A 55,996-nucleotide genomic window follows, 5' to 3' on the forward strand; every position below is an offset into this window, starting at 1 on the left:
GACAAAGCTCGAGGGCCTAAGCCCGGTGCAGTACCGTGCTCAGGCCCTCGCGGCCTAGTCTCTTATTTAGCCAGTCCAACTTTCGGGGCCCAGTTCAATCCGGGGGCCGTTCGTTTTGCTTCAGCCGGCGTAGCCGTTCGGGTTGTTCTTCTGCCAGCGCCAGTGGTCTTCGCACATCTGCTCGAGGTTCTTGACCGCCGACCAGCCGAGCTCGGCCAGCGCGGCGGAAGGGTCGGCATAGCTGATGGCGGCGTCTCCGGGGCGCCGGTCGGTCAGCTCGTAGGGGATGTCGAATCCCGCGGCCTTGCCGAACGCGGCGAGCACCTCCAGCACGGAGGAGCCCTTGCCGGTGCCCAGGTTCCACCGGCGCACTCCGGGCCGGCCGGCGATGAAGTCCAGGGCCGCCAGGTGTCCGGCGGCCAGGTCCATGACATGGATGTAGTCGCGCACGCCGGTACCGTCCGGCGTCGGGTAGTCGCTGCCGAAGACCCGGACCTTGTCCCGGCGGCCCACGGCCACCTGCGCCACGAACGGCAGCAGGTTGTTGGGCACACCCGTCGGGTCTTCGCCGATCCGCCCGCTTTCGTGCGCGCCCACGGGGTTGAAGTAGCGCAACAGGGCCACGTGCCAGCGCGGGTCGGAGTCGCCCAGGTCGGACAGGATGTCCTCGATCTGTTCCTTGGTCCGGCCGTAGGGATTAATCGCGTCCAGCGGAAGCTTCTCGGTCAGCGGCACCTCCTCGGTGGCGCCGTACACGGTGGCCGAGGAACTGAACACGATCGTGCGGACGTTGTGGGCATCCATCGCGCGGAGCAGGTTCAGCGTGCCGCCCACGTTGTTGTGGTAGTAGTGCAGGGGTTTTTCAACGGACTCGCCGACGGCCTTCAGGCCGGCAAAGTGGATCACGGCGTCCACGGACTCTGTCTCCAGCACCCGGTTAAGCGCGGCCTCGTCCAGCAGGTCGGCCTGGTGGAACCGTGCCTGCCGGCCGGCCAGCTCCTGGACGCGGCGCAGCGACTCCTCGCTGGAATTGGCCAGGTTGTCGAGCACCACCACGTCGTGCCCCGCCTCCAGCAGGGCGAGCGTGGTGTGCGAGCCGATGAAGCCGGTTCCTCCGGTGACCAGAATTCTCATGCCCACCAGCTTAGTAGCTCACCCCGGATCACCCCGCCACGGCCCGCAGCGGGGCAGGTACAAGGGCTGGACAGCAAGGTCTAGAGTTGAGCTACAGGCGGCAGTGGGGATGCCCGCCGGCGGCACCCGCGTGCGGGGGCAACTGCAGATGAGCTGCGTCGTCGGTCCGAGCGAAAGGACGCGGACAGCATGCACCAGACGGGCGGGCCGGGGTGGCGGATCACCGCAGACACCTCGGGACATATGCTGCTGGCCCTCTACCTTCGCGACGCCGCCGGCCTGGCCGGAGCCGGCCGGCCCGCGGTGTCGCCGGTGTTGCCGACGGTCCGCACCGCCGATCCCACCCAGCTGACCGCGCATGTCGGCGGCCCGGCGGCGCTGCGGGACGAATGGGAGAAGTGGTGGGAGGACCTGGTCCGTGACCGCCCGGGCAACGCCGCCAAACTGGCCCCGCCGTCCTTTCCCGCCTTCGCCGGCAGCCCCGCGCTGCGGCTGCTGCTGCAGGCCCACTTCGGCGCCGGGATGAGCTGGGCGCGTGCCCGGATGGCCGAGTACGGGAAGTTGGCGCAGGAGCGCGAGGCCAAGGGCACGAACGGGTTGATCCGCGAGCTGGTCCAGGACCGGGAAATGGAGCTCGGCCGCGCCGCGCGCACCTTCGAGCTGAAGCTCATCGAGCTGCCGCTGTGCGAGCCGCGTGCCTGGTTCGTGGAGCCGGACCGGGTGCTGCTGTGCCAGACACTGTTGGACGACGAAAGCGCCTTCCGCAGTTACCTTCAGCCGATCGTCGAACTCATCGTCTAGCCGCGACGGGGGGTTCAGGCGACCGGGCCCCGCGCCACCGTGATCACGACGTAGCCGGTGTCGGTATCGGCGCCGACCCAGCCGCCGTCGTCACGCTGCCAGCTCAGGCCCGCGTGGGCCACCGACTCAAGGTCGAGCCCTTTGGCAGAAGCGACCGCCCACTGCGCCACCGCCCAGCCCCGCTCGTCGGCTGCCGCCACCCGGACCTCGCGGCCGGCGACGGCCATGTCCAGGCCGGGATGCACGGCCTCCAGCTGCGCCAGGACGACAGCGGGGTCGCCGGCTGCCTCGGCATCCTTGAGCACGCAGTTCAGGGCGGCGGGCGAGTGCCCGGTCAGCGCCGAGGCGAAGGCCTTGGCCTCGGCCTCATGGTCCGCGTACGCCAGCGGATAGGCGCTGCGCTGGACGGTCTGGGCCGCGTCTGTCACCGGCATGGACTCGTAGCCCGGGACCTGTTCGAGCACCTCGTAGAACTTGTTGGCCGCATACACCGGGTCCTGCACTTGTTCCTCGGTGCCCCAGCCCTGGGACGGCCGCTGCTGGAACAGCCCCCGGGAGTCGGGACCGGCCGTGTCGCCGTAATCGATGTTGCGCAGCTTCGACTCCTGGATGGCCGTCGCCAGGGCGATCGACGCGGCGCGTGCGGGCAGCCCGCGCCCGACGGCAATCCCCGAGATGAGCGCGGCGTTCGCGGCCTGGTCCGGTGCCAGTTCGTAGGTGTCCGAACCGACGACGGCGGTGCACCGCTCGCGGACCAGGGTTTGGGAACGGTCAATGAAGGTGGCGGCGAAGTAGGCGGCACCGCCGACCAGGGCCAGCAGGACGATCAGGCTGAGCAGGCTGCGTGTCCTGCGTGCACGGGCTTGCCGGGACATGGCGGTGCCGTCCGGGACTGCTAGTTGGCGTGCAGGACCGCGTTGAGCTCCACGCTCTGGCCCTTGCGCGGCAGGACTTCCACTGCGCCGCTGGTGGAGTTGCGGCGGAAGAGGAGGTTGGGCAGGCCGGAGAGTTCCACGGCCTTGACCTGGCGGTGGTCCCCGGTGGCAACGTCGATCAGGCTGACCCGGGTTCCGGCGGTCACATAGAGGCCGGCCTCGACCACGCAGTCGTCGCCGATGCTGATGCCGACGCCCGAGTTGGCGCCCAGCAGCACGCGCTCGCCGATGCTGATCCGTTCCTTCCCCCCGCCGGAGAGCGTGCCCATGATCGAGGCGCCGCCGCCGACGTCGGACCCGTCCGCCACAATGACGCCGGCGGAAATGCGGCCCTCCACCATGGAAGTGCCCAGCGTGCCGGCGTTGAAGTTGACGAAGCCTTCGTGCATCACCGTGGTGCCGGCGGCCAGGTGCGCGCCGAGGCGGACCCGGTCGGCCTCGGCAATCCGCACGCCGGTGGGAACCACGTAGTCCACCATGCGCGGAAACTTGTCCACGCCGAAGACGGTCACCTGGCCGCGGCGGCGCAGCCGGCGGCGGACCGCTTCGAAACCGTCCACGGCGCACGGGCCGAAGTTGGTCCAGACCACGTTGGGCAGCTGCCCGAAAATGCCGTCCATGTTCAGCGAATTGGGGGTGACGAGGCGGTGGGAGAGCAGATGCAGCCGGAGGTAGGCGTCGGCGGTGTCGGCCGGCGCGGCGTCCAGGTCGATGCTGCGGGTGAGGACCTCAAGACGGGTGCCGCGGTCCGCGTCGGCGCTGTCCGCGGCGTCGGCCTCGAGGCCGGTCTCCGCGTCCCGGGCGGCGCCGGCAGGGCCCAGCGCCGGCGCCGGATACCAGACGTCGAGGACGGTGCCGCTGTCGGTGACGGTGGCCAGCCCGGTGCCGTGGGCGGTGCGGGGAGTGGCGGTGGCGGTGGTGCTCGCGGTCATGGATGCAAGTCTACCGAGCGCGTCGGGGCCGGTGACGCCGGGATGCCGCAGGCGCGTCTGGCTAAGCTGGGGGAGTGACTTCCACCATTGCCCTGGACTTGACCGCCGACGTCGCCGAGCTGACCGCGGCGCTGATCGACGTTGACAGCGTGTCCGGCAACGAGACCGCCCTGGCCGACGCCGTGGAGGCCGCCCTGCGGGCCCTGCCGCACCTGAAGGTGCTGCGCGACGGCGACGCCATCGTCGCGCGCACGCAGCTGGGGCGGCCGGAGCGGGTCATCCTGGCCGGCCACCTCGACACCGTGCCGTTGCCCGCCGTGCCCGGCTCCCTCGGAACCGTGCCGTCGGTGTGGGACGGGGACGTGCTGTACGGGCGCGGCGCCACCGATATGAAGGGCGGGGTAGCGGTGCAGCTGGCGCTGGCCGCCGAGCTGGCGGCACCCAACCGCGATGTCACCTACGTCTTCTACGACCACGAGGAAGTGGATGCTTCGATGAGCGGGCTGGGCCGGCTGGTGCGCAACCACCCCCAGTTGCTGCAGGGCGACTTCGCCATCCTGCTCGAACCGACCGACGGAACCGTGGAAGGCGGCTGCAACGGCACGGCCCGGTTCGAAGCGAGCACGGTGGGCCAGGCGGCGCATTCCGCGCGCGCTTGGCGGGGCGTCAACGCTATCCACGCCGCGGCCGATATCCTGGTCCGGCTCCGGGACCATGAACCGGCCACTGTCACGGTCGACGGCCTGGAGTACCGCGAGAGCCTGAACGCGGTGAAGATCAAGGGCGGCACGGCGGGCAACATCATCCCCGACAGCACCACGGTGGAAATCAATTACCGGTTCGCTCCGGATAAGACGCCCGCAGACGCCGAACTGTACGTGCGGAACCTGCTGGAGGGCTTCACGGTGGTCTGCACGGATGCCGCGGCCGGCGCCCGGCCCGGCCTCGACCACCCGGCAGCCGCCGAATTCGTCGCCGCCGTGGGGGCGGAGCCAAAGCCGAAGTACGGCTGGACCGACGTGGCTCGGTTCAGCGAGCTGGGCATTCCGGCCGTCAACTTCGGCCCCGGCGACGCGTTGCTGGCCCACACCGACAACGAACACGTTCCGGCGGAGGCCGTCCGCGAGTGCCGGGCGGCGCTGCGCCGCTGGCTGCTGGCCTGACCGTCCGGGGGCGCCGGAGGATGCCGCCGGGCAACAGGGAAGGGGAGGACGCGCAGGCATCCTCCCCTTCCCTGTCGGCGGTCAGCGGCAGCCGGTCACACCTTGACGGCCATCGGCTGCGTGGTCAGCGGCGCGGTCTCGCCCGCGGTCCTGCTGCTCAGGAACTTGGAGAGCCAGTTGGCTACCCAGGACAAGGCGAAGTTGACGACGATGAAGAGGACGGCCGCAATCGTCAGCGACTGCAGGATCGGACCGGCGGAGCCGTAAATCTGCATCGACCGCAGCAACTCGGAGTACGTGATGATGTAGCCGAGGGCAGAGTCCTTCAGGATCACCACGAATTGGCTGACCAGGGCCGGCAGCATGGCCACCAGGGCCTGCGGCAGTTCGATGCTGCGCAACGACTGGGCACGGGTCATGCCGATCGCCATCCCGGCTTCACGCTGGCCCTTGGGCAGGCCGAACACGCCGGAGCGGACCAGTTCTGCGATCACCGATCCGTTGTACAGCGTCAGGGCCGTCACGACGGCGTAAAACGGGATGTCCGCCGGGGTGCCGATTCTCAGCTGCCCGAACAGGAGCCAGAAGAAAATCATCATCAGCAACACCGGGACAGCCCGCAAGAGTTCGACGATCACTCCGCAGAGCCACCGCAGGGGGCCGTTCGAGGCGAGCCTGCCCACGCCGAAGAGCAGCCCGAAGACCACGGACGTGAGGATCGAGACTGCGGCGGCCTTAAAGGTGTTGATCAGGCCCGGCAGGATGGTGAACTGCCAGACCTCGCCGGTCAGGAACGGCGTCCACAGCTCGGATGACAGCTGGCCCTTGTCGTTCAGTCCGACGATGACGAAGATCGCCGCGCCGAGGAAGAGCAGGATGCCGATGATGTTGGTGACCATGATCCGCGCACGGGCCTTCGGGCCGGGCGCATCAAAGAGGACGTTCTGCTTGATGTTCATCGTGACACCGCCAGTTTCTTGGAGAGCCAAGTGGTCACCAGACCGATCGGCAGCACGATGATCACGAAGCCGATGGCGAAGGTCGCGAAAATGGCCATGATGACATCCGGCCGGAACTCGATCATGGTTTTCATCAGCCCGGCGGATTCGGCGACCGACGCCGCCGTTGCCACCGTGGTGTTCTTGGTCAGGGCGATCAGGGTGTTGCCCAGCGGCGCCACGGCACCCCGGAAGGCCTGGGGCAGGATGACCATCCGCGCCGCCGGCAGGAAGCTCAGCCCGATGGCGCGGGCGGCCTCGGCCTGTCCCAGGGGCACGGTGTTGACTCCGCTGCGAATGGATTCGCAGACGAAGGCCGCGTGGTAGACGGACAGCCCGACGATGGCCCAGAGGAAGAAGTTGAAGTCGAAATCGCCGGAGAGGTTCATCTGGAGCTGGAAGACCGCCACCAGGATGCAGAACACCATGATGATGGTCAGCGGCGTGTTGCGGAAGACGTTGACGTACGCCGCGCCGGCCCAGCGGAAGCTGGGCACCGGTGAGATGCGCATCAGGGCCAGGACGGTACCCAGCACCAACGAACCCAGGGCGGCCCAGAAAGCGAGCTGGATATTGACCCACAAGGCTCCGACGACGTCGTAGGTCTCCAGCGCCGTCAGGTAGCTCTGGAAATACTCGGACAAACTGTCCATCCCCTTTCGGTGGGAAGAGGCAGATCATGTTGTGGGGCGGGAGTGCCCCGCCCCACAACGGATGGTGCTAGGCGCAGGCTTCGCCCGGCTTCGGCGGGTTCAGGTCCTTGTTGTAGGAGTAATCCACACCCTCGGTGTTCTTCTTGAGGGCTTCTTCCCAGGCACCTTCCTCGACCATCTTGTTGATGGCTGCGTTGATGTCCGCGCAGAGTTCCGAGCCCTTCGGCAGGCCGACGCCGTAGTTCTCCTCCGAGAACGGGTTGCCGACCACCTTGTACTTGCCGGCGTTGTTCGGCTGCGCCGCGAGTCCGGCCAGGATGATGTCGTCGGTGGTCACCGCGTCGATCTGGCCGCCCTGCATGGCGGTCACGCACTCTGCGTAGCTGGGCCGCTCGACCAGGTTCACTTCGGCGGCGTGCTCGTCCTTGATGCGCTGGGCGGAGGTGGAGCCGGTCACCGAGCAGAGGTTCTTGCCGTTAAGCGCATCCGGGCCGGTGATTTCGGTGTCGTCGGTCCGGACCAGCAGGTCCTGGCCGGCCACGAAGTACGGTCCGGCGAAGTCGACGGTCTGCTTGCGCTCGTCGGTGATGGAGTACGTCGCGAAGATCATGTCCACCTGGTTGTTGGCGAGCATGTTTTCGCGGTTCGCCGAGGGCGACTCGACGAATTCGATCTGGTCCTCCGAGTAGCCCAGCTCGTTGGCCACGTACTTGGCGACATCCACGTCGAAGCCGCTGAACTTGCCGCCGGAGGAAAAGCCCAGGCCCGGCTGGTCGTACTTGATGCCGATACGGATGCCTTCGCCGCCGCCGGCAGTCTCGCCGCCGCCTCCGCCGCCTGTGCCGCCGCCGCCGCCGCAGGCGGACAGCACGAGCGCGGCTCCGGCTGCCATGGCAGCCATTCCATAACGGGTCTTTCGCATGTTTTCTCCTTGCGTTGTCGGCCCTCCGTCAGTGAAGGGCCAGGTGTGGGGGTCAGTGTTCGAGGATCTTGCCCAGGAAGTCCTTGGCGCGGGTGCTCTTCGGGTTGGTGAAGAATTCTTCCGGGGTGGCCTGCTCCACGATCTGGCCGTCGGCCATGAAGAGCACGCGGTCCGCCGCCTTGCGGGCAAAGCCCATCTCGTGCGTGACCACGATCATGGTCATGCCTTCGCTGGCCAACTGCACCATGGTGTCGAGCACTTCGTTGATCATTTCCGGATCCAGTGCCGAGGTGGGCTCGTCGAAGAGCATCACCTTCGGTTTCATCGCCAGGGCCCGGGCAATCGCCACGCGCTGCTGCTGGCCGCCGGAGAGCTGGGCCGGCAGCTTTTGCGACTGGTTGGCCACGCCGACGCGCTCGAGCAGGCTCATGGCCAGCTCCTTGGCCTCGGACTGCTTCATCCCCTTGACCTTGATCGGTCCCAGGGTGACGTTCTCCAAGATCGATTTGTGGGCAAAAAGGTTGAAGGACTGGAACACCATGCCGACGTCGGCCCGCAGCTTGGCCAGGGCCTTGCCCTCGGCCGGCATCTTCTCGCCGTCGATCAGGATTTCGCCGTCGTCGATGGTCTCCAGGCGGTTGATCGCCCGGCAGAGGGTGGACTTGCCGGAACCCGACGGCCCGATCACGACCACCACTTCGCCCTTGGTGACCTCCAGGTTGATGTCCTGCAGAACATGGAGGGATCCGAAGTGCTTGTTAACGTTCTTCAGGGACACCAGCGGCTGACCCGCCGGCGCGGCGGACGTGGCTCGGGATGCCGCCGCGGGAGCAGCAGGCGGCGTTTTACTGTGCGATGCGTCACTGGTCATGGAACGAATCTAGCGAAAGATTCCCTTCAAGCAATGCATTCGCGACCGAACCGCCGGAATCGTGATTTAAGAGCAACCTGCGCCCCGGACCGCGTGAGGGCCGAATTGCCACCGAAACGGCGGAAACCGCCACGGATGGCCGGCGGATCTGTAGCCTTGGGAAATGACAAACCAGCAAGACATCCCGCTCCCGTCGCAACTTCCGGGCGCACCGAAAACCCGTTTCAAGGGGCCGGTGGAGCTGCGCCGCAGCCAGGCGGACATCCCGCAGGCCGACCAGTACCTGCTGGACACCAAGGACCGGGCGGAATTTACGCACACGGATCCTTGGCGCGTGCTGCGGATCCAGAGCGAATTCGTCGAAGGGTTCGGCACCCTGGCCGACCTCGGCCCGGCGATCAGCGTGTTCGGTTCGGCCCGCACCCGGCAGGGAAGCAAGCACTACGCCATCGCCGAGGAGATCGGGCAGCTGCTGGTCCGGCATAATTTCGCGGTCATCACCGGCGGCGGCCCCGGTTCCATGGAGGCGGCCAATAAGGGCGCCAGCGAGGCCGGCGGCGTCTCGGTCGGGCTGGGCATCGAACTGCCGTTCGAGCAGGGGCTCAACAACTGGGTGGACCTGGGCATCAACTTCCGGTATTTCTTCGCCCGCAAGACAATGTTCGTCAAGTACGCGCAGGGGTTCATCGTGCTCCCCGGCGGGCTTGGCACGCTCGACGAGCTGTTCGAAGCCATGGTGCTGGTCCAGACGAAGAAGGTGACGTCCTTCCCGATCGTCCTGGTGGGCACGGCATTCTGGTCGCCGCTGATCGACTGGATCCGCAACACTCTCCTGGCCGAAGCGATGATCGCGGAGGCCGATCTGGACCTGGTCAGCGTGGTGGACACGGCCGAGGAAGCAGTCGAGCAGGTCATCTCCGGGCTGTCCGCCCGCTCCGGATTTTGACCCGGCGCGACGTCGTCTCTGGCACGATGGTGCTGTGAGCGCATTCCTGGTTTTCCTTGCCATCGCCGTTGCAGGTGCGGCCGCTGTCGCCGCGTCGGGCTGGCGGGGCCGGAGGAAGGCTGCCGCCGCCGGCGCGGGCGGCGAGAGTGACGGCACCGGATGGGAGCGCGGGCACGTGGCCGCGCTCCAGGGCCTGAGCGAGCATGAGGCGCGGCTGCCGGCGGTTTTGCTGCCTGAACACCCCCGTGCCGAAGACCTGGACAGCGTCCGGTTTTCCACCGCCCTGCGGGGCTACCGGATGGACCAGGTGGACGAAGTGCTGGACGTCCTGCGGGCCGAGCTGGGAGCCAAGGAGCGCCTGATCCGGCAACTGAGCCACGAACAGCCGCAGCCCGACGGCGGTGCCCACCCGGCGCGGGAAGGATGACGGGGGTGCAGGACCGCCTTCCGCGCACGCGCGTGCTTCGGGAGGCCGTGCACGCGGAGCTTTCCTTCTGGCGCCGACGGATCTCCGGGTGGCCGTGGTGGGTCCAGGTCTGCGTGCTTTACGCCCTTTCCCGGGTGTATTCGCTGCTGGTCTTCCTCGCGGTGGCACGCCAGCAGGGGCCGAATCCGTGGACCGGACCGCACCCCGACTATCTGTCCTTCATCGGAATCTGGGACAGCGCCTGGTACGAGCAGGTCTACCGGGAGGGGTATCCCGCCGATATTCCCCGCGGCCAGGACGGGCGGGTCGACGAGAACCAGTGGGCGTTCTACGCGCTTTTCCCCGGCATCGTCCGCATCCTGGCGGCGGCCACCGGGCTGGGGTGGCAGTTGCTGGCACCGCTGGTTGCGACCCTCGCCGGTTTTGCCGCCGTGCTGCTCATCTACAAACTTTTCCGTCGCTACGCCCCCCACGGCACCGCGCTGTGGGCCGTGTTCTTCGTGGCGGTCTTTCCGGTCTCGCCGATCCTCCAGGTGCCCTACGCCGAATCGCTGAACTTGGCGCTGCTGGCGGCGGCGCTGCTGCTGCTGGTGCGGCGGAAGTACCTGCTGGCGATTCCCGTCGTCGTGCTGATGTGCCTCTCCCGGCCGGTCGGCGTGCCGTTCGCGGCGCTCGCCGGCCTTCACCTGCTGTGGCGGATCAGGCAGCGCCGCACCGATCCGCTGCAGACCCCGGAATTCCTCCGCGCGGCAGCGCTGGCGCTGGTCAGCTGTGCCGCGGCCCTCGCCTGGCCGGTGCTGGCGTGGTCGGTCACGGGCGAGATGACCGCGTACACCGATACCGAGACAGCCTGGCGGGGCGAGGCCCTGATCCTGTTCAAGCCGTGGTTCGACATGGGCGTGAACCTTTTCGGGCTGTTGGGCGGAATGGCCGCCCCGCTGCTGCTGGTGGCCGCGGCGGCCGGGGTCCTGTGCTCCCCGCCTGCCCGGAAGATGGGGGCGGACCTGAGGCTGTGGTGCGCCTGCTACCTGGGCTACCTGCTTGCCTTTCTGCATCCGCAGACCAGCACCTTCCGGCTGTTGCTTCCGCTCTTCCCGCTGGCCCTGGCGGCGGCCTTGGTATCACGCAGCCGGGCGTACCGCGCGTGCCTGGCAGTGATGTTCCTGGCCGGGCAGATTGTCTGGGTGACCTGGCTCTGGTCCTGGGCCGAACTGCCCGGCGGCGGGGACTATCCGCCCTAGCGGTGGCCGGCGCCGGTGCGCCCCGTGTCGCGCAAATTAGCACCCGGTTGTGATGTACGCGATAATGGGTAGTGGTTGGACATGGCGGCCGGGCAACTGAAGGGCCGCCGATGTGAGGTTGGCGGGCAGGGCGATCACCGATCGGGCTGCCCCATGGCGGAAGGGAATTCCCAGATGGCTGCGATGAAACCGCGTACCGGTGACGGTCCGATGGAAGTGACCAAGGAGGGGCGAAGCCTCATCCTGCGGGTGCCCATCGACGGCGGCGGGCGTCTGGTGCTCGAACTGAACGCCGAAGAAGCCGGCAACCTCAAGGACTGCCTGCTCGGCGTCACCAGCGACGTGGCAGGCTAGGAACCGTTTGCTGTGAGCCACGTTCCCTCCACCGCAGAGGAACAAACCGCCCGTCATCTGGAGCAGGCCCTGGTTGAACCGCAGATGGCGCGCGTCCAAGCCCTTCCGGCCCTCGGCCGCGGACGGTCTCCGGCCGAGGGCGCCGGGGATGTCACGGTGCTGGCGGTCCCCATTGCTGAAGGCGAGGCCAACGTTGAGCGGGCCACGCCGCAGCCGCGCCAGGGTGCCGCCGAGGCGGCAGCCGACTTTGGCGCCGACGTGGCGGCCTTGGCAGAGGTCCACGGGATTGCCGGTAAGGCCGGCGAAGTGCTGGCGGTGCCGGCGCCGCCAGGCTCCGCCCGGCTGCCGGAGCGTTTGATCTTGATTGGGCTGGGCAGTGGCAGCGCGGCGGAGCTGCGCAAGGCCGGAGCCGCCCTGGCCAGGGCGACGATGGGCACCGACCGGGTGCGCAGCAGCGCCGTCGACGGACTGCCCGAAGGGCTGCAACAGGCCTTCATCGAGGGGTTCCTGCTGGGCGGCTACCGGCCGCCGCGCGCCGGGACGTCCGCCGCGCCCAAGCCGATGGCCGCGGTGCTGGAACTGACCGGAACCGCGGCGGGGACGGCCGCAACGGCCGCCGCCGGCGCCCGGGCCACGTGGCTGGCACGGGACCTGGCAAACATGCCGTCCAACGTGAAGAGCCCGGAGTGGATGGCCGGCCAGGCCGCGCGCCTCGCCGCGGCCCGCGGCCTGGGCATCCGCACGTGGGACGAGCATCAGCTGGCTGCCGGAGGGTTCGGCGGTCTGCTGGCGGTGGGCTCGGCCTCCCCGACTCCGCCCAGGCTGGTCCAGCTGGACTACACGCCCGCACAGGCCGGCGAGAACACCAGGCACGTTGTCATCGTCGGCAAGGGCGTCACCTTCGACACCGGCGGGCTGTCGCTCAAGCCGCGGGAGCCGATGCTGCCGATGAAGACCGACATGGCGGGCGCCGGCGTCGTGCTGGCGGTGCTGGCCGCTGCGGCGGAGCTGCGCGTTCCGCACCGTGTCACGGGCCTGCTCGCCCTGGCCGAGAACGCCATCGGCGCCGACGCCTACCGGCCCGGCGACGTGGTGACCGTCCACGACGGCACAACCGTAGAGATCGGCAACACGGATGCGGAGGGGCGCATGGTGCTGGCCGACGGCCTCTCCTACGCCGCCGCCCGGCTGCAGCCTGACGTCCTGGTGGATATCGCTACCCTCACCGGCGCGGCGTCCCTGGGGCTGGGCAGGCAGCATGCGGCACTGTACGGCACCCGGCGGTCCCTGGTGCGCGCGTTCGAAGCCGCGGGGGAGGCAACCGGGGAGCGGGTCTGGCACATGCCGCTGGACGAGGTGGCGGCCGAATACGGCTTCGCGTTGGAATCCGGCATCGCCGACATCTCGCATATCGCGTCCCAGCGGTCGAAGGTCGGCGGGGGATCGATCACTGCAGCGCTGTTCCTGCGCGAATTCACCGGCGCCCTTCCGTGGATCCATCTGGACATCGCCGGCCCCGCCCGGGCAGACTCCGACCGGGCCGAGGTCACGAAGGGCGCCACCGGGTACGGTGCCCGGCTGCTGCTGTCCTTCCTGCGCTCCTACCGCGGCTAGCACCGGGCCGGCGGGTGGCCCGGCGGCCCGCGGGCAGGGCGCCGCGGGTCGGTCAGCGTTTGACGGCCAGCAGCAGTCCCTCGCCGGTCGGCAGGATGGTGGACAGCAGTTGGTCGTTTTCCCGGATGGCCTTGCCGACCTTGCGCAGCGTGGTGGTGGATTCTTCGCGGATGGCCGGATCCGAGACCCGGTCGTGGTCCAGAGCGTCGTTGACAATCAGCATGCCGCCGCGCTTGAGCAGCCGGACCGCTTGCTCCACGTACAGCGGATATGAGGGCTTGTCCGCATCGACGAAGACGAGGTCGTAGGCGTTGTCGGTCAGCCGGGGCAGCACGTCGGCCGCGCGGCCGGAGATGGTGCGGGTGCGGTTGCCCGGAATGCCGGCATCGACGAAGGACTGGCGTGCCGCACGCAGATGATCGACGTCCGCATCGATGGTGGTCAGCACCGCGGCCGGCGGCAGTCCGCGCAGGAGGCAGACCCCGGAGACACCGGCGCCGGAACCGATTTCCACCACCGTCTGCGCCTTGGTGCCCGCGGCGAGGACGGTCAGGGCCGCGCCGACCCCCCTGCCGACGGCGGCAACGCCCAGTTCCTGGGAACGCTCACGGGCCCGAAGCAAGACGTCATCCTCGGCAGGGAGCCCCTCCGTGTAGGACCAACTCGTCTGCTTGTCGGCACTCATGAAACATCGCTTTCTCTTCAGCTTTTGCGGGAAAACGGCACAGGGCCGCAGTGCCAAGCCTACTGCCACAGGTGGCGGGTTCAGGCGCGTGCCCCGGGGCCGGGACACGCTGCCGCCGGCCGGGTCAGACGGGGACCGGGCTTAGCGGTCTTTGTGCAGCCGGTTTACAGAATTCTCCCAGTCTTTTGGGCCAAGATGGATACCCGGGACGCCGAAAGCCAGACCGGCAGCACGCAGCCGCATTCCCGGACCCCCAGGAGGTGGGCGGCCGCGGGCGGTCCGACGAAGGGGCACGATAATGACGAAGCTACAGGACGCCGCGTCGAACGCCGCGGCCGGCAACGATCAGTGGGTCGCTCCGACGTGGGAAGAAGTGGTGAGCAACCACTCCGCCAAGGTCTACCGCTTGGCCTTCAGGCTCACGGGAAACCGGTACGACGCCGAAGACCTCACCCAGGAAGTCTTTGTCCGCGTCTTCCGGTCACTGGACAACTTCAAGCCCGGCACGCTGGACGGCTGGCTCCACCGGATCACCACCAACCTCTTCCTGGACCAGGCCCGGCGCAAGAGCCGGATTCGGTTCGATGGACTGAGCGACGAAGCCGAAGCCCGGCTGCCCGGCAAGGATCCCGGCCCCGAGCGCAGCTTCGAATTCAACAACCTGGACATCGATGTCCAGGCCGCGCTGGAAGAGCTGCCGCCGGACTTCCGCGCCGCGGTGGTGCTCTGCGACCTGGAGGGGCTGTCCTATGACGAGGTCTCCGCGGCCCTTGGCGTCAAGCTTGGCACCGTCCGCTCGCGGATCCACCGTGGCCGGACCATGCTTCGGGAAAAGCTGGCGCACCGGGATCCTGCCGAACGCCCGCGCCTGAAACTGCCGCGCATCGCCGGAGCCCACTGATCGCTGCAATGCTCCACCCGGAAAGAGAGCTGGCGGAGTACCTGGACGGCGAACTCTCCGATGATCGCCGCCCGGCCCTTGAACGCCATCTTCAACGCTGCCGGCGGTGCCGCAAGAGCGTCGACGAATTCCGCCAGATCCAGGACCGCCTGCGCTCGCTGGACGTGCCGCCCCCTGACGACAACCTGACCGCGCGGTTGCTGCGCTGCAGCCGGCCCGGGGCCGCCGGACCGGCCGGGCCCCCGCTCGGCCTCGAAACTTCCGGCACCGCGGAAGACCGGAACCCCGGCGTACCCGCGGGCGGGCGCACCCCCGCGCCCGCCGGTGCCGCCGGCGGCCTCCCGCCCGCCGCCCTCCCTCCCGCCGCCGCCCTTCCTGACGCCGCCGCCGGTGCCGCGGCGGAGGCGTTGCCCGCGCGCAGGCCGGCCAGGCGCGCGCTGGCGGTTGCCGGCGGGGTCCTGGCCGGCTGCGCCGTGCTGACGCTGTCCGCGGCCTTCGTCCTGGGCGGCGAGACCGGGCCGGCGGACGCCGGCCGCGGCCTTGCCACCGGGACGGCCTGGGTGCCGGTGGCCGCCGATGCAGGCACCGCCCGTCCGATCGCCCTGGACGGCGCGGCACTCGAGGAGCTGCGGCGCGGCGGCTGGACCTGCCCGCTGCTGCCCGGGCTCGGCTACCGCCTGCAGAGCGCGGAACAGACCGTCGTGGACGGGCAGCCTGCCGTCAGGCTCGAGCTCGGCGACGGCAGCCACCGGGTGACGGTCACCGAGCAACGGCGCGGAGACGGCAGCGCCGGCGGAACGGCCCGGGTGGCGGACCCCGCGCCGCCGGTGAATGCGGCCACGGGCCATCCCGTGACCAAGGACGGCTTCCGGGAAGTGGCCGGGCTGGACCGCGCGGTGTGGGTGCGCGGCGGCGAGGACTGGACCGTGGTGCTCCACTCCGACGAGGTGACGTACACGTTGTGGTCCGACCTCCCGCTGGCCGAGATGCCGGAGACGGTCAGCCACGTGGTGCTGTCGGAGAACTCCCGCCTGAAGCTGCCGATGCCGTCCCCTGCCGACGATCCGTTCAGCCGGATCGTCCGCGGACTGGGCATGATGGTCAGCCCGCCAAGTGGCTGACCGGCCCGGCGAACGGGTAACCTTCAATCGTGTTTGGAATCAACGGCTCAGAACTGATCATCCTGGCAATTCTTGCCGTGGTGATCCTCGGACCTGAGCGGTTGCCCGAATACGCCGCGCAGCTGGCCAGGTTCGTCAAACAGCTGAAGACCATGGCCGCCGGTGCCAAGGAACAGCTGCGCGAAGAAGTCGGCGACGACATCGTCGACATGGACTGGCGCAAGCTTGATCCGCGGCAATACGACCCTCGGCGCATCATCAAGGAAGCCCTGTTGGACGACGACGAGGCGCCGCGTCCTGCGCCGGCGGCGCCGGCTGTCGCGGCAGCAGCCGCGACCGCGGCAGGCACGGCCGTGTCAACCGGTTCGCGGGCGCCGGCGCGGGCGGCGGCCGCGTCGCGCGCGCAGCTGGCCCCGGGTGAGGCAGCGCCGTTCGATACCGAGGCGACCTGACCTCCGGGGCGCATTAGCCACCGGCGCGCCGTTGCGCACGGGCGTTTCCCGGCTGAGGCCCTAGCGGGGGGTGACGCCCAGCGTGCGTCCGGCCAGGCCACGCGGACGCGCCGCCAAGTCGGCCGCAATCCGCCGCAGTTCGGCCGCGGAGCTGCCGGCCACGGAGGCGTCCGCCTCGTCCAGGACGATCGGTCGGCCGGCGTCGCCGCCGGCGCGCAGCCGTGGCTCCAGCGGGATGCTTCCCAGCAGCGGTACCGGCTTCTCCAGCACGGCGGAGAGACGCCCGGCGACGGCAGTTCCGCCGCCGGAGCCGAAGACTTCCATCCTGGATCCGTCCGGCAGCGCCAGCCAGGACATGTTCTCGATGACTCCCGCCACCTGCTGCCCGGTCTGCGCGGCGATGGCGCCGGCGCGTTCCGCCACCTCCGCCGCGGCGCCCTGCGGGGTGGTCACCACCAGGATCTGCGAGGACGGGAGCAGCTGCGCCACCGAGATCGCCACGTCCCCGGTGCCCGGAGGCAGGTCCAGGAACAGTGCATCCAGGTCGCCGAAATAGACGTCGGTGAGGAACTGCTCCAGGGCCCGGTGCAGCATGGGACCGCGCCAGGCCACCGGCTGGTTGCCTGAGACGAACATGCCGATCGAGATGACCTTCACGCCGTAGGCCACCGGCGGCAGGATCATCTCGTCCACCCGGGTGGGAGCCTGCGTGATGCCCAGCAGCCCGGGAACCGAGAAACCGTAGACATCGGCGTCGATGATGCCCACGCGCAAACCCTGGGCGGCCATGGCGCACGCGAGGTTGACGGTGACGCTCGACTTGCCCACCCCGCCCTTGCCGCTCGCCACGGCATAGATGCGGGTGAGCGAGGACGGATCGGCGAACGGATTGCCGCGGCCGGCACCGCGCAGCTGCTCCTTGAGCGCGTCGCGCTGCTGCGGCGTCATCACGTCCAGCTCCACCGCCACCCCGGAAACGCCCGGGACGGCAGCCAGGGCGTGCTCGATGTCGGCGGTGATGGTGCCGCGCAGCGGGCAGCCCGAGATGGTGAGCAGCACGCCGACGGTGACCCGTCCGGCGTCGTCAATCCGGACGTCCTTGAGCATGCCCAGCTCCGCGAGGGGCCGGCGCAGCTCCGGATCGATCACGGTTCCCAGTGCGCGCCGTACGGAGGCCGGGTCCGGGTGTTGCGACGGGTGTGGATCAGTCATGCATCAGTTCTCCTGGCCGCCGTGTTGGACGGGCGGCAGCTTGGGCAGCGAGGTGGTGGCATCGGAGGAACGGCGCCGGCCGCGGCGGCGTTCGTCCGCGGACTCGTCGTCCAACAGTTCTTCCAGCACCGAGCGCAGCTCGCTCCGGACGAAGTCACGCGTGGCCACTTCGCGGATGGCGATCCGCAGCGCGGCCAGTTCGCGGGTCAGGTACTCGGTGTCCGCCAGATTGCGTTCGGCCCGCTGGCGGTCCTGCTGCAGCGAGACCTTGTCCCGGTCGTCCTGGCGGTTCTGCGCCAACAGCAGCAGCGGAGCGGCGTAGGAGGCCTGCAGCGAGAGCATCAGGGTCAACGCGGTGAAGCCCAGCGCGGCGCTGTCGAAGCGCAGGTGTGCGGGTCCGAACGTGTTCCAGGCCAGCCAGAGCGCACAGAAGACCGACATCCACATCAGGAACTGCGGGGTGCCCATGAAACGGGCGAAGGACTCCGTGGCCTTGCCGAAATAATCGGGGTTCGGCCGCAACCGGACCAGCAGGCGCGTACGGGTCTCCCGCGGGGTGTCCAGTCCCGCGACCTTGATTTTCCGGTCTGCCTTTTCAGCCAAAGCGTCCACCTCCGCTTACGGGGGAGTCGTCCTGCGCCCGCCAGTCGTCGGGCAGCAAATGGTCCAGCACGTCGTCAACGGTCACGGCTCCGACCAGCCGGCCGGAGCTGTTGACCACTGCCAGGGCATTCAGATTGTAGGTTGCCAGGGTGCGGGCCACGTCGCTGACATCGGCCTGGTCCAGCACCGGCTCCAGATCGGTATCCACGATGTTGCCCAGCGCCTCCGGCGGCGGGTAGCGCAGCAGCTGCTGGATGTGGACCACGCCCAGGTATTTCCCGGTGGGGGTCTCCAGCGGCGGCCGGCAGACGAAGATGGCCGACGCCAAGGCCGGCGTGAGCTCTTCGCGGCGCACATGCGCCAGGGCCTCGGCGACCGTGGCTTCCGGGGGCAGGATCACCGGCACCGGGGTCATCATGGAACCGGCGGTGTTTTCCTCATACTCCAGCAGGCGGCGGACGTCCTTTGCTTCTTCCGGCTCCATCAGCTGCAGCAGTTCTTCCTTCTGCTCCTCGGGCAGCTCGGCCAGCAGGTCGGCGGCGTCGTCGGGATCCATCTCCTCCAGCACGACGGCGGCGCGTTCGGCATCCAGCGACGTGAGGATCTGCACCTGGTCGTCGTCCGGCAGCTCCTGGAGCACATCCGCCAGACGGTCGTCCTGCAGCTCGCTCGCGACTTCCAGCCGGCGCTTCTGGGTCATCTCGTGCAGTGCCTCGGCGAAGTCGGCGGGCTTGAGGTCCTCGTGGCTGGCCACGAAAGTAGTGGCCGCCTGCGGTTCGTGCCTGGCGCCCTGGTAGGCCTCGTGCCAGTCCACGATCAGTGTTTCGTTGCGGCGCAGGCTGCGCAGCGGCGACGTCGAATGGCCGCGCCGGACGAAGAGCTGGGACACATACCAGTCGCCGTCGCGGGACTGTTCCATGCCGATGTCCAGGATGGTGGCGTCGCCGCTGCCGTCGGCGAGCGTGACGCGGCGGTCGAACATCTCGGCGACCACCAGGGTCTCGGCGCCGCGCTGCTCGAACCGGCGCAGGTTGACCAGCCCGGTGCAGATGACCTGCCCGGCGGTGATCGAGGTGATCCGGGTCATGGGGACGAACACGCGTTTCTTGCCGGGGACCTCGACCACCAGGCCGACCACCAGGGGCGGCTTGGCGGGGCCGTAGTCGAGGACGACGACGTCGCGCAGCCGGCCCAGGCGGTCTCCGAGCGGGTCGAAGACGTCCAGGCCGAGCAGCCGGGCTACGAAGACGCGGTTGGTTTTTGTGCTCACCCCTTTAGGCTACGTGCTGGGCCCGGAAATCCGGGATTTGGCGGGCCGGCTTTGCCTTGCTCCCGGCCGCCGCACTGGCGGAGGCTAAGGCAGCGCGGCGGTTCCCACGTTCACCTGAAGCGATACCCAAACCACCGGTTGCGTATATCAGCGACAATGGGGGTATGTCGATGCTTGGCCGTACAGATTCCCGGGACCCCAGCCGTACCCTTCCGCAGGGCGAGTTGATCGGAAACTACCGCTCGTATCTGGATGCCCAGAAAGTGGTGGACTACCTCGCGGACGAGGAATTCCCCGTCCAGCACGTGACCATCGTCGGCAACGACCTGAAGACCGTCGAGCGGGTGACCGGCAAGCTCAGCTATCCCCGGGTTGCCCTCTCCGGCGCGGCCACCGGCGCCTGGTTCGGCCTGTTCGTCGGCTTGCTGCTGATGCTCTTCGGTGGCGGCGAAACCTTTGTGCTGCTGATCTCGTCGATGGCCATGGGCGCGGCCTTCTGGATGCTCTTCGGCATCATTTCCTACGCACTGCAGCGCGGCAAGCGGGACTTCACCTCCACCAACCAGGTGATCGCCACCAGCTATGACGTGGTGGTCTCCACCGAGGTGGCACACGAGGCCCGGCGGTTGGCCGCGCAGCTGCCGATGGCCGGGACCGCGGTTCCCGGCCGCCCGGCAAACCACGGGCAGTCGCCCGTCGGGCCGCAGCCGCCTGCCGGCTATGGCCCGCAGCCTCCTGCGGGCCAGCAGCCGCAGGCCCCGGAGCGACCGGCCCAGTGGGGCGAGGACCCGTACCGCCAGGGCGGCGTCCAAGGACAGCAGCCCCAGCCCGGCCCGCCCGACGCGGTCCAGCCCGGGGTGCCGGGCCAGCCCGTGCGCGGGCGCTTTCCGGACCTGCCCGACGGCCGCCCGCAGTACGGAATCCGCGTTACTCCGGAGCCCGCCCAGCCCCAGCAGGCCGGCGAGCCCCAGAACGGCTCCAGCCAGCAGGCCGACGGGCCCCAGAACGGCGCCGGCCCGCAGGCCGGCGTCTCCGAGCCCGACGGCGGCACGCCGACCGGCGGGAGCCAGCCGGCCGGCCCTCGGGCCGGCGAGGGGAACCCGGACTCCTTCAACGACAACGACCGGCCCGGCACCTAGCCGCACGCCACCGGCGCCCCGCAGGATGAACCGCCCGCACGACGAACGGGCACCGTGCGAGGCCCCGCACCATGCACGCACCATAAACGGGAAGGGATCCGCCGTCGCAGACGGCGGATCCCTTCCCTGGCGTTGCTCCGGCCACGGCTGCCGGGGGCGCTATTCCCCTGACGTGCCGTAGATGCCGGCCATCCAGGACTCCACGTCCTCGGGCTTGCGCGGCAGGGCCGCCGACAGGTTCACGGGGCCGTCGGCGGTCATCAGGATGTCGTCCTCGATCCGCACCCCGATGCCGCGGTATTCGGCCGGAACGGACAGGTCTTCGTCCTTGAAATAGAGTCCGGGCTCGATCGTGAACACCATGCCCGGGGTGAGCACGCCGTCCAGGTACAGCTCGCGCTTCGCCTGCGCACAGTCATGGACGTCCAGGCCAAGGTGATGGCTGGTGCCGTGCGGCATCCAGCGCCGGTGGTGCTGGCCCTCGGGGGAGAGCGCCTCGGCCAGGGGAACCGGCAACAGGCCCCACTCGTCCAGCCGCTCGGCGAGCACGGTCACGGCGGCGGTGTGCACGTCACGGAACTTCACGCCCGGCTGCGCGGCGGCAAAACCGGCGTCGGCGGCATCGAGTACCGCCTGGTAGATCCTGCGCTGGACCTCGGTGAACGTGCCGTTGACCGGCAGCGTGCGGGTTACGTCCGCGGTGTACAGGGAGTCGGCTTCCACGCCTGCGTCCAGCAGCAGCAGGTCTCCGGCCTTCACCTGCCCGTTGTTGCGGATCCAGTGCAGGATGGTTGCGTTGTTGCCGCTGGCGGCGATGGTGTCGTAGCCCAGGTCGTTGCCTTCTTCGCGTGCCCGGGCAAAAAACGCGCCCTCCACCACGCGTTCGCCCCGCTCGTGCGTCAGCGCGCGAGGCAGCACCTTGACCACCTCGTGAAAGCCGTTCACCGTGGCCTCCACGGCCTTCTTCATCTCCTGGACTTCCCACTCGTCCTTGAGCAGGCGCAGTTCGGACAGCGCTTCGGAGAGCTTGCCGTCGAGCCGGTCTGATTCCTCCAGGTCCACGCCGGTGTTGATCCGGGAGGTGTCCACGAGGGCGTCCACGTTCAGGTCGACCTCACGCAGCAGCCGGATGCGCATGCCGCCCACATGGACGACGCCGGCATCCTTGGTGATGGCGACCTCGAGTTCGCCCAGGTCGGCGGTGGGCAGGCCCAATCGGCGGCTCAGCTCCTCCAGCGTGGGCCGGGGACCGATCCAGAACTCGCCGTACCGCGCGTTGGCGTAGAACTCGGCGGAATCCCGGCCGGACATGGGGCGGAAGTACAGCGTGGCCCGGTGGTGGCCGCCGTCGTCTCCAGATCCCGCCTCGGTGGGTTCCATGACCAGCACGGCGTCCGGCTCATGGTCCAGGCCCAGGCCCGTGAGGTGGGCGAAGCCCGAATGCGGGCGGAAGCGGTAGTCGGTGTCATTGGAGCGGACCTTCAGCGGGCCGGCCGGAATGACCAGGCGTTCGCCGTGGAAGTGCTCCGAGAGAGCCCTACGGCGGCGCGCGGCGTAGGGTGCGACGGCTTCCTGCTCCGGTGCGGACGAGCCGGCCGGAGCCCAATGGCTGCCCATGAACTCCTTGAAGGCATCCGATTCCGGGCGCTGGGAACGGTTGTTGACGCGGTCTTCCAGCGGCTGCTCCCCGGCAGGCTGCTGTGAGGCGTCCTCATTCTGGTAAGTACTCACCGGTCCATCGTCTCACCGGCCCAAGGCGCTGCCAACATCGGCGCCCGGCAGGGGCTCCTGGCGTAAATTAGTTCTGTGATGATCGACCTGCACGCGCATTCCACGGTTTCCGACGGCACCGAACCGCCCGCCGAGGTGGTGCGTGCCGCCGCAGCCGCCGGTCTTGACGTCGTGGCGCTGACCGACCATGACTCCACTGCCGGCTGGGAAGCGGCACGAACCGCCGCCGTCGAGGCAGGCCTCGGGTTTGTGCCCGGCATGGAGGTCACGTGCCGGACCGTGGAGGGCATCAGCGTTCATGTGCTCTCCTATCTCCACGATCCAGCCCACCCCGGCCTGCTGGCCGAAATCAACAAGGCCCGCGACGCGCGGAGGACCCGGGCCGAACGGATGGTGGAACTGCTCGCCGAGGACTTCCCCATCTCTTGGGCAGAGGTCACGGCCCGGGCCGGGCACGGGGCGACCATCGGCCGGCCGCACATCGCCGACGCATTGGTGGCGGCGGGGGTCGTGTCTGACCGCAGCGAGGCCTTCGCCCGGATCCTGACCGCCCACTCGCGCTACTACGTGTCGCACTACGCGCCCGACCCGGCCACCGCCGTCGCCCTGGTGCGCGAGGCGGGGGGAGTGCCGGTCTTTGCCCATCCTGTGGCCAGCAGCAGGGGCCGGGTGGTCGGCGATGCCGTCGTCCGCGAGATGCTCGACGCGGGGCTGGCCGGGGTGGAAATCGATCACCGGGACAACCCGGAAGAGGGCAGGGAACAGCTGCGCCGGCTGGCCGCCAAGCACGATCTGATAGTCACGGGTTCCAGCGATTACCACGGCGCGGGCAAGCCGAACCGGCTGGGCGAAAACACCACCGACCCGGCCATGCTGGACCGCATCCTCGCCGCCGGGACGGGCGCTGCGGCGCACCTTCCCGGCCGCATCGCCCGGTGACGCTTTACGTCCTCGTCTGGCCGGTCATTGTGGCCGCAACCCTGTACGTCATTGCCCGCGGCTTCTTCAAGAAGTGGGCTCAGGCGGGCCGGGAGGGCCGCGGCATCATCTAGCCGCCGCCCCGGGACACCACAACGACGGCGGGGCGCGGGCCGGTTCCTGGAACCGGTCCGCGCCCCGCCGTTCTTTTCCGCCGGTTAGCTTTCGCCGGCGCCGACCGTGGCCTCGGCGCCCACGGCGGCCTCTGCTCCGGCGGCCTCAACCACTGCCGCGTGGCGGCCCAGCCGTTTGCGCATGACGTCGATGGCCTGCGGGTTCTGGTCCACGCAGACGAACCGCCGGTCCATGCCGGCGGCCACGGCGCCGAGGGTCCCGGAGCCGGCAAAGAAGTCGAGCACCCAGTCGCCGGGCCGGCTGCTCGCGGCAACCATCCGGCGCAGCAGCCCTTCGGGCTTCTGGGTAGGGTAGCCGGTCTTCTCCCGGCCGGTGGGGGAGACGATGGTGTGCCACCAGACATCGGTCGGGAGCTTGCCGCGGGCGGCCTTCTCCGCGGTCACCAGGCCCGGAGCCATGTACGGCTCGCGGTCCACTTCCGCGTTGTCGAAGTGGTACGCCTTCGGGTTCTTCACGTAGACCAGGATGTTGTCGTGCTTGGCGGGCCAGCGGTTGCGCGCACGGGCGCCGTAATCGTAGGCCCAGATGATCTCGTTCAGGAAGCTCTCGCGGCCGAAGAGCATATCCAGCAGCACCTTGGCATAGTGCACCTCGCGGTAATCCAGGTGCAGGTACAGCGTGCCGTCGTCGGCCAGCAGCCGCCACGCCTCGGAGAGGCGGGGCTCCAGGAAGGACCAGTAGTCGTCGAACGCGTCGTCATAGCTGGCGAGCGTGCCCTTGACCGTCTGGTACGACTTGCCCTTGAACCCGATGCGGTCGCCTTCGCCATCGGCGCTGCGCACCATGGAGGTCTGCTGCCGGACCTGGGCCCGGCCGGTGTTGAACGGCGGGTCCAGGTAGATCATGGTGAAAGCGCCGTCGGGCAGCGTGGGCAGGAAGTCGGCGTTGTCCGCCCGGACTACCAGCGAGCTGCCGTCGGGCGTCCACCGGATACCGGCCACTATTCCCCGCTGGCGCCGTCGGTGACCTGCTGGGCGGTCCCGTTGACGACCTCGCCGTTGCGGCGGCGGGTGCGTGAACGCTTCCGGCGCGGCTTGTCGGCCGAGGCGACGGTCGTGTTCTCGGTGGCTGCCTCCTCGGTGCCGCGGCGCTGCCGCGGGTTGCCCGAGTCGGACCGGCCCTGCGGGCCGCCCTGGCGTGCGCCGCCGCGGCGCGCACCGCCGCGGCCGCCGTCCTGTCGCTGGCCGCCGGAGCGGGCAGGGTGCTTTCCGGTCTCGCCCAGGTCTTCGAGCTTCTCGGCGTCGATGCCGGCGAGCTTGCGCTGGCTGCGCGGAAGCCTGCCCTTGGTGCCTTCGGGAATGTTCAGGTCGGTGAACAGGTGCGGGGAGGAGGAGTAGGTCTCCTGGGGTTCCGGCACGTCCAGGCCGAGGGCCTTGTTGATCAGGCCCCAGCGCGGGACGTCGTCCCAGTCCACGAAGGTGACGGCGGTGCCCTTGTTACCGGCGCGGCCGGTCCGGCCCACCCGGTGCAGGTAGGCCTTCTCGTCTTCGGGGCACTGGAAGTTGATCACGTGGGTGACGTCTTCCACGTCGATGCCACGGGCTGCGACGTCGGTCGCGACCAGCACGTCCACCTTGTTGTTGCGGAACGCGCGCAGCGCCTGTTCGCGGGCGCCCTGGCCGAGGTCGCCGTGGATGGCGCCGGCGGCGAACCCGCGGTCGATCAGCTCCTCGGACAGCTTGGCGGCCGTGCGCTTGGTCTTGGTGAAGATGATGGTCCGGCCGCGGCCCTCGGCCTGCAGGATGCGGGCCACCACCTCGTCCTTGTCCAGGTTGTGTGCGCGGTAGACAACCTGGCGGATGTCCTTCTTGGTGATGCCTTCGTCGTCCGGGTCTGCGGCGCGGATGTGCGTCGGCTGCGTCATGTACCGCCGGGCCATGGCGATGACCGGTCCGGGCATGGTTGCGGAAAAGAGCATGGTCTGGCGTACGGCCGGGGTCGCGGCCAGCAGCGTCTCGACGTCCGGCAGGAAGCCCAGGTCCAGCATCTCGTCGGCTTCGTCCAGGACCACGATGCGGACGTTCTTCAGGCTCAGGTGCTTCTGGCGGTGCAGGTCGATCAGACGGCCGGGGGTGCCGACCACGACCTCGACGCCCTTCTGCAGCAGCTCGATCTGGGGCTCGTAGGCGCGGCCGCCGTAGATGACGGCGACGCGGGCGTTGCGCTGCTTGGAGGCGGTCATCAGGTCGTTGCCGACCTGCACGGCCAGTTCGCGCGTCGGCACAACGATCAGGGCCTGCGGCGCACCGGGCACCGGAAGCTTGTCGAAGCCGTCGTCGTCCGGTCCCACCACCCGCTGCAGCGCGGGGATGCCGAAGCCCAGGGTCTTGCCCGTACCGGTCTTGGCCTGGCCGATGATGTCGTGGCCGCCGAGGGCCACCGGCAGGGTCATGGACTGGATCGGGAAGGGGTGGGTAATGCCGGCGTCGAAAAGCGACCGCACGATGTCCGCGCGGACGTTGAAGTCGGCGAAGGTCTGCTTGGGCAGTTCGTGGGGGCGTTCGTCGGAGGCCAGCACGGCCTCGACGACCAGTTCTTCGGCGCTGTTGTCAGCGTGGATGAGCTGTTCGCCAGCCACCTGGATATTTTCAGTGTTCAATTACATACCGTTCATTCAGGCGCCGACGCCGGCGGTGCTCAACGGTCCCGCAGATGCTGCGGGAGCGGAACAAGGCGGAAGCGTGGCGCAACCAGTGGAAGCCGATCGCGGGCTAACAACTGCTTTCCCGGCCGGCCAACGAGGCAGCCAAGGAGGTTAAAGATCGCGTAGGGACGGATCTGTTGATGGATTCACTTCACTCAATCAACGACCGGGCATCCAGTACTACACGGTTAAGTCTACCGGTCGTTGGCAAACCGGCCCCCGCGCCGCACCGTGCGGGCACTTAACCGTCGGCCAGTTCAAAGTGCAGGCGCCGTTCCCCGATGTCCGCCATGGTCAAGCGAACGCGCACCGTGGCCCCTGCCGCCAGGATTCCCGAGCACCGTGCGGTGACCGGCGGGTCGCTGAGCTGAACCACGCCGTACGGCTCCTGGCCGCCGTTGCCTTTGCCCCTGCCGGCCACCAGGACCTTCCCGTTCCCGCTCCCGTTGCGGCCGCCGGCGCCGTTTCCGTTTCCGTTGCCCGGGTACCGGGTGCCGGTGATCACGACGGCGTCGAATTCTTCCCCGACGCGGTGGCTCAGCAGCGCCGTTTCAACGGCGTCCAGGGCGGCGCGGTCCACCCGCCCCGCCAACTGGTCGGAAGCCGCCATCAGCTTGGGCAATTCCTCCAGCGCGTCCTGGGCCCACTGCGGGACGGGTTCGCCGGCGCACAGGGCATGGCAGATCACCAGCACGAAACGGTCCACCAGCCGCCGCAGGGGAGCCGTGGCGTGCGCATAGGGTGCGGCAATGGCGGCCTGCTGCCGTTCGGGCGGGAGCTCGCCGACGAACGGCGTGTAGCCGGCACCGCGGAAGAGGGCGGTGGCCCCGTGCATCAGGGCCAGTTGCTTGGGATCGGTGGTGTCCAGGCTGCGCAGATAGTCGCCGTAGGCCATCTCGTGCGGCCACGGGAACCCCAACGCCTCGGTCTGCCGGCGGTACTGGGCCTCGGCGTCAGCGTCCGGTCCCGGCATGGTGCGCAGTATCCCGATCCGGCCTGCCAGCATGATCTCGGCCGCGGCCATCCCGGTCATCAGCGATATCTGGGCGTTCCAATCCTCCACCGGCAACGGCGGCCTGGTGACAATGAAGTAGTGCCGGCCGTCATGGGCAATCTCCTGGTCGGGGACATTCAGGCTCGCCCCGCCGCGCTCGCGTTCGAGCTCCACCCGCTTGCTGCCCACTTCCTTCAGCAGCAGCAGGGTGGGCGCCGCATCGCCCGAATCGATGTCCTGCTGCACCTGCTCGTAGTTCAGCTTGGCCCGGCTCCGCACCTTGGCGCGTTCCAGGGTGGCCGCGGTGACCCGCGCGGCGGCGTCGAGCTCGAATCGCCACACATAGGCTGACCGCAGCTGGTCCGCCAGCAGCGACCCGGCCTGTTCGCCGATGACGTCGGGATGCAGCGGGATCCGTCCGTCCGGGGCGTAGATGGTCTGGCCCCGCCGCCGGGTTTCGGCATCCAGTTCGCCGCCGGCCTCCACAAAGGAGGGGACGTCGGCGATCGCGTACCAGACCGTGTAACCGCCGTCGGTGGACTCGATGTACAGGGCCTGGTCCAAGTCGGTGGACGCGGGCGGATCGATGGTCACGAATTCCAGTGCGGTCAGATCGGTCTCCGGCAGCCGATGGGCGGCCACGGCGGCCCGGGCCTCCGCGAGTGCGCCCGCGTCGAACTCCTGCGGCAGGTCGAACTCTGTCCGCAGGTCTTTCAGCACCCGTGCCAGCAGATGCTGGGACTCGTTGACCTTCGGGTCCAAATGCGGGTACGGCACACGGTTAGCCTAACGGCAGCCGCGTCGAAATGGGACGCTACCCTTGGATTCATGAGCACCGTGAGCACCGTTCCCGCAGCGCCCGGCGAGGATTCCGGCCGCCGCCGGCAATTCCTGATCGATCTGTACGGCGTGATGGCCTACGGCGAGCTGTCCGCCTTCGAGCGGTTTTCCTCCGACGCACGCTTTTCGCCCACCCTGCATGACCGGGCCGCAGTCGGCCGGCTCGCGGTGACCGAGTTTGAACATTTCGAGGCCGTGGCCGCGCAGCTGGAGCAACTCGGCGTGGACGTGGAAACGGCCATGGCCCCTTTCCAGCCCTCCATCGATGCCTTCCACGACCGGACGCGCCCGGCCGACTGGTACGAGTCCCTGATGAAGGCCTACGTCACCGACGGCGTGCTGGGGGACTTCTACCTGCACATCGCCGGAGCCCTCGACAGCGAGACGCAGAAGCTGGTCGCCCGGATCAAGGAAAACACCGAGCAGATCTCCATGATCGCGGCCCGGCTGCAGCAGGTGCTGGCCGACGATCCACGGCTGGCCTCGCGGCTGGCGCTGTGGGGGCGCAGGCTGGTGGGGGAGGCCTTGACCCAGGCACAGCGGATCGGGATTGAGCGCGCCGTGCTCAGCGAGCTGATGCGGGGGCAGGATCCCGACCGGCAGGCACAGGCCACCGGAGAGTTGTTTGCCCGGCTGACCCAAAACCATTCGCGCCGAATGAATGACCTGGGCCTGACGGCGTGAGCGCAGGCCTTCAACGGGGTTGGCTTCACCGGTAGGCTGGCGGCACAGGCGGCCGCAAGCCGCGGCAGCCGGGCCGCGCGGCAGACCGCCGCGCAACCGGGAGGGCATCGTGGGACGTGCGAAAGACGTACTCGACAGTGAGGAAATAGACCGGCAGCTGCGCGGGTTGCCGCAGTGGCGCTACGCGGACGGAGCGCTGGTCAGCGCGTTCAAGCTGGACAATGGGCGCGAGGCCCTGAATTTCATTGCCGCCGTGGGCGACCTGGCCGAGGAGCAGCGGCACCACCCGGACCTGGACTGGCGGTACAACAAGGTCTTGTTGCGCTTCACGTCGCATGACGCCGATTCGGCAGTCACTACCCGTGACGTGTCCGCGGCGGCAGCGGTGAGCGTGCTGGCGCGGAAGCTTGGCGCGGACGCGGACCCGGACGGCTATCCCGGCTAGCTTTCCTGCCCGGCCGGCTTCGTTCAGCCCAGCAGGGCGGTCAGCCGTTCGGTATCCCGCTGCACGCGGCGGCGTCCGATCCACCAGGCACCGGCCCACGCGGCCGGAACGGAAACGGCCATCGGCAGCAGCCAGGACAGGAAGTGCACGCCCGGTTCGGAGCCGAGGCCGGCGGCCATGAGGACGAACCAGAGCAGCACCGCCGCCGCCACCGCGATCCCGGGCAGCAGCAGCACCCCGTAGGCGTGGCGCCGCCGGTCCACCGCCCAGGCGGTGAAGCCGACGGCGGCGGCGACGAGCACCAGCAGGACCAGTGCGACCATGGGTGGTTAGAGAGCGCCGAATCCGACGGGGCGCGGCCCCTCGGCGCCGATCTCGACGTAGGCCAGGACATTGGACGGGATGATGACCAGGCGTCCCTTGGCGTCGGTCAGGCGCAGCTCGGCGCCGCCGTTCATGGCACGGCTCGCGATCTCGGCCACCTCGTCCGGCGACTGCGACGAATCGAGCACGATTTCACGGCCGACGTTCTGCATGCCGATCTTCACTTCCACGCTGATGCCTCCTGGTAATGCTGTAAGCCGGGTGGGTTCCCTACTGGCGAATCTATCCTAGGGTTCCTTCGGGAAGCGTGAAATTCCGCGCCAAGCTAAACGGTAGATCAGTTCGCTCGCGGCGTCCTGGTCCAGTTCCCCGCCCGAGCGCAGCCAGTGCCGGGCACTGATCTGCGCCATGCCGGCCAGGGCCCGGCCCAGCAGTGTGGCCTCGACCGCCGACAGCTTGGTGTCCTCGGCGATGACACCGGCGATGGCGCTGGCCAGCCGCGCGTTGAAGTCCTCCAAGCGGCCGCTCACGTCGGGGTCGTTGTTCAGGTCGGATTCGAAGACCAGCCGGTGCGCCTGGCTGTCCTGGGCGATGAACTGGTAGTAGGCCCGGATGGTGGCGTGCACGCGAAGTTTGTTGTCCGTCGTCGAGTTCAGCGCAGCCATCAGCATCGCGTTCAGCGATTCCAGGTGGTGGTCCAGCAGGGCCAGATAGAGCTCCCGCTTGCCGGGGAAGTGCTGGTAGAGCACCGGCTTGCTCACGTTCGCTGCGTCGGCGATCTCGTCCATCGCCGCCGCATGGTAGCCATTGACCACGAAGACCTCGTGTGCCGCCTGCAGCAGCTGGCGCCGTCGTTCCTCCCGCGGCAGTCGGGTGGGCTTGGCGGCTGAGCGGGGTTCTGTCGTCACGGTAGTACACGGCCTCTTCCGGCGCTGCGGTCAGGAAAACTTACAGCGCCACGGTGCAGTAAGTGTCAGTCCCGACCAGTCTACGCACCAGCAACCGGCTGGGGCGTAGATTGGAAGAATGAGCACCTTGGAGACCCGGCAGCTGCCGCCGCTCGTGGAACCGGCAGTGTCCCTCAGCAAGGCCGAGACCGAGCGGTATTCGCGGCACCTGATCATCCCCGAAGTCGGCATGGCCGGCCAGCTGAGGCTGAAGAACGCCAGGGTGCTGGTGATCGGCGCCGGCGGCCTCGGATCGCCGGCCATGCTGTACCTGGCCGCTGCGGGGGTGGGCCGGATCGGGATCGTGGACGACGACGCGGTGGAAGCGAGCAACCTGCAGCGCCAGGTCATCCATGGCGTGGCGGACCTGGGGCGCAGCAAGGCGGCCTCGGCACGGGACAGCATCCTGGCGCTGAACCCCGGCGTGGATGTGGTGCTGCACGAGGTCCGGCTGGACACCGGCAACGTCCTGGAAATTTTCGCCGGCTACGACGTCATCCTGGACGGCACCGACAACTTCGCCACCCGGTATCTGGTCAACGACGCCGCCGCGCTGCTGGGCAAACCCTACGTGTGGGGATCCATCCTGCGGTTCGACGGGCAGGTCAGTGTCTTTTGGGACGCCCACGGGCCGAACTACCGCGACCTCTATCCGGAGGCGCCGCCGCCCGGTTCGGTGCCGTCCTGCGCCGAGGGCGGCGTGCTCGGCGTCCTGTGCGCACAGATCGGCTCCGTGATGGTCAACGAGGCGATCAAGCTGATCACCGGCATCGGGCAGACGCTGTTGGGCCGCGTCCTGGTCTTCAATGCCCTCCAGATGAGCTGGCGGGAGCTGAAGGTACGCAAGGATCCCGACGCCGAGCCAATCACCGGGCTGGCCGACTACGAGTCGTTCTGCGGGGTCGCGCCGCCGCGCCGGGTCGACGCCGACCACGCGGTGGACGCCCGCACCCTGTCCCGGATGCTGGCCGACCGCGATGCCGGCAGGGGCGACTTCGAGCTGATCGACGTCCGCGAACCGGGCGAATACGAAGTGGTGAACATTCCCGGCGCCGTCCTGGTTCCGAAGGGACGCATCCTGTCCGGCGAGGCCCTGGAGGACCTGCCCCGGGACACGGACCTGGTTTTCCACTGCAAATCGGGCGCGCGCTCGGCCGAAGTCCTGCAGAGCCTGCTGGCGCGGGGCTACACCCGGGTATCCCACCTCGACGGCGGAATCCTGGCGTGGGTCAGGGACGTGGAGCCCTCAAAGCCGGTGTACTAAGGGTCACCCTGGCGCCGGCCGCGACCGGCTGCAGGCGCCGCGGCCGCCTCAGGCAGTGGCGGCCTCGTCGCCGTGCGCGACCGGGCAGGACGCCGCATCCGCGGCCCGGGGCAGGGCGGGGTCTTCGACCGTGATGCCGTACAGCGCTTCCAGGGCGGCAATGTAACGCTCCTGCTCGCCGTTGGCGGCCAGTTCCCGCGCCCGCACGGTGGGCAGGTGCAGCAACTGCTTGACCATGCGGCGCATGGCGAACTCGACTTCCTGGGCTGGGCCGGTGCAGCCGTGCTGCGAGCGCACTTTCTCGAGCTCGTTCTCCAGTACCTGCATGGTGTGCTTGCGAAGCGCCACGATGGCGGAGTCCACGCTGCGCGCCTGCCGGCTGGCCTCGAAGCTGCGCGCCGCGTTGGCGACGATCTCGGCCGCCTGCTGCACGGATTCGGCCTGCTCCTCGGGCGCTGCCATCCGCACGGACTCCAGCGTGATCAGCTCCACGCCCTCGAGCGCCCCCACGGCGGGATCAAAGTCGTGGCTCAGCGCGAGGTCGATGATCGTCAGCGGCTTGTCGACGCCGGTGCGCACCCCGGCCACGCGCTCGGCACTGACCTGGTTGTCGCTGCCGCTGCAGCCAATGACGACGTCGGCGGAAGCCATCGCGCTGTCCAGCGCCGCGTGGGTCAGCGGGACGCCGCCGCGGGTTTCGGTGAACGCCGCGGCGCGGCCGGAAGCCGAGTAGACGCTGATATGGGTGCAGCCGCGTTCGCGCAGCAGCGCCATGGTGGCCCCGGCGTAGGCGCCGGTCCCGAAGAGTACAACCTGCTTGCCCGACCAGTCCTTCTCGACGGCCAGATCCGTGGCGAGGTCGAGCGCGACCGACACGATCGAAAGCCCGCGGCCGCCGAGTGCCGTCTGCGTCCCGACGTCCTTGGCCGTCCGGGAAGCGGTCTGGAAGAGCCGGACCAGCCCCCCGCTCGCGGTGCCTTTTTCCTGCGCCTCGATCAGGGCCCGACGCACCTGGCCGGCCACCTCGCGTTCGCCGACCACGGCCGAATCCAGGCCGGCCCCGACCGCGAACAGGTGCCGCGCAACGTCCTCGCCGGTGTTCACGTCGAAGGAGCGGGCGACCAGCGCGTCGTCCAGCCCCGAGCAGCGGCTGATCTGTTCAATGAGCGCGGCGCGGGCGGCCTCCAGGTCGGACTCGCTCTCGGTCTCGCAGTAAACTTCCACCCGGTTGCAGGTAGCCAGGACCACGGCGCCGGTGACCGGGGACCCGTCTGCGAGCACGTCGGTATCGATCCGGGAGGTGCCGGCACTCAGGCGGGCCACCGTTTCCAGATCGACCTTGGAATGGGTTGCAACAAGTGAAAGTAAGACCACAGCGCCTCTATCTTAGCGGGAAGCCAGCGTCGGCTCCTCCAAGCTTGGCCCATTAACCCGGCGTTAACCTGGTTCCGGGCGCCGCCGGCGCCGGTGATATTGGCCACTCGGGCCGGTGGCCGCCGCCATCCCGCGCTCCCGGCGCCGCCCGCGGTTGGCCAGAAGCAGGGCCGCTGGACCAGAATCTATGTCATGACACTCAATGCTTCCCATCCCCTGGTGGATGGGCGTACCGCCGACTCGGACCTGATCACCGCCTACCGCGGAGGGAAGCCGGGCCGCCGTCCTGTCTGGTTCATGCGGCAGGCCGGGCGCTCATTGCCCGAATACAAGGAAGCGCGGCAGGGCATCGCGATGCTGGATGCCTGCCTGAAACCGGAACTGGCGGCGGAAATCACCCTGCAGCCGGTGCGCCGCCACGATGTGGACGCCGGCATCTTCTTCTCCGACATCGTTATCCCGTTGAAGCTGGCCGGGGTCGATGTTGACATCGTCCCCGGCGTCGGCCCGGTCCTGGGCGCACCCGTCCGCACCGCCGCCGACGTCGCCGCCCTGCCGGAACTCACCGACGAATCGCTGGAGCCCATCCGCGAGGCGGTCCGGCTGACGGTGGCCGAGCTCGGTGCCAAGCCGCTGATCGGCTTCGCCGGCGCCCCGTTCACGCTCGCCGCGTACATGGTGGAGGGCCGGCCGTCGCGCGACCACCTGGGGCCGCGCACCATGATGCATGCCGACCCGGAGACCTGGGATGCCTTGGCCGGCTGGGCCGCGGACGCTTCGGGCAAGTTCCTGCGGGCGCAGCTGGAAGCGGGCGCCAGTGCGGGACAGCTGTTCGATTCCTGGGCGGGTTCGCTGTCCCTGGCTGACTACCGCCGCCGCGTGGCACCGGCGTCGTCGCGCGCCCTGGACCACGTCCGCCACCTGGGCGCGCCGCTGGTCCACTTCGGCACCGGCACGTCCGAACTGCTCGTGGCCATGCGCGACGTCGGGGCGGACGTGATCGGCGTCGACTACCGGCTGCCGCTGGACGAGGCGAACCGCCGGCTGGGCGGACGCACGCCGCTGCAGGGCAACATCGATCCGGCGCTGTTGTCGGCGCCGTGGGAGGTGCTGGAGGCCCATGTGCGCGACGTGCTGGCCGCTGGCAGCAGCGCCCCGGGCCACGTGGTCAACCTGGGCCACGGCGTGCCGCCGGAGACGGACCCGGAGGTCCTGACCCGGGTGGTCAAGCTGATTCATTCCGTGGCCCCGTAGCCATGCAGCACCCGCATCCGCAGCCCGCCCGCCGTCCTGAACGGCAGGGCGGGCGCAAGCCCAAGCCGGGCACCGCCGTCGTCGTCGGCGGCGGGATCGGCGGCCTGGTCGCTGCGCGCGAGCTGGCGCTGGCCGGCGTCGAGGTGACGGTCCTGGAGCGCGGTCCCTTGTTCGGCGGCTGCGTGGTCCGGCACGAGGTGGGCGGGCTGATGCTCGACGCCGGCGCCGAATCTTTCGCGACGCGCTCCAGTGTGGTCCCGGACCTGATCGGCGAATTGGGCCTGGGCAACGACATTGTCCAGCCGAACCCGGCCGGCGCCTGGATCCAGCTGCCGGACGGTGCGCAACGGCTCCCGAAGACGGGCGTGCTCGGCATCCCGGCAGACCCTTCCGACCCGGACGTGGTGCGCGCCATCGGCCGCCGGGCGGCGTTGCGCGCCTCGGGCGACAAGGTCATGCCGCTGGGTTCGCTGCTGCGCCGCGAGCAGCTCAGCCTGGGCCAGCTGGTGCGCGCCCGGATGGGTGATGCCGTGCTGCAGAAACTGGTCGCGCCGGTGGCAGGCGGGGTGTACTCGGCGGATCCGGATGTGCTGGACGTGGACTCGGTGATGCCGGGCCTGCGCGCCTCGGTGGCCGCCCACGGGTCCCTGGCCGCCGCGGTGGGCGCCATCCGGAAGGCCGCCCCGGCCGGTTCCAACGTGGCCGGCATCGCCGGCGGCATGGGGCGGCTGACCGAGGCCCTGCTGGCCGACCTGAAAGCCCGTCACGTGGCCCTGCACACCGGGGCGGAAGCCACAGCCGTCACCCGGCACGGCGGCGGGTGGCAGGTCGAGTCGGCGGCCGGGACGTTCCGCGCGGACGCCGTGATGCTGGCGGCCGATGGCGCTGCCGCCGTCCGGCTGCTCTCCGGCGCCGTCCCCGGGCTGGCCGGACTGGAACCCGAAACCGGACCCGCCGTCTCGCTGGTGACCCTGGTGGTGGACCTGCCCGACCTCGACGCCATGCCGCGGGGCACCGGCATGCTGGTGGCGCCGTCGGTGCGCAACGTCAAGGCCAAGGCACTCACCCATGCCACCGCCAAATGGCCGTGGCTGGCGGATGAAGCCGGCCCGGGAAGCCACGTGCTGCGGCTGTCCTACGGGCGCGCGGTGGGGCAGCGGGGCGCCGAGGACTTCACCGGCTGGGCCGACGACAGGCTCTACCGCCAGGCGCTGGCCGATGCCAGCTTCCTGCTGGGGGTGGCCGTGGGCGACGACGACGTGGTGGGCTCGAAGGTGGTGCGCTGGACCAACGCGCTTCCGTCCGCCACCGTGGGGCACCGCGAGCGGGTGGCAGCGGTGCGCCGCGAACTGGTTGCGCATCCCGGGCTGGGCAGCACCGGGGCATGGCTGGCAGGGACCGGGCTGGTAGCCGTGGTGGGGGACGCGCGGCGCCGCGCACGCGATCTCGCCGCACGGCTGCAGCCGGCGGCGCACTGATCTTCTACAATATGTAGAAGTGGTTTTCGATTAATTACGATGCAGAAGGCAGACTGGTAAGCATGAGCGAATCGGCAAGGTCAGAGTCAGCAATCCCCGCCGCCGGCGGCACCGACGAGGAACTGTTCTACACCCTCTGGACGGTCTTTAAGCGCACCGGCGCACCGGTGGATTCGTCCGCCGCCACGGCGTTCGATGAGACGGTTGCCGAACTCGCCGGCCGCAACGTCACCCTGCGCGGCGCGTACGACGTTTCCGCCATGCGCGAGGATGCCGACGTGATGATCTGGCTGCACGGACCGCAGCCGGACGAACTCCAGGCGGCGGTCCGCGACATCCGCAGGACCCCGCTGTTCGCCCCCGCCGAAATGGTCTGGTCCGCGATGGGCGTCCACCGCGATGCCGAATTCAGCAAGAACCACGCCCCGGCCTTCTCCCTGGGCAAGGACCCGGAGGCCTGGCTCTGCGTCTACCCCTTCGTGCGCTCCTACGAGTGGTACCTGCTGCCGGCCGAGGAGCGCGGCAAGATGCTGCGCGACCACGGACTGCTCGGCCGCGACTTCCCGCAGGTGCTGTCCAACACGGTCGCCTCGTTCGCGCTGGGGGACTGGGAATGGATCCTGGCCCTGGAAGCCCCCGAACTGATCGACCTGGTGGACCTGATGCGCCACCTGCGCTACACCGACGCGCGCAACCACGTGCGCGAAGAGATCCCGTTCTACACCGGCAAGCGCATCAGCACCGCCGAAATCGCCGAGGTGCTGCGGTGAACCAGTCCGCCGAACCGTCCTTTGACCCGCGTGCCGGCGTCGCCGCCGACGGGACCATGCAGCCGAAGAAGTACGACGCCCTGCTGCTGGCCTCCTTCGGCGGCCCCGAGGGCCAGGACGATGTCATCCCCTTCCTCCGCAACGTCACCAGCGGCCGCGGGATCCCCGATGAACGGCTGGAAGAAGTCGCCACGCACTACCGCGCCAACGGCGGCGTCAGCCCCATCAACGCGCAGAACCGGGCACTGAAGGCGGCGCTCGAGGCCGAGCTGGCCCGCCGCGGGATCGAGCTGCCGGTGCTCTGGGGAAACCGAAACTGGGATCCTTACATCACCGATGTTTTCAAGGAAGCGTACGACGCCGGCCACCGCCGCGTGTTGGCCGTGACCACCAGCGCCTACGCCGGCTACTCAAGCTGCCGCCAGTACCGCGAGGACTTCGGCATGGCCCTGGTCGAGACCGGGCTCGCCGGCAAGCTGGAAGTGGACAAGGTGCGCCAGTACTTCGACCACCCGGGCTTCGTGGAACCGTTCGCCGAGGGCCTGGCCGAGGGCCTGGACCGGGTACGCGCCGACTTGTCCGCGCAGGGCGCCGCGGACGCGCCGGTCCACGTGATGTTCGCGACCCACTCCATTCCCCTCGGGGACGCCGAAAACGCCGGGCCCCGCGGGGTGGACTACGAGGGCGGCAGCGCCTACGTGGCGCAGCACCTGGCCACCGCCCGGGCCGTCCTGGACCGCGTGCCGGGAGCAGCCGGCGTCGAATGGTCCCTCGTCTACCAGTCCCGCTCCGGCGCGCCGCATGTGCCGTGGCTGGAGCCGGACATCAACGACGCGCTCGAAGAGCTGCCCGCGCAGGGGGTGAAGGGCGTGGTCATCGTGCCGCTGGGCTTTGTCAGCGACCACATGGAGGTGATGTGGGACCTGGACACGGAGGCACTGGAGACCTGCCGCGGCCTCGGGCTGGCCGCCGCCCGCGTGCCCACCCCGGGCGTGCACCGGAAGTTCGTCGAGGGCCTCGTGGACCTGGTCTGTGAGCGGACGGTGGAACAGCACCGCGCGGACCGCCCGGCGCTGACCAACCTGGGACCCTGGATGGACGTGTGCATGCCCGGCTGCTGCGCCAACCGCCGCGGCGAGAAACCGACGGTGGCCGGCATGGATTCGACCGTGGGGGTGCCGCAGCCATGACCGTCACAGTCCGCATCGGCACCCGCGGCAGCGCCCTGGCGGTCACCCAGACCACCACCGTGGCCGAGGCGCTGGCCGCCGGCGGGGCCTTGGAGTATGAACTGGTCCGGATCAAGACCGAGGGCGACGTGCTGCGGGGGCCGCTGGCCCAGATCGGCGGAACCGGAGTCTTCACCGCCGCGCTGCGCGAGGCCCTGCTGGATGACCGCTGCGACGTGGCCGTGCATTCGCTGAAGGACCTGCCCACCGGCGTGGCCGACGGGCTGCAGATCGCCGCCATTCCCGCCCGCGTCGACGTCCGCGACGCCCTCTGCGCCCGGGACGGGCTGACCCTGGCCGGGCTGCCGGCTGGCGCCAAGGTCGGCACCGGCTCCCCGCGCCGGGCAGCCCAGCTGCGTGCCGCCCGCCCCGACCTGGACGTGGTGGATATCCGCGGCAACGTGGACACCCGCCTGGGACGGGTCAAGGGGCTCACGGGCGAAGAAAGGCAAGAGGGAAAGCACGCAGATCTCGACGCCGTGGTGCTCGCCGCGGCCGGGCTGGCACGGCTGGGACGCACCGAGCACGTCACGGAGCTGCTGGATCCGTCGGTCATGCTGCCGGCCCCCGGCCAGGGCGCGCTGGCCGTTGAATGCCGGGTTGCCGACGCAGCTTCCGGGACGGCGCTGGCCGGCGCGCTGGCCGACTACGACGACGCGGACACCCGCCTGGCGGTGACGGCCGAACGGTCGCTGCTGGCGCGGCTGGAAGCCGGCTGCAGCGCCCCGGTCGGGGCGCTGGCATCGGTCGACGCCGGCTCCCTGGTTCTGCGGGCCGTGGTCTGCAGCCCCGACGGCAGCCGGCTGCTGCACGGCGAGCGGACGGTGCAGGCGGCCGGTTCCGAGGATGCCGTGGCCCTGGGCGCACGACTGGCTGAAGAGCTGCTCGGGCAGGGTGCCGGCGACCTAATGAGCCTGGCCGGGCGCTGACGATGGCGTTGCTGTGGCAGCGCGGCGCGCCGGACAACCAGCTACAGGGCCTGCGGGTGGTGCTGCCGCGCAGCCCTGACCGGGCGGCTGGCATGGCCGCCGAACTGGTCCGCCGCGGCGCGTCCCCCAGCGTCCTGCCGCTGATCGACTTCGAACGGACGGACAAGCCGGACGAACTGGACCAGGCCCTGACCCTGCTGGCGCAGAACAAGGCCGTCTGGCTGGTCATTACCAGCATCACGACGGTGCGGGCGCTGAAGGCGTGCGCCCTGGAGCGTGGCACCAGCCTCGCCGCGCTGGCAGGGGACACGAAGATTGCGGCCGTCGGAAGCCCGAGCGCCAGGGCGCTGGAGGCCGAGGGCCTCACCGTCGACCTGGTGCCACCCGGCAGCATGGACGCCGTCGGCTTGGTCGATGCGTGGCCGCTGCCGCCGGAAACCGCCGGCGGCCCGGCCGAGCGGATGCTGGTCCTGCTGCCGCAGGCCGACATCGCGGCGCCCACGGTGTTCGAAGGCCTGATGGCGAAGGGCTGGCAGGTGCTGCCCGTGACCGCCTACCGCACGGTGGACTACCCCGCCCGTCCCGAGCTCCGCCTGACCGCGGAATTGGAGATCGCCGCCCGCGAGCCCGCCGACGACCTGGAACTCATCACGGCCGCGGATTTCCGCAGCCGCGCCGGCAACGGCGCCATCGACGCCGTCGTCCTGACCTCGCCCAGCGTCACCAGGCGGCTGGCGGGACTCCTTGACCCGTGGCCGGCCGGAATGCGGCTGATCGCGATCGGCACCAGTTCCGCTCGGCAGGCCGCCGAACTGGGCTTGGAGATCGCCGCCACCGCTGCCGAACCGACGCCGCCCGGAATCGCCGACGCCCTGGCGCGGTCGCTTGAAAACCATCCCACCGAACCAGAAGGAACGCCATGAGCTTCCCCTCCCACCGGCCGCGCCGGCTGCGGGCCACCGAGGCGATCCGCCGGATGACGGCGGAGGTCCGGACCCACCCGAACCAGCTGATCCTGCCCGCCTTCATCCGCGAAGGCCTCAGCGAACCGGTGCCGCTGCAGTCCATGCCGGGCGTGGTCCAGCACACCACCGACACGCTCAAGCGCGCGGCTGCCGAGGCCGTGGAGCTGGGCCTCGGCGGCATCATGCTCTTCGGAGTTCCCCAGGTGCGCGACGCCACGGGCAGCGCCGGAGTGGATCCCGACGGCGTGCTGAACCGCGCCATCGCCGACGTGAAAGCGGAGGTCGGGAACGACCTGGTGGTGATGGGCGACGTCTGCCTGGACGAGTTCACCGACCACGGCCACTGCGGCGTGCTGGCCCCCGACGGCACCGTCGACAACGACGCCACGCTGTCGATCTACGCGGAAATGGCCGTCGCCCAGGCGGCTGCCGGCGCGGACGTGCTCGGTCCCTCCGGCATGATGGACGGACAGGTGGCGGTGATCCGGCAGGCACTCGACGAGGCCGGCTACCAGGACGTCTCCATCCTGGCGTACGCCGCAAAGTATGCCTCGGCCTTCTACGGGCCGTTCCGCGAAGCGGTCGACTCGCAGCTGACCGGGGACCGGCGGACCTACCAGATGGACGCCGCCAACCGGCGCGAAGCCATCCGGGAAGTGGAACTGGACCTGGCCGAAGGCGCGGACATGGTCATGGTCAAACCCGCGATGAGCTACCTGGACATCCTCTCCGACGTGGCGGAGATGTCTCCGGTGCCGGTGGCCGCGTACCAGATCTCCGGCGAGTACGCGATGATCGAGGCAGCCGCCGCCAATGGCTGGATCGACCGGAAGGCGGCCATCCTGGAATCTGTCCTGGGCATCCGCCGCGCCGGCGCCGACATGGTGCTGACCTACTGGGCCCCGGAAATCGCCCGCTGGCTGAAGTAACCGTTCACCGTCGGCCGCCGGTTGCCGCGCCCCACGACCCGTCCGCAGCGGATTCCGCTGTCCCGAAAGGACCCAAGACCATGATTGAAGCCATCCGCTCCGAGGAACTCTTCGAACGCGCCCGCCAGCTGATGCCCGGCGGGGTGAACTCACCGGTCCGGGCCTTCGGCTCCGTCGGCGGGACGCCGCGCATGATGGTCGGTGCCAAGGGGGCCTACCTCACCGACGCCGACGGGTGCGAGTACGTAGACCTCGTGTGCTCCTGGGGCCCGGCCCTGCTGGGCCACGCCCATCCGGCCGTCCTCGAGGCCGTGCACACGGCCGTGGACCGGGGACTGTCCTTCGGCGCCTCCACGCCCGCCGAATCCGAACTGGCGGCCCTGGTCGTCGGCAGGGTCTCCGCCGTCGAGCGCCTCCGCATGGTCTCCACCGGCACCGAGGCCACGATGACCGCCGTGCGCCTGGCCCGCGGCTACACCGGCCGCAACCTGGTCGTGAAGTTCGCCGGCTGCTACCACGGGCACCTGGACGGGCTGCTGGCCGCCGCGGGCTCGGGCGTGGCCACCCTGGCCCTGCCGGGTTCTGCGGGCGTCACCGAGGCGACGGCCGCGGAGACCCTGGTGCTGCCGTACAACGACATCGCCGCCGTCGAGGAAGTGTTCGCCGCCCGCGGCAGCCAGATCGCCGCCGTCATCACCGAAGCGGCCCCCGCGAACATGGGCGTGGTCACCCCCGCCGACGGCTTCAACGCGGCCCTGTCCCGCATCACCCGGGAGCACGGGGCGCTGCTGATCCTGGACGAGGTGCTGACCGGCTTCCGCACCGGCTACGCCGGCTACTGGGGCCTGACCGGGGGAGCCGACGGGGCAGCCGATCCGTTCGTGCCCGACCTGTTGACCTTCGGCAAGGTCATCGGCGGCGGCATGCCGGTGGCGGCCCTGGGCGGCCGCGCCGACGTGATGGATTACCTGGCGCCGTCCGGTCCCGTCTACCAGGCCGGCACGCTCTCCGGCAACCCGATCGCCATGGCGGCCGGCGTCGCGACCCTGACCGCCGCGACGCCCGCGGTCTACGCGGCGATCGACGCCCGCTCGCTCGAACTGCAGGCCGCGCTGACCGCCGCCCTGTCCAAGGCCGGCGTGGACCACAGCATCCAGACCGCGGGGAACCTGTTCAGCGTGGCCTTCGGCACCTCGGCCAACGGCGTCCACAACTACGCCGACGCCCAGGGCCAGGAAGTCTTCCGCTACGCCCCCTTCTTCCATGCCATGCTCGACGCCGGCGTCTACCTGCCGCCGTCGGTGTTCGAAGCGTGGTTCCTTTCGGCGGCGCACGACGACGCCGCGATGGAGAAAATCTTCGCCGCATTGCCGGCGGCCGCGCGGGCTGCCGCGGCAGCCACGCCGCCGGCCTGACCGCAACTCCGGTGCCGGGGGCGAAGGGTGCCGTCCGCCTGCCGCCCGGTCCCGGGGACAGCGGCATGGCAGACTGATGCTGACGGCGGTACACGGAACCGCCGCGCGAACCCAGGAGCGTGCAGATGGGCCTGTTCTCCAGGCGCAGGCAAACACCGGAAGACTACGACGCCGAGACGCTCCGCCCGGAGGCCGCGGACGACGCCGCCCCGCCCCTGGCGGACGCCGCGACGCCCCTGGCGGAGGCCGTGCCGCCGCCGGTGCGGTCCGGGACCGAGCCGGCCCCCGCCCCGGTGCAGTCACGGCTGGATCCGGCCCCGGCGCCCATGCCGCCCCGCGCGATCTGGTCCGACGGACTCGGACGAACGGCCACCCGTTCCGCACAGCTGCTGCTCACGCTGCTGCTGGCCGGCGTGGTGATCTACGGGCTGTTGCAGCTGCGGCTCCTCGTCATTCCCGTCCTGATCGCCCTGATCCTGGCGGCGGCCGTGGGCCCGGTGGTGCGGCTGCTGCGCGGCTGGGGCTGGTCCGCGGCGCTGGCCACGGCGACGGCGTTCCTCGGGATCCTCGTGGTGCTCGGCGGCGTGATCACCGGGATCGTCTTCGCGGTCCGCAGCGAAGCGGACGAGCTGGTCAGCTCCGCCCGCGAGGGCTGGATGCAGCTGCAGGAGTTCCTGGCCACCTTCCCGCTGCCGGTCAGCCAGCAGCAGATCGACGAGGCGCTCGCCGGGGTGGTCGACTTCCTGACCAGCGCCACGGTGGGACGCAGCGCGCTGAGCGGATTGTCGACCGCGGCCGAAGTCGTCACCGGGGCCGTCCTGATGGCCGTGATCCTCTTCTTCTTCCTCAAGGACGGGCCGCGCATCTGGCGTTTCCTGCTCAGCTGGTTCCCGGCGGCCAAGCGGCCGCAGCTTGAGCTGGCCGGGTCGCGCGCCATGGACGTGCTGGGCAGCTACGTGCGGGGCACCGCCACCGTCGCGGCCGTCGACGCCTTCTTCATCGGACTCGCCCTGTTCATCCTGCAGGTACCGCTGGCGCTGCCGCTCTCGGTGCTGATTTTCATCGGCGGCTTCATCCCGATCGTCGGAGCCACCATCGCCGGCGTGCTGGCGACCCTGGTGGCGCTGGTGGCCAACGGGCCGGTGGCCGCGCTGGTAGTGGTCGCCGTCGTGATCATCGTGCAGCAGCTGGAGGGCAACTTCCTGCAGCCGGTGGTGATGGGCCGCTCGGTGAGCCTGCACTCGCTGGTGATCCTGTTGGCCCTGACCGCGGGAACCATCTTGGGCGGCATCATCGGCGCCGTCCTGGCCGTTCCGGTCACCGCCGTGGGCTGGGTGGTGATCCAGGTGATGTCGGGAAGGACCTCCGCGGAGGAACCCGCGCCGGTCCGGCGAGGCCGCTGACCAGGCACGCCGCCGGCCAGATATCGGCCGGACACAGAAGGTCCCCGGAAGCCCAAGCTTCCGGGGACCTTCCTGGCGTCAGCCGTTGCCGCTCACGCCAGCGGTTCGGGACTGACTAGAAAGCGGGGAAGACGTCGCCGTTGGGCCACGTTTCCTCGATGAACTTCTTCACGTCCGGCGAGTGGAGCAGCTCTTCGAGCTTCGCCACGGCAGGATTATCGTCACCGGCGTTCCAGACCAGGAAGTTGGCATACGGGTTGTTCTCCGAGGACTCGACGACCACTGCATCGTCGGTGTTCAGCCCCGCATCCAGGATGAAGTTGCCATTGATGATGGCCAGGTCGATCTTCGGATCCTCGATCAACTGGACCAGGATTTCCGGCTGGTTCTCCTCGAATTTCAGGCCCTTGGGGTTCTGCTCCGCGGTCAGCGTCAGCGCCGCCGAATCGTCCTCGATCCCGGTCAGCAGCCCGGCCGTTTCGAGCATCTTGAGTGCGCGCGGCTGGTTCCCCGGGTCGTTGGTGATCGCAATGGTTGCGCCCTCGCCAAGGTCGTCGACGCTCTGGTGCTTCGACGAGAACCCGGCGTACGGCTCGATGTGGATGCCTTCGCCATGTTCGAAGTCGTAGCCCTTGTCAGCCACCTGCTGCTCAAAGAAGGCCAGATGTTGGAAGTAGTTGGCATCCAGCGAGCCGTCGCTCAGGGCGATGTTCGGGGTCTGGTAATCGGTGAATTCCTTGATCTCCAGATCGATCCCGGCTTCCTGGGCCAGGTTCTCATCCACGAATTCCAGGATCCGGCCCTGCGGCACGGGAGTGGCACCGACCGTGACGGTGACGGGATTGGCCGGATCCAGCGTGGTCTCGGCGCTGGGGGTGGATTCGGATCCACCGCAAGCCGTCAGCGCCAAGGCCGCAGCCAGGCCGGTACCAATGAGCGTTAGTGCTTTACGCATCTGCGTGCGTTCCTTTCGAATGACCGGGCCGGCCGAAGTCGGCTCGTCCCGGATGTGGTGCAGCTAGCGGCTACTGGCTGCATTCTTCCGCTGCCCTTGAGGCGGGCGGGAAGCGTGGGGGCGGGACGGCGGTGTCCCGACACGGTCGCGGACGTTGCGCTCAGACAGCGGTTACCGGCTCATGCCGCCGGCGCTTCGAGCCTGCGGTGGAAGCGCTGCGGTGGTCCACCCGCCGGGCCACGGCGTCGCCGATCCATTGAATCAGCTGGACAAGGACCACCATGATCACGATGGTGACCACCATGACGGTGGTGTCGAACCGCTGGAAGCCATAGTTGTAGGCGAGCTGGCCGAGGCCGCCGCCGCCGGTGAGGCCCGCCATGGCGGAGTATCCCACGAGCGTGACCAACGTCGTCGTCAAGGCGGCGACCAGCCCGGGCAAAGCCTCGGGAACGAGGACCTTGGCCACGACCTGCAGGCGGGTGGAACCCATGACGAGGGCCGCGTCGATTTTGCCGGAGCTCACATCCCGCAGCGCGGTTTCCACCAGGCGGGCGAAGAACGGCACCGTGCCGATGGTCAGCGAGACGCAGGCGGCCAAGGCACCGATCGAGGTGCCGGTGATGACCCGGGCCAGCGGGATCAGCGAGATCATCAGGATGGCGAACGGAATGGACCGGGTGATGTTCACGATGATGTCCGACACGATCCGGTTCGTCACCGGCATGGGCCGCAGCCCGGCGGGCGCACTGGTGTAGAGGAAGATGCCCAGCGGCAGGCCGATCAGCAGGGTGAAAGCCCCCGAGACCCCGACCATCAGCAACGTTTCGCCGATCGCTTCCGGCAGGGCATTGGTGATGCCCGGGTTGGTTGTCAGTTCGTCGATGAAGTTCATGCCGCTTCCTCCTGCAGGACGCGGACGGCAACGCCCTGGCCGACCAGGTGCTCGGTGAGGGCAGCCGTGTCCGCCCCGGCCGGCAGTTCGATGCGCAGGTGGCCGAACTGGGTGCCGGCCAGCGACTCCACGCTGCCGGCCAGGACGTTCAGGTCCAGGCCGAAGGCCCGGGCAGCCCCGGTCAGCACAGGCTCCGACGCGCGTTCGCCGGAATAGAGGATTTCCAGCATCGTGCCCCCGCCGGTCGCCTCGGCCGAAGGCAGCGGCAGCAGCGTGCTCGAGAGGCGGCCGCCCAGGTCGGCGGCGACCTCGCGCAACGGGCCGTGTTCGACGATCCGGCCGGCCTCCAGCAGCGACACCGAATCACAGATGCGCTTGATGACCTGCATCTCGTGCGTGATCACCAGCACGGTCAGTTGGAGCCGCTCGGTCAGGTCACGGATCAGGGTCAGGATTTCGTCGGTGGTCTTCGGGTCCAGGGCCGACGTGGGCTCGTCGCAGAGCAGCACGTCCGGGTCCGAAGCCAAGGCGCGGGCGATGCCGACCCGCTGCCGCTGGCCGCCGGAGAGCTGGGACGGGTAGGCGTCCTCAAACCCCTCCAGGCCGACGAGCCTGATCAGCTCCGAAACCTTGGCGCGGATGGACGCCTTGGGCGTCTTGACGATCTCCAGGGGATGCGCCACATTCTGGGCGGTGGTGCGGGAGTCCATCAGGTTGGCGTGCTGGAAGATCATCCCGATGCGGCGCCGGGCCGACCTCAGGTCGGCGTCGCGGGCGGCACTGAGCTCGGCCCCGTTGATCGATACCGATCCGGACGTCGGGCTGTCCAGGAGGGTCAGGCAACGCACCAACGTGGATTTGCCGGCACCGGAATGGCCGACGATGCCGTGGACGGTGCCCCTGGGGACGGACAGGCTGACGCCGTCCAGGGCCACCACTTCGCGGCCGCCTTGGCGGTAGACCTTGCGCAGGTCGGTAACGGTGATCATGGAACCTCGGGGAATCGATGTCTGAAGCGGCGACAGCCGCCATAGCATGTGCCGCCATCAAGGATTAATTATGACAGCCGCGACAACACGCCAGAATTCGACGGGACGTTGCGTCATACGGCGACCCGAAGTTGACAGCGCCGCGCTGACTCAGGGGCCGGGCGCGTGCGCTCGTGCCGGCCGGGGCAGGGTCAGACAGCGGCGGGCGTCAGGCGCACCGGCCAGACCCCGTCCACGACGGCTTCCGGATCCTTGCGCCGCAGCCAGGCCTCGAAATTTGCCGCCTGCTGTGCGCACCAGTCGACCTGCAGGGCATGCAGCTCGGCCGCGCCGATGCACAATCCGGCGTAGCGGCGGGCGAGGGCATCCGCGACGCCGATGGTGGCCAGGGCGTCCGCCGCCGACGTGTGCGCCGCGTCGAGACGGACGCCGTAAAGTTCGCACAGCGCCCCCAAGGTGCGCTTCCCCCGCCGGTAGCGGTCCACCTGCTTGTCCAGGACATACGGATCGATCACCGGAGCCGCCGCCGGGGCCGGCAGGCCGTACCGCGAGCATTCGAGTGCCAGCACGGTGAAATCGTAGGCGGCGTTGAAGGCCATGACCGGGATGCCCGCGTCGAAGTAGCCGGTCAGTGCCTCGGCGATACCGGCGGTGGCAATTGCCGCGGGCAGGCCCTCGCTGCGGGCCCGTTCGGTGCTGACCCCGTGGATTGCGGCGGCTTCCACAGGGATCTCCACTCCGGGGTCCACCAGCCACTCCCGCTCCTGCAGCGGCTGTCCCGCCGCGTCGACCAGGACGATGGACGCCGTCACGATCCGCGCGGTGTGGGGATCACGGCCCGTGGTTTCGAGATCGAAGGCGGCGCGGGGACCGGTATGCCAGCTGTTCATGTCCGCAACGCTATCCGGCGGATCGGACAATCCCGGGGAGGCGCCGCGCGGTGTGTGGAAGCGGCTCCCGCAGCCCGCCGGTGCAGGCCTCGCGGGGCCGCTAAATTACACTGGTGTAATGCGCGAGGCGATAGTAGAGGCGGTCCTCGACCTTGCCGCGATCATTCCGCGGGGCCGGGTGCTCTCCTATGGCGATGTCGCCGAGCTGCTCGACGCCGGAGGCGCCCGGCTGGTCGGCAGGATCCTGTCCCTGCACGGCGCGGCGGTTCCGTGGTGGCGCGTTATTCGTGCCAACGGTTCCCTGCCCGGTGAGCTGATGGAACAGGCTGTGGCGCACTACCGCCGGGAAGGCACGCCCCTGACGGAGCCGGCGGCGTGGCCGGCCAGGGTGCGCATGGCGGAAGCCCGTTGGGTGCCCGGGCCTGAAGCATACGCAGCGATCGAGGAGCTCCGGCGCAAAGTGTCCGAACCGGCTGATGGGATGGGGCCATGATCGAGACCAAGCCGTCGGCCGGGCTGCAACTGGTCCGGCCCGAAACCGGATCCGCCGGTGCCCCGCTTCCGAGTCCGGACCAGGCGCAGGTCATCGACCTGCCCGCCGGCTGCGGTCCGGTGCTGGTCCTCGGCGGCCCGGGTACGGGAAAATCGACCGCTCTGGTGGAACTCGCGGTGCACCGCGTGGAGGAAACCGGACTTGACCCGGCGAACCTGCTGTTCCTGGCCCCGAACCGGCTGGCGGCCGCGCGCCTGCGCGACGCGCTGACCGGGCGCCTCAACCGCAGCCTGGGCACCACCCCGACCAGGACCTGGTCGGCCTATGCCTTCGACCTGATCCGACGGGCACGGGTGGAAGGACTGCTGCCGCTGGTGGAGCGCGCGCCCCGGCTGCTGTCCGGACCCGAGCAGGACCAGATCATCGCCGAACTGCTGGCCGGCCATCGTGCCGGCTACGGCCCGGGGGCCGGCTGGCCGGAAGACCTGCAGCAGGCTCTGGCGACCCGCGGCTTCCGGCAGGAGGTCCGCCAGCTCTTCGACCGGCTGACCGAGTACGGCAGCACCGCAGGGCAACTGGAACAGTTGGGCGCAGAGTATGGCCGGGCGGACTGGATGGCGGCGGCCCGGCTGTATCGCGAGTACCGTGACGTGATCGACCTCCGGATGCCCGAGGCCTTCGACCCGGCCGGAATCATCACTTCGGCACGCCAGCTGCTGCTGGAGCATCCCGGCCTGCTGGAGCGGGAGCGCAGCCGCCTCCGGCTGATCCTGGCGGACGACCTCCAGGAAGCCAACCCCGCGGTCTTCGAGCTCCTGGCCTTGCTTGCGGAGGGACAGGATGCCGTCTTCGCGGCCTCGCCGGACACCGTCGTCCAAGGGTTCCGCGGCGCCCGTCCGGATGTCCTCGGCAAGTTGCCCGGGCTGGTTGGCACACCGGACAGGCCGCTGCACACGCTGGTCCTCACCAGTTCGCACCGGATGGCTCCCGGAGTCGCAACCGCCTGGCAGTCAGCTGCCGCCCGGATCTCGCAGGTCGCCGGGGCGCACCGCGCCCGCGACCTCGTCCATCCCGGTGCGGAAGCAGAAACCGGGAGCGGAACCGCCCACGGCGGCGCGGACCGGAACGACGCGCCCGCCGCCAGTTCGCACGTGGTCGCGTCGCCGGTCCACGAGCACCGCTATGTGGCGCAGCGGATCCTGGAAGCCAGGCTGTTCGAGGGCTACCGGCTCAGCGAGATGGCCGTGATCGTCCGCACCGGCGGCCAGCTCTCGGCCCTCGCCCGCTACCTCACCGGCCAGGACATCGCGGTCAAGGTCCCGGTTGCCGAAAGCGCGGTGCGCGACGAGGCCGCGGTCCGGCCGCTGCTGGACGCGTTGGCCGTGGCCCTGGAGCCGGAACTACTCACCCCCGACGCTGCCGTCGCCCTCCTGACCTCCAGGATCGGCGGCGCGACGGCGATCGACCTGCGCCGCCTGCGCCAGGCACTAAGGCGCGAAGAGCTGCTCGGCGGCGGGGGCCGGTCCAGCGATTCCCTGCTCGTGGAAGCGATCGGCGACCCCGTGTTCCTCGGCACGCTCGGAAGGGAAGGCGGATCCGCCAGGAGGATCGCGCGGATGCTCAAGGCCGGTCGGGACGCGGCGGCCGAGCCGGGGGCCAACGCCGAGACGGTGCTGTGGGCACTGTGGTCCGCCACCGGGCTCTCCGATCGCTGGGCGGCACAGGCACTGCAAGGCGGCCCGGTCGGCGTGCGGGCCGACCGGGACCTCGACGCCATGATGGCGCTGTTCCAGACCGCCGAGCGGTATGTGGACCAACTCCCCGGCTCGAGCCCGCGGCAGTTCCTGGAATACCTGTTGAACCAGGAACTGCCGATGGACAACCTCGCGCCGCGCGCCCAGGTGCGGGAAGCCGTGGAACTGCTCACGCCCGCCTCGGCGGCGGGCCGGGGCTGGCCGCTGGTCATCGTGGCGGGCGTCCAGGAGGGGGTGTGGCCGAACACCAGGCTGCGTGGCGAACTGCTGGGCAGCACGGAGTTCGTGGAGGTTTTGGAGCGCGGCGTCGAGGAGGCCCGGCGGATCGACGCGGTGACCCGGCTGCGGGAAATCCGGTACGACGAATTGCGCAGTTTCTCCACGGCCATTTCGCGCGCCGAACGCCGGCTGATCTGCACGGCGGTGCAGTCCGAAGACGCCCAGCCGTCCCAGTTCCTCGATCTGGTTGAGCCATGGCTGGATCCGGAAACCCCCCGTCCGGCGACCGAAGTCCTCCGCCCGCGAACCGTGCGTGCCTTGGCAGCGGAACTCCGGCAGGCCGCCCAGCAAGCCTCGACCCGTCCGGGAGAGGCGGCGGATGCGGCCGCCGTGCTCGCCCTGCTGGCGGCCAGCCCGGTGCCGGTGCCCGGCGCTCACCCGCGCGACTGGTGGGGACTGCTGCCGCTGAGCAGCACGGCACCGGTCGTTCCGGAGGGGGAACCCGTCCCGGTTTCCCCCTCAAAGGTGGAAGCCGTCCAGAAATCCCCGCTCGACTGGTTCATCCAAGCGGCAGGGGGCGAAGCGGCCACCGACTTCGCCCGCAGCCTGGGCACCCTGGTCCACGGAATTGCGCAAGACATCCCCGCGGGCACGGGAACGGAATACGTGGCCGAACTGGTCCGACGCTGGCCGCAGTTGGGGATGAAGGAGAACTGGGAGGGACGGCTTGACTTCAACCGTGCCGAAGGAATGGTCCGGAGACTGGCCCAGTATGTGATCCAGATGCGTGCGGAGGGCCGGAGCCTGGTCGGCGTGGAACAGGACTTCTCGGTTGACCTGCCGGGTCCGGAACGCGTGGCCAGGCTGCGTGGACAGGTGGACCGGTTGGAACTGGACGCCGACGGGCGGCTCCACATCGTGGACCTGAAAACGGGACGCGCTGCCCCGACCAAGGCAGAACTGGAGCGGCACCCGCAGCTGGGCAGCTACCAGGCGGCGGTCCAGGCCGGAGGATTCCCCGAACATGCGTCAGCCCCGGGCGGCGCTTCCCTGGTCCAACTGGGACAGGACCTGAAATCGGTCAAAGTCCAGCAGCAGGAGAGCCTGGCCGATGGCGAAGACTGGGCCACAGCGATGATCCACGAGGCCGCGGCGCTCATGGCCGCTTCCGAATTCGAGGCCCGGCACGATCCGCAGCGGTCCGGCAACGGCGGTCACGGCTGCCGTGCACCGGAAATTTGTCCCCTGTGCGCAGAAGGAAGGCAGGTCACCGAATGAGCATAGGAACGGTCACCACAACCTACAGCCCGGAAGAGCTTGCCGGACTGCTGGGCCAGCACCTGCCGACAGCCGAACAGTCGGCCATCATCAGCTCCCCGCTGCAGCCGATGCTGGTCATCGCCGGCGCGGGTTCCGGCAAGACGGCGACAATGGCCGACCGCGTTGTCTGGCTCGTGGCCAATGGCTTTGTCCGCCCGGATGAAATCCTCGGCGTCACTTTCACCCGCAAGGCCGCAGGCGAGCTGGCAGCCCGGATCCGCGCGCAGCTGGCCAAGCTGGACCGCAAGGGCCTGCTGCCGCAGGAGGTCGACGATGCTGCCGGACTGGTGGAACCGAAGGTCTCGACGTACCACTCGTACGCCAATGGTTTGGTCAGCGACTACGGGCTGCGCCTGGGAATTGAACGCGACGTGGTGCTGCTGGGCACCGCGCAGTCCTGGCAGCTGGCCAGCCACTGCGTGGAGGCGTACGACGGCCCCATCGAGCACCTGGTGGCCGGCAAATCGACCCTGGTCAACGCCGTGATGCAGTTCGCCGGGGAATGCTCGGAGCATCTGGTCACCCCGGACCAGGCTGCCGGCTACCTCGCGGAGGAGGTGGAGCGGATCGCCGCCCTTCCCTACATCGACGGCAGCACCAAGCAGGCCAAGGCGGAGGTGAAGAAATTGCTGGACCGGCTGCGGACCCGGATCACCGTGGCCAACCTGGCGGCCGGCTACAACCGGGCAAAGCGGGAACGGGGGGTGCTGGATTTCGGTGACCTGGTCTCCCTCGCGGCCCGCATCGCCCGTGAAGTGCCGCAGGCCCGCCAGCTGGAACGCAGCCGCTACAAAGTCGTGTTGCTGGACGAATTCCAGGACACCTCCCACGCCCAAATGGTGCTGTTCTCCGAACTGTTCGGCGACGGGCATGCCGTCACCGCAGTGGGCGACCCGAACCAGTCCATCTACGGCTTCCGCGGTGCCTCCGCCGGCCAGCTCTTCGCTTTCCGGGAGCACTTTCCCCTGGTGGGCGACGACGGCCGGCGGGCCCCGGCTCCCGCCGGTTTCCTCACGGTGGCCTGGCGCAACAGCATCAACATCCTGCGGATGGCCAACCGGATCTCGGCACCGCTGAACCGGGAAGACCCGAACCGTCCGCGCCCCGGCCGGATCAGCGTTCCGCCGCTGCGCCCACGGCCGGGAGCCACGGAAGGAACGGTGGCACTGGGGCGCTACGCGACCGAGGCGGAGGAGACCCTCGCCCTCGCCGACGCGATCGAACGGGCACGGAAGACGGTTTTCGCCCGGGAGCCTGAAACCGGCCGTGCCGAACCCGTCAGCACCGCCGTGCTGTGCCGGCGGCGGGCACAGATCCCGGGCATCGCCAAGGTACTCGAAGAGCGGGGCATTCCCTACGAAATCATCGGGCTGGCCGGGCTGCTGGCACAGCCGGAGATCGTGGACCTCGTGGCGACCCTGCGCGTCCTGGCTGATCCGGGACGGTCCGACGCGCTGATGCGGCTGCTGGCGGGGGCACGCTGGCGGATCGGACCGGCGGACCTGATGGCCCTGGCCGATTGGTCCCGGTTCCTGGAGAGCCGGCGCCGCGCGGCAACGGCAGGCGAGGCCGCCGAGCTGGACCGGGACGAGGCCGCGGGGGAGGCCGTCGTCGAACAGGACCTGGCCGAGGCCGCGTCCCTGGTCGAGGCGCTGGACCGGCTGCCCAAGCCGGGCTGGACCTCGCGCCACGGGCGGTCGCTGACACCCGTCGCGCTGGAGCGTCTGGGGCGCCTCGCGGAAGAGGTCCGCTACCTGCGCAGCTTCGTCGGCGACGACCTGACGCTGTTGCTGGGCGAGGTGGAACGCACCATGCTGCTGGACATCGAGGTTGCCTCCAAACCCGGGCAGAGCATCCACCAGGCGCGGCGCAACCTTGATGCTTTCCACGACGCGGCGGCAGCGTTCATGCAGACATCGCAGCGCGTGGACCTGCTGGCCTTTTTGGCGTGGCTGGAAGCGGCTGCCGCCGAAGAGGGAGGCCTGGACATGGCGCAGGTGGACGTGCGGCACGATGCCGTGCAGCTGCTGACCGTGCACGCTTCCAAGGGGCTCGAATGGGACGCAGTCTTCGTCCCCGGACTCAACGACGGCGCCTTCCCCTCCTCCTCGGACAACCGGTGGAGCAGCGGCCACGCCGCCCTGCCCTGGCCGCTGCGCGGAGACCGGTCCGACCTTCCCCAGTGGGATACCGACCAGCCGGACCAGTTGTCCTGGCTGAACGCGGAAGCGGACTACAAGTCGGAAGTCCAGGCACACGGTGAAGACGAAGAGCGCCGGCTGGCCTACGTCGCCTACACCCGGGCCAAGCACCTGCTGGTCTGCAGCTCCGCCGGCTGGACCGGCAGCAAGGTCAAGCCCACGGCCGTGTCGGCCTTCCTGGCCGAACTGCACGCAATGTCACAGGACGAACCCACGGCAGTGCAAGTGCGGCAATGGGTAGGGGACGAGGAACTCGGGCCGGAGAATCCGTTTCGGGCCGAAGTGGAAACAGCCATGTGGCCCTTCGACCCGTTGGAAGGGCCGCGGGTCTACCGCAGCGGTGTCCCGCAGCGGCAGCGTCCGGGCCGCCGGGCGGCCATGGAACAGGCCGCGCAGGCCGTGCTGGAGTCGCTGGCACAGCACCGGCAGCCGGCCGCGGACTCGACCTGGGCCCATGAGGCCAGGCTGCTGTTGGAACGCCACAATGCCGCACCGACCGCCGGCGAGGTGGAGCTGCCGGCGCACATCTCCGCGTCGCTGCTGGTGGACCTGGCCGACGACCCGGAAGAAGTCACGCGGCGCCTGCGGCGCCCGGTGCCCCGGAAGCCCGGCATGGCCGCCAGAAAGGGTACCGCCTTCCACAGCTGGATCGAGGAATACTTCGGCACCACGGGGATGTTAGATCTCGAGGCCTACCCGGACGCGGCCGACGCCTTCGTCGACGAGGCCTATGAGCTGGCCGGACTGGTCGAGAACTTCAAGGCATCCGAATGGGCCAACCGGGTCCCGGCAGCCATCGAAGTGCCCGTCGAGACCCGCGTCGGCGGCGTCGTGGTGCGCGGGCGCATCGACGCCGTGTTCCGCGACGCCGACGGCAGCTGGGACCTGATCGACTGGAAGACCGGAACCGCGCCGACGGGCCGGCAATTGTCGGTGAAGTCGGTGCAGCTGGCCGTCTATCGGCTGGCGTGGGCACGCCTGCACGGCATCGAATTGGACCGCGTCAAGGCCGCCTTTTACTACGTCGGGCAGGACAAACTGGTGCGCCCGCACGGCCTGGCCGGCGAGGCGGAGCTGGAGGCGGCGGTGCTGCGGGCCTACGCGTAGGGCCGCCGCGCGGCAGCGGTCAGCGCCCCGCACAGCAGCGGTCAGCGGTCAGCGGCGCCGCGCAGCAGTGTCAGCGCCGCTGGTTGATGATCGGAAGTGCCGTGGTGTCCGCGGACGCAGGCTCGGCTTCCTTAACCGGCCGGGCCTCCTTGCCGGCGGCCGCTGCGCCGTCGGCGCCGCCGTTCTCCGGCGGCGCAGGCTCCGCGGCGTCCTGTTCCGCCGCGGGCGGTGCCGGAGGAGCTGGATCGACGTCAGGCCCCTCAACCGGGAGCAGCGTGACCTTGGAACTCCCGGATCGGCCGGCAAGCTGGACGCGGGCCGGTCCGTCGTGCCGGTGCTCCTGCCCGGCCGAACCGTTCCCACCCGCCGCAGCCGCCCTGCCGGCGCCGTCCTGCTCGCCGTCCGCCGCTTCGTCCCCTGTCGGCCGGTCGGCAGCAGCCGGCTCAGCGGCACGGTTCCGGCCCTCGGAACCGGCGGCCGGTTCCCGGGCCGGAGCCGCAGGGACAGCGGCAACCGTGGGCGGAACGGCAGGCGGCGGGGGAGCGGTGACACTGATGGGCTGGCCGCCGTGTACGGCCACGTCGGCCTCGAGCTCGTTCAGCATGTCGACCGCCTCGTCAACCATGGTCTGGTCGCCCGCGGCCAGTCCGCGGATCAGCCATTGGGCCAGCGCGAATTCGGCGGACAGCGCTGCCCGGCGCATCAGGTGGGGATCGACCGGGTCCTTGCGGTACTTGCGGTAGGACTCCAGCACGACGTCGGCGAACGACTGTTCGTGCACGGCCACCAGCCACGCGAAGTCATCGGCGGGATCGCCAATGCGCAGGTCGGTCCAACCGGTCACCGAGCTGACGCTGCCGTCTTGGACCAGGAGGTTGTCTTCGTGCAGGTCGCCGTGCACCACGCACGGATTGAACTTCCAAAGGGCCACGTCCTCCAGGGCGTGCTCCCACCGGCGCAGCAGGGCCGGCGGTATCTTGCCGGTGGTGGCAGCCTGGTCGAGTTCGTTGAGCTTGCGCTGGCGGAACTGGTCGGCCGTGTAGCTGGGCAGATCCGCGGCGTCGACCATGCGCTGGGGCAGGTCGTGGATGCCGGCTGTCGCCCGTCCGATCGATACCGGGACGGCGGCGCCGGCGGCGACCAGAGCTTCCAGCGCCAGCATGCTCCCCGGCACGTGGTTGTAAACGAAGGTGCGCAGCTCGGACTGCTGGACGGTCCCGGCGACCGTGGGCACCTGGAAAGGCAACTCCGCGCGGATCGCGGGCGAGAAGGCCCGGAGCACCAGCAGTTCCGTTTCGAGCCGCATGCTCGCCTCGGCGTGCTTCGGAGAACGCACGCGCCACCGCTTGCCGGACGCATCGGTGAGTACCGCGGACTGGAAATCCGCCGCATCATCCGGCAGCCCGGCAACGCCCGTGGGCGTCAACCCGGGAACGGCCGCGGTGGCTATGGCCGCCAGCTCCAGAGGTGTCTTTCTCACGTAGTCCACCGTACGTGCAACCGGTACCGGCAACCCGGCCACGGCCGCGGCGAGTCGCCGGAAGGGTGAGGCAGGCCGCACCGGCGGGGCACCGCCGGTGCGCAGTCCACAGCGCCGGCGGCGCGAATAACGGTCCGGGCGCCGGGGTGAGTACGGTAGAGAGCATGAGTCTTAGCACCGCCGCTGCAGGGTTCCCGCCGCTGGGCCAGCTGATGCTGGCGCGCACCACCATGGACCGCGGGTGCGAGCGGCGCAGCCACCCCGGCCTGGTGGACGGCATCTGGGGCAGCGACACCACGCATGTGATGCTGATCGCCGACGGCAAGACGCTGGTCCGCGGCGGAAGGATCGTGTTGCTTCCGAGCAGGGAACGGACCGCAACCGACCTCTCCGTCTACCTCGGCCGGGCCGTGGAGGGTGCGGATGTGCCCGTCGGGACCGACATTGTGCTCTCGGTGTTGGCGGACCGCGCAGAAGCTGCCGGGTACGACGGCGAGTGGCTGGGCCTGCGGGACGTGGCGGGGGAGCTCTCTGCGCAGGACGCCGGGCTGTTTGTGGAGGCCGCGGCGATTTCCAACTGGCACCTG

General features: G+C 69.6%; 53 protein-coding genes (1 of these 53 cut by a window edge). 29 read left to right on the plus strand and 24 right to left on the minus strand.

Going from position 1 to position 55,996, the window contains the following annotated elements:
- Positions 1–120 precede the first annotated feature (120 nt).
- Positions 121–1,134 carry a UDP-glucose 4-epimerase GalE gene (gene galE, locus AC5RTY_RS08190; RefSeq protein WP_494012578.1) on the minus strand — a complete coding sequence of 338 codons (1,014 nt, stop codon included), beginning with the start codon at positions 1,132–1,134 and terminating at the stop codon, positions 121–123.
- Between the two features lie 189 nt (positions 1,135–1,323).
- Between galE and AC5RTY_RS08195 the strand changes: the two genes are divergently transcribed.
- The gene (locus tag AC5RTY_RS08195) at positions 1,324–1,935 is read left to right on the plus strand and encodes a hypothetical protein (protein WP_494074155.1); all 612 of its coding nucleotides are present in this window, start codon (positions 1,324–1,326) and stop codon (positions 1,933–1,935) included.
- A gap of 14 nt (positions 1,936–1,949) precedes the next feature.
- Here the strand turns inward: AC5RTY_RS08195 and AC5RTY_RS08200 are convergent, their stop codons facing one another.
- Positions 1,950–2,810, minus strand: a complete 861-nt coding sequence (locus AC5RTY_RS08200) for a hypothetical protein (protein ID WP_494139351.1) — start codon at positions 2,808–2,810, stop codon at positions 1,950–1,952.
- Between the two features lie 20 nt (positions 2,811–2,830).
- Positions 2,831–3,802 (minus strand): 2,3,4,5-tetrahydropyridine-2,6-dicarboxylate N-succinyltransferase, encoded by a 972-nt coding sequence (gene dapD, locus AC5RTY_RS08205; RefSeq protein WP_494075554.1) that lies wholly within the window; start codon positions 3,800–3,802, stop codon positions 2,831–2,833.
- A 74-nt stretch (positions 3,803–3,876) separates the two neighbouring features.
- Between dapD and dapE the strand changes: the two genes are divergently transcribed.
- Positions 3,877–4,965: a succinyl-diaminopimelate desuccinylase gene (gene dapE / locus AC5RTY_RS08210; RefSeq protein ID WP_494139352.1), complete on the plus strand. Its 1,089-nt coding sequence runs from the start codon at positions 3,877–3,879 to the stop codon at positions 4,963–4,965.
- A 95-nt stretch (positions 4,966–5,060) separates the two neighbouring features.
- On the opposite strand, the gene AC5RTY_RS08215 is transcribed toward dapE, so the two are convergent.
- The 4 genes from AC5RTY_RS08215 to AC5RTY_RS08230 all read right to left on the minus strand — a co-directional run bounded on the left by AC5RTY_RS08215 (position 5,061) and on the right by AC5RTY_RS08230 (position 8,409).
- Positions 5,061–5,924 carry an amino acid ABC transporter permease gene (locus tag AC5RTY_RS08215; protein WP_494049653.1) on the minus strand — a complete coding sequence of 288 codons (864 nt, stop codon included), beginning with the start codon at positions 5,922–5,924 and terminating at the stop codon, positions 5,061–5,063.
- On the minus strand, positions 5,921–6,616 hold the full coding sequence (locus tag AC5RTY_RS08220; protein WP_494000297.1) for an amino acid ABC transporter permease: 696 nt from the start codon (positions 6,614–6,616) through the stop codon (positions 5,921–5,923). The genes AC5RTY_RS08215 and AC5RTY_RS08220 overlap by 4 nt, the downstream gene beginning before the upstream one ends.
- A gap of 67 nt (positions 6,617–6,683) precedes the next feature.
- Positions 6,684–7,538 carry a glutamate ABC transporter substrate-binding protein gene (locus tag AC5RTY_RS08225; protein WP_494139353.1) on the minus strand — a complete coding sequence of 285 codons (855 nt, stop codon included), beginning with the start codon at positions 7,536–7,538 and terminating at the stop codon, positions 6,684–6,686.
- Positions 7,539–7,590: 52 nt separating this feature from the next.
- Positions 7,591–8,409: an amino acid ABC transporter ATP-binding protein gene (locus AC5RTY_RS08230; RefSeq protein WP_494000295.1), complete on the minus strand. Its 819-nt coding sequence runs from the start codon at positions 8,407–8,409 to the stop codon at positions 7,591–7,593.
- A gap of 163 nt (positions 8,410–8,572) precedes the next feature.
- On the opposite strand from AC5RTY_RS08230, the gene AC5RTY_RS08235 reads away from it, so the two are divergent.
- From AC5RTY_RS08235 to AC5RTY_RS08255, 5 genes are all read left to right on the plus strand, one after another.
- Positions 8,573–9,355, plus strand: a complete 783-nt coding sequence (locus tag AC5RTY_RS08235) for an LOG family protein (RefSeq protein ID WP_494000294.1) — start codon at positions 8,573–8,575, stop codon at positions 9,353–9,355.
- A 34-nt stretch (positions 9,356–9,389) separates the two neighbouring features.
- The gene (locus AC5RTY_RS08240; protein ID WP_494012570.1) at positions 9,390–9,782 is read left to right on the plus strand and encodes a DivIVA domain-containing protein; all 393 of its coding nucleotides are present in this window, start codon (positions 9,390–9,392) and stop codon (positions 9,780–9,782) included.
- A complete protein-coding gene (locus AC5RTY_RS08245; RefSeq protein WP_494022625.1) occupies positions 9,779–11,023 on the plus strand; it encodes a hypothetical protein in 1,245 nt (414 codons plus the stop codon). The genes AC5RTY_RS08240 and AC5RTY_RS08245 overlap by 4 nt, the downstream gene beginning before the upstream one ends.
- A 174-nt stretch (positions 11,024–11,197) precedes the next feature.
- A complete protein-coding gene (locus AC5RTY_RS08250) occupies positions 11,198–11,377 on the plus strand; it encodes a DUF3117 domain-containing protein (protein WP_493979326.1) in 180 nt (59 codons plus the stop codon).
- A gap of 12 nt (positions 11,378–11,389) precedes the next feature.
- A complete protein-coding gene (locus AC5RTY_RS08255; protein WP_494139354.1) occupies positions 11,390–12,991 on the plus strand; it encodes a leucyl aminopeptidase family protein in 1,602 nt (533 codons plus the stop codon).
- 52 nt (positions 12,992–13,043) lie between these two features.
- Here AC5RTY_RS08255 and AC5RTY_RS08260 read toward each other — a convergent pair whose 3' ends face one another.
- Positions 13,044–13,676, minus strand: coding sequence for an O-methyltransferase (locus AC5RTY_RS08260; RefSeq protein ID WP_494139355.1), 633 nt, complete (start codon positions 13,674–13,676; stop codon positions 13,044–13,046).
- A 298-nt stretch (positions 13,677–13,974) separates the two neighbouring features.
- Between AC5RTY_RS08260 and sigE the strand changes: the two genes are divergently transcribed.
- From sigE to AC5RTY_RS08275, 3 genes are read left to right on the plus strand one after another with little or no spacing between them, the layout of a single operon-like run.
- Positions 13,975–14,577 (plus strand): RNA polymerase sigma factor SigE, encoded by a 603-nt coding sequence (gene sigE / locus AC5RTY_RS08265; RefSeq protein WP_494000289.1) that lies wholly within the window; start codon positions 13,975–13,977, stop codon positions 14,575–14,577.
- Between the two features lie 8 nt (positions 14,578–14,585).
- Positions 14,586–15,698, plus strand: coding sequence for an anti-sigma factor family protein (locus tag AC5RTY_RS08270; protein ID WP_494139356.1), 1,113 nt, complete (start codon positions 14,586–14,588; stop codon positions 15,696–15,698).
- 29 nt (positions 15,699–15,727) lie between these two features.
- The gene (locus AC5RTY_RS08275) at positions 15,728–16,150 is read left to right on the plus strand and encodes a twin-arginine translocase TatA/TatE family subunit (RefSeq protein ID WP_494049660.1); all 423 of its coding nucleotides are present in this window, start codon (positions 15,728–15,730) and stop codon (positions 16,148–16,150) included.
- 60 nt (positions 16,151–16,210) lie between these two features.
- Here AC5RTY_RS08275 and AC5RTY_RS08280 read toward each other — a convergent pair whose 3' ends face one another.
- From AC5RTY_RS08280 to AC5RTY_RS08290, 3 genes are read right to left on the minus strand one after another with little or no spacing between them, the layout of a single operon-like run.
- A complete protein-coding gene (locus tag AC5RTY_RS08280) occupies positions 16,211–17,362 on the minus strand; it encodes an Mrp/NBP35 family ATP-binding protein (protein ID WP_494074161.1) in 1,152 nt (383 codons plus the stop codon).
- A 3-nt stretch (positions 17,363–17,365) separates the two neighbouring features.
- Entirely contained in the window at positions 17,366–17,965 is a 600-nt protein-coding gene (locus AC5RTY_RS08285; protein WP_494000285.1) for a DUF1003 domain-containing protein, read from the minus strand.
- On the minus strand, positions 17,958–19,235 hold the full coding sequence (locus AC5RTY_RS08290; protein ID WP_494000284.1) for a magnesium transporter MgtE N-terminal domain-containing protein: 1,278 nt from the start codon (positions 19,233–19,235) through the stop codon (positions 17,958–17,960). The genes AC5RTY_RS08285 and AC5RTY_RS08290 overlap by 8 nt, the downstream gene beginning before the upstream one ends.
- A gap of 164 nt (positions 19,236–19,399) precedes the next feature.
- Here AC5RTY_RS08290 and AC5RTY_RS08295 point away from each other — a divergent pair, with 164 nt between their 5' ends.
- Positions 19,400–20,374, plus strand: a complete 975-nt coding sequence (locus AC5RTY_RS08295; RefSeq protein ID WP_494139357.1) for a YflT domain-containing protein — start codon at positions 19,400–19,402, stop codon at positions 20,372–20,374.
- Between the two features lie 159 nt (positions 20,375–20,533).
- Here the strand turns inward: AC5RTY_RS08295 and AC5RTY_RS08300 are convergent, their stop codons facing one another.
- Positions 20,534–22,105 (minus strand): aminopeptidase P family protein, encoded by a 1,572-nt coding sequence (locus AC5RTY_RS08300; protein ID WP_494139358.1) that lies wholly within the window; start codon positions 22,103–22,105, stop codon positions 20,534–20,536.
- Between the two features lie 75 nt (positions 22,106–22,180).
- On the opposite strand from AC5RTY_RS08300, the gene AC5RTY_RS08305 reads away from it, so the two are divergent.
- On the plus strand, positions 22,181–23,044 hold the full coding sequence (locus AC5RTY_RS08305) for a PHP domain-containing protein (protein ID WP_494110070.1): 864 nt from the start codon (positions 22,181–22,183) through the stop codon (positions 23,042–23,044).
- Positions 23,041–23,157: a putative transporter small subunit gene (locus AC5RTY_RS08310; RefSeq protein WP_494110069.1), complete on the plus strand. Its 117-nt coding sequence runs from the start codon at positions 23,041–23,043 to the stop codon at positions 23,155–23,157. Before AC5RTY_RS08305 ends, AC5RTY_RS08310 begins: the two co-directional genes overlap by 4 nt.
- Before the next feature lie 84 nt (positions 23,158–23,241).
- Here the strand turns inward: AC5RTY_RS08310 and AC5RTY_RS08315 are convergent, their stop codons facing one another.
- The 3 genes from AC5RTY_RS08315 to AC5RTY_RS08325 form a co-directional block, all read right to left on the minus strand.
- Positions 23,242–24,159, minus strand: coding sequence for a DNA-methyltransferase (locus AC5RTY_RS08315; protein WP_494110068.1), 918 nt, complete (start codon positions 24,157–24,159; stop codon positions 23,242–23,244).
- Positions 24,159–25,778: a DEAD/DEAH box helicase gene (locus tag AC5RTY_RS08320; protein WP_494001282.1), complete on the minus strand. Its 1,620-nt coding sequence runs from the start codon at positions 25,776–25,778 to the stop codon at positions 24,159–24,161. Before AC5RTY_RS08320 ends, AC5RTY_RS08315 begins: the two co-directional genes overlap by 1 nt.
- Before the next feature lie 325 nt (positions 25,779–26,103).
- Positions 26,104–27,633, minus strand: a complete 1,530-nt coding sequence (locus AC5RTY_RS08325; protein WP_494110067.1) for an RNB domain-containing ribonuclease — start codon at positions 27,631–27,633, stop codon at positions 26,104–26,106.
- A gap of 51 nt (positions 27,634–27,684) precedes the next feature.
- On the opposite strand from AC5RTY_RS08325, the gene AC5RTY_RS08330 reads away from it, so the two are divergent.
- Together AC5RTY_RS08330 and AC5RTY_RS08335 are read left to right on the plus strand one after the other, a co-directional pair.
- Positions 27,685–28,380 (plus strand): ferritin-like fold-containing protein, encoded by a 696-nt coding sequence (locus tag AC5RTY_RS08330; RefSeq protein ID WP_494012558.1) that lies wholly within the window; start codon positions 27,685–27,687, stop codon positions 28,378–28,380.
- 109 nt (positions 28,381–28,489) lie between these two features.
- On the plus strand, positions 28,490–28,825 hold the full coding sequence (locus AC5RTY_RS08335) for a 4a-hydroxytetrahydrobiopterin dehydratase (protein ID WP_494000276.1): 336 nt from the start codon (positions 28,490–28,492) through the stop codon (positions 28,823–28,825).
- Positions 28,826–28,848: 23 nt separating this feature from the next.
- Here AC5RTY_RS08335 and AC5RTY_RS08340 read toward each other — a convergent pair whose 3' ends face one another.
- From AC5RTY_RS08340 to AC5RTY_RS08350, 3 genes are read right to left on the minus strand one after another with little or no spacing between them, the layout of a single operon-like run.
- On the minus strand, positions 28,849–29,148 hold the full coding sequence (locus AC5RTY_RS08340; RefSeq protein ID WP_494000275.1) for a hypothetical protein: 300 nt from the start codon (positions 29,146–29,148) through the stop codon (positions 28,849–28,851).
- A gap of 6 nt (positions 29,149–29,154) precedes the next feature.
- Positions 29,155–29,379: a DUF3107 domain-containing protein gene (locus AC5RTY_RS08345; RefSeq protein ID WP_136784705.1), complete on the minus strand. Its 225-nt coding sequence runs from the start codon at positions 29,377–29,379 to the stop codon at positions 29,155–29,157.
- Between the two features lie 57 nt (positions 29,380–29,436).
- The gene (locus AC5RTY_RS08350) at positions 29,437–30,057 is read right to left on the minus strand and encodes a TetR/AcrR family transcriptional regulator (RefSeq protein ID WP_494000274.1); all 621 of its coding nucleotides are present in this window, start codon (positions 30,055–30,057) and stop codon (positions 29,437–29,439) included.
- Positions 30,058–30,175: 118 nt separating this feature from the next.
- On the opposite strand from AC5RTY_RS08350, the gene moeB reads away from it, so the two are divergent.
- Positions 30,176–31,360, plus strand: a complete 1,185-nt coding sequence (gene moeB, locus AC5RTY_RS08355) for a molybdopterin-synthase adenylyltransferase MoeB (RefSeq protein WP_494110066.1) — start codon at positions 30,176–30,178, stop codon at positions 31,358–31,360.
- A 48-nt stretch (positions 31,361–31,408) separates the two neighbouring features.
- Here the strand turns inward: moeB and AC5RTY_RS08360 are convergent, their stop codons facing one another.
- Positions 31,409–32,734: a glutamyl-tRNA reductase gene (locus AC5RTY_RS08360; RefSeq protein WP_494000272.1), complete on the minus strand. Its 1,326-nt coding sequence runs from the start codon at positions 32,732–32,734 to the stop codon at positions 31,409–31,411.
- A 192-nt stretch (positions 32,735–32,926) separates the two neighbouring features.
- On the opposite strand from AC5RTY_RS08360, the gene hemE reads away from it, so the two are divergent.
- The 9 genes from hemE to AC5RTY_RS08405 all read left to right on the plus strand — a co-directional run bounded on the left by hemE (position 32,927) and on the right by AC5RTY_RS08405 (position 43,106).
- On the plus strand, positions 32,927–33,988 hold the full coding sequence (gene hemE / locus AC5RTY_RS08365) for a uroporphyrinogen decarboxylase (protein WP_494110065.1): 1,062 nt from the start codon (positions 32,927–32,929) through the stop codon (positions 33,986–33,988).
- Between the two features lie 2 nt (positions 33,989–33,990).
- Positions 33,991–35,466: a protoporphyrinogen oxidase gene (gene hemG, locus AC5RTY_RS08370; RefSeq protein WP_494075543.1), complete on the plus strand. Its 1,476-nt coding sequence runs from the start codon at positions 33,991–33,993 to the stop codon at positions 35,464–35,466.
- A gap of 62 nt (positions 35,467–35,528) precedes the next feature.
- Positions 35,529–36,236, plus strand: a complete 708-nt coding sequence (gene hemQ / locus AC5RTY_RS08375; protein ID WP_494110064.1) for a hydrogen peroxide-dependent heme synthase — start codon at positions 35,529–35,531, stop codon at positions 36,234–36,236.
- 56 nt (positions 36,237–36,292) lie between these two features.
- Entirely contained in the window at positions 36,293–37,426 is a 1,134-nt protein-coding gene (locus tag AC5RTY_RS08380; protein WP_494139487.1) for a ferrochelatase, read from the plus strand.
- A complete protein-coding gene (gene hemC / locus AC5RTY_RS08385; RefSeq protein ID WP_494110063.1) occupies positions 37,423–38,394 on the plus strand; it encodes a hydroxymethylbilane synthase in 972 nt (323 codons plus the stop codon). The genes AC5RTY_RS08380 and hemC overlap by 4 nt, the downstream gene beginning before the upstream one ends.
- Positions 38,395–38,396: 2 nt before the next feature.
- On the plus strand, positions 38,397–39,317 hold the full coding sequence (locus AC5RTY_RS08390; RefSeq protein ID WP_494110062.1) for a uroporphyrinogen-III synthase: 921 nt from the start codon (positions 38,397–38,399) through the stop codon (positions 39,315–39,317).
- The gene (gene hemB / locus AC5RTY_RS08395) at positions 39,314–40,288 is read left to right on the plus strand and encodes a porphobilinogen synthase (RefSeq protein WP_494000266.1); all 975 of its coding nucleotides are present in this window, start codon (positions 39,314–39,316) and stop codon (positions 40,286–40,288) included. The genes AC5RTY_RS08390 and hemB overlap by 4 nt, the downstream gene beginning before the upstream one ends.
- Before the next feature lie 80 nt (positions 40,289–40,368).
- Positions 40,369–41,703 (plus strand): glutamate-1-semialdehyde 2,1-aminomutase, encoded by a 1,335-nt coding sequence (gene hemL / locus AC5RTY_RS08400; protein WP_494110061.1) that lies wholly within the window; start codon positions 40,369–40,371, stop codon positions 41,701–41,703.
- Between the two features lie 125 nt (positions 41,704–41,828).
- Positions 41,829–43,106, plus strand: coding sequence for an AI-2E family transporter (locus tag AC5RTY_RS08405; protein ID WP_494110060.1), 1,278 nt, complete (start codon positions 41,829–41,831; stop codon positions 43,104–43,106).
- A gap of 115 nt (positions 43,107–43,221) precedes the next feature.
- On the opposite strand, the gene AC5RTY_RS08410 is transcribed toward AC5RTY_RS08405, so the two are convergent.
- From AC5RTY_RS08410 to AC5RTY_RS08425, 4 genes are all read right to left on the minus strand, one after another.
- Complete coding sequence (locus AC5RTY_RS08410; protein WP_494000263.1) at positions 43,222–44,061, minus strand: MetQ/NlpA family ABC transporter substrate-binding protein; 840 nt, start codon at positions 44,059–44,061, stop codon at positions 43,222–43,224.
- Positions 44,062–44,221: 160 nt separating this feature from the next.
- On the minus strand, positions 44,222–44,956 hold the full coding sequence (locus AC5RTY_RS08415) for a methionine ABC transporter permease (RefSeq protein WP_494012550.1): 735 nt from the start codon (positions 44,954–44,956) through the stop codon (positions 44,222–44,224).
- Positions 44,953–45,945, minus strand: a complete 993-nt coding sequence (locus AC5RTY_RS08420; protein WP_494110059.1) for a methionine ABC transporter ATP-binding protein — start codon at positions 45,943–45,945, stop codon at positions 44,953–44,955. The genes AC5RTY_RS08415 and AC5RTY_RS08420 overlap by 4 nt, the downstream gene beginning before the upstream one ends.
- 191 nt (positions 45,946–46,136) lie before the next feature.
- Entirely contained in the window at positions 46,137–46,835 is a 699-nt protein-coding gene (locus tag AC5RTY_RS08425) for a 3'-5' exonuclease (RefSeq protein ID WP_494110058.1), read from the minus strand.
- Positions 46,836–46,953: 118 nt separating this feature from the next.
- Between AC5RTY_RS08425 and AC5RTY_RS08430 the strand changes: the two genes are divergently transcribed.
- Genes AC5RTY_RS08430 through AC5RTY_RS08440 form a run of 3 tightly spaced genes read left to right on the plus strand, consistent with a single transcriptional unit; the run spans position 46,954 to position 53,929 of the window.
- Entirely contained in the window at positions 46,954–47,328 is a 375-nt protein-coding gene (locus AC5RTY_RS08430; protein ID WP_494110057.1) for an MGMT family protein, read from the plus strand.
- Positions 47,325–50,579 (plus strand): ATP-dependent helicase, encoded by a 3,255-nt coding sequence (locus tag AC5RTY_RS08435; RefSeq protein ID WP_494110056.1) that lies wholly within the window; start codon positions 47,325–47,327, stop codon positions 50,577–50,579. The genes AC5RTY_RS08430 and AC5RTY_RS08435 overlap by 4 nt, the downstream gene beginning before the upstream one ends.
- On the plus strand, positions 50,576–53,929 hold the full coding sequence (locus AC5RTY_RS08440; RefSeq protein WP_494139359.1) for an ATP-dependent helicase: 3,354 nt from the start codon (positions 50,576–50,578) through the stop codon (positions 53,927–53,929). The genes AC5RTY_RS08435 and AC5RTY_RS08440 overlap by 4 nt, the downstream gene beginning before the upstream one ends.
- A gap of 70 nt (positions 53,930–53,999) precedes the next feature.
- On the opposite strand, the gene AC5RTY_RS08445 is transcribed toward AC5RTY_RS08440, so the two are convergent.
- Positions 54,000–55,409 carry a macrolide 2'-phosphotransferase gene (locus AC5RTY_RS08445; RefSeq protein WP_494110054.1) on the minus strand — a complete coding sequence of 470 codons (1,410 nt, stop codon included), beginning with the start codon at positions 55,407–55,409 and terminating at the stop codon, positions 54,000–54,002.
- A 164-nt stretch (positions 55,410–55,573) separates the two neighbouring features.
- Between AC5RTY_RS08445 and nudC the strand changes: the two genes are divergently transcribed.
- A protein-coding gene (gene nudC / locus AC5RTY_RS08450) for an NAD(+) diphosphatase (RefSeq protein WP_494012544.1) crosses the window boundary here: on the plus strand, positions 55,574–55,996 show its 5' end (the start). It continues 525 nt past the right edge of the window; only the first 423 of its 948 coding nucleotides appear in the window; it begins with the start codon at positions 55,574–55,576; its stop codon lies off the right edge, out of view.

Source organism: Arthrobacter sp. Y3224055 (genome assembly GCF_059090825.1).

What these genes read in the sequence shown, in the direction of transcription:
- galE (WP_494012578.1), bottom strand. Translation starts at nt 1,134, where the DNA reads ATGAGAATTCTGGTCACCGGAGGAACCGGCTTCATCGGCTCGCACACC.
- AC5RTY_RS08195 (WP_494074155.1), top strand. Translation starts at nt 1,324, where the DNA reads ATGCACCAGACGGGCGGGCCGGGGTGGCGGATCACCGCAGACACCTCG.
- AC5RTY_RS08200 (WP_494139351.1), bottom strand. Translation starts at nt 2,810, where the DNA reads ATGTCCCGGCAAGCCCGTGCACGCAGGACACGCAGCCTGCTCAGCCTG.
- dapD (WP_494075554.1), bottom strand. Translation starts at nt 3,802, where the DNA reads ATGACCGCGAGCACCACCGCCACCGCCACTCCCCGCACCGCCCACGGC.
- AC5RTY_RS08215 (WP_494049653.1), bottom strand. Translation starts at nt 5,924, where the DNA reads ATGAACATCAAGCAGAACGTCCTCTTTGATGCGCCCGGCCCGAAGGCC.
- AC5RTY_RS08220 (WP_494000297.1), bottom strand. Translation starts at nt 6,616, where the DNA reads ATGGACAGTTTGTCCGAGTATTTCCAGAGCTACCTGACGGCGCTGGAG.
- AC5RTY_RS08225 (WP_494139353.1), bottom strand. Translation starts at nt 7,538, where the DNA reads ATGCGAAAGACCCGTTATGGAATGGCTGCCATGGCAGCCGGAGCCGCG.
- AC5RTY_RS08230 (WP_494000295.1), bottom strand. Translation starts at nt 8,409, where the DNA reads ATGACCAGTGACGCATCGCACAGTAAAACGCCGCCTGCTGCTCCCGCG.
- AC5RTY_RS08235 (WP_494000294.1), top strand. Translation starts at nt 8,573, where the DNA reads ATGACAAACCAGCAAGACATCCCGCTCCCGTCGCAACTTCCGGGCGCA.
- AC5RTY_RS08245 (WP_494022625.1), top strand. Translation starts at nt 9,779, where the DNA reads ATGACGGGGGTGCAGGACCGCCTTCCGCGCACGCGCGTGCTTCGGGAG.
- AC5RTY_RS08250 (WP_493979326.1), top strand. Translation starts at nt 11,198, where the DNA reads ATGGCTGCGATGAAACCGCGTACCGGTGACGGTCCGATGGAAGTGACC.
- AC5RTY_RS08260 (WP_494139355.1), bottom strand. Translation starts at nt 13,676, where the DNA reads ATGAGTGCCGACAAGCAGACGAGTTGGTCCTACACGGAGGGGCTCCCT.
- sigE (WP_494000289.1), top strand. Translation starts at nt 13,975, where the DNA reads ATGACGAAGCTACAGGACGCCGCGTCGAACGCCGCGGCCGGCAACGAT.
- AC5RTY_RS08270 (WP_494139356.1), top strand. Translation starts at nt 14,586, where the DNA reads ATGCTCCACCCGGAAAGAGAGCTGGCGGAGTACCTGGACGGCGAACTC.
- AC5RTY_RS08280 (WP_494074161.1), bottom strand. Translation starts at nt 17,362, where the DNA reads ATGACTGATCCACACCCGTCGCAACACCCGGACCCGGCCTCCGTACGG.
- AC5RTY_RS08295 (WP_494139357.1), top strand. Translation starts at nt 19,400, where the DNA reads ATGTCGATGCTTGGCCGTACAGATTCCCGGGACCCCAGCCGTACCCTT.
- AC5RTY_RS08330 (WP_494012558.1), top strand. Translation starts at nt 27,685, where the DNA reads ATGAGCACCGTGAGCACCGTTCCCGCAGCGCCCGGCGAGGATTCCGGC.
- AC5RTY_RS08340 (WP_494000275.1), bottom strand. Translation starts at nt 29,148, where the DNA reads ATGGTCGCACTGGTCCTGCTGGTGCTCGTCGCCGCCGCCGTCGGCTTC.
- moeB (WP_494110066.1), top strand. Translation starts at nt 30,176, where the DNA reads ATGAGCACCTTGGAGACCCGGCAGCTGCCGCCGCTCGTGGAACCGGCA.
- hemE (WP_494110065.1), top strand. Translation starts at nt 32,927, where the DNA reads ATGACACTCAATGCTTCCCATCCCCTGGTGGATGGGCGTACCGCCGAC.
- hemG (WP_494075543.1), top strand. Translation starts at nt 33,991, where the DNA reads ATGCAGCACCCGCATCCGCAGCCCGCCCGCCGTCCTGAACGGCAGGGC.
- hemQ (WP_494110064.1), top strand. Translation starts at nt 35,529, where the DNA reads ATGAGCGAATCGGCAAGGTCAGAGTCAGCAATCCCCGCCGCCGGCGGC.
- AC5RTY_RS08380 (WP_494139487.1), top strand. Translation starts at nt 36,293, where the DNA reads ATGCAGCCGAAGAAGTACGACGCCCTGCTGCTGGCCTCCTTCGGCGGC.
- hemC (WP_494110063.1), top strand. Translation starts at nt 37,423, where the DNA reads ATGACCGTCACAGTCCGCATCGGCACCCGCGGCAGCGCCCTGGCGGTC.
- AC5RTY_RS08390 (WP_494110062.1), top strand. Translation starts at nt 38,397, where the DNA reads ATGGCGTTGCTGTGGCAGCGCGGCGCGCCGGACAACCAGCTACAGGGC.
- hemB (WP_494000266.1), top strand. Translation starts at nt 39,314, where the DNA reads ATGAGCTTCCCCTCCCACCGGCCGCGCCGGCTGCGGGCCACCGAGGCG.
- hemL (WP_494110061.1), top strand. Translation starts at nt 40,369, where the DNA reads ATGATTGAAGCCATCCGCTCCGAGGAACTCTTCGAACGCGCCCGCCAG.
- AC5RTY_RS08405 (WP_494110060.1), top strand. Translation starts at nt 41,829, where the DNA reads ATGGGCCTGTTCTCCAGGCGCAGGCAAACACCGGAAGACTACGACGCC.
- AC5RTY_RS08410 (WP_494000263.1), bottom strand. Translation starts at nt 44,061, where the DNA reads ATGCGTAAAGCACTAACGCTCATTGGTACCGGCCTGGCTGCGGCCTTG.
- AC5RTY_RS08415 (WP_494012550.1), bottom strand. Translation starts at nt 44,956, where the DNA reads ATGAACTTCATCGACGAACTGACAACCAACCCGGGCATCACCAATGCC.
- AC5RTY_RS08420 (WP_494110059.1), bottom strand. Translation starts at nt 45,945, where the DNA reads ATGATCACCGTTACCGACCTGCGCAAGGTCTACCGCCAAGGCGGCCGC.
- AC5RTY_RS08425 (WP_494110058.1), bottom strand. Translation starts at nt 46,835, where the DNA reads ATGAACAGCTGGCATACCGGTCCCCGCGCCGCCTTCGATCTCGAAACC.
- AC5RTY_RS08430 (WP_494110057.1), top strand. Translation starts at nt 46,954, where the DNA reads ATGCGCGAGGCGATAGTAGAGGCGGTCCTCGACCTTGCCGCGATCATT.
- AC5RTY_RS08435 (WP_494110056.1), top strand. Translation starts at nt 47,325, where the DNA reads ATGATCGAGACCAAGCCGTCGGCCGGGCTGCAACTGGTCCGGCCCGAA.
- AC5RTY_RS08440 (WP_494139359.1), top strand. Translation starts at nt 50,576, where the DNA reads ATGAGCATAGGAACGGTCACCACAACCTACAGCCCGGAAGAGCTTGCC.